General features: G+C 64.1%; 50 protein-coding genes and 2 pseudogenes (1 of these 52 cut by a window edge). 27 read left to right on the forward strand and 25 right to left on the reverse strand.

The genetic code is table 11. The features are described 5' to 3' along the window. A protein-coding gene (locus tag E3U47_RS10970) for a hypothetical protein (RefSeq protein WP_134691464.1) crosses the window boundary here: on the reverse strand, positions 1-19 show its start. It extends 734 nt beyond the left edge of the window; only the first 19 of its 753 coding nucleotides appear in the window; the start codon lies at positions 17-19; its stop codon lies beyond the left edge, outside the window. A gap of 340 nt (positions 20-359) precedes the next feature. Between E3U47_RS10970 and E3U47_RS10975 the strand changes: the two are divergent. Together E3U47_RS10975 and E3U47_RS10980 are read left to right on the forward strand one after the other, a co-directional pair. Continuing rightward, positions 360-605 (forward strand): annotated as a pseudogene (locus E3U47_RS10975) (heme utilization protein); the annotation flags it as partial. A gap of 122 nt (positions 606-727) precedes the next feature. Continuing rightward, positions 728-1,333, forward strand: coding sequence for a flavin reductase family protein (locus E3U47_RS10980; RefSeq protein WP_134691466.1), 606 nt, complete (start codon positions 728-730; stop codon positions 1,331-1,333). On the opposite strand, the gene E3U47_RS10985 is transcribed toward E3U47_RS10980, so the two are convergent. Together E3U47_RS10985 and E3U47_RS10990 are read right to left on the reverse strand one after the other, a co-directional pair. Beyond that, on the reverse strand, positions 1,334-1,567 hold the full coding sequence (locus tag E3U47_RS10985; protein WP_134691467.1) for a hypothetical protein: 234 nt from the start codon (positions 1,565-1,567) through the stop codon (positions 1,334-1,336). Positions 1,568-1,609: 42 nt separating this feature from the next. Then, a complete protein-coding gene (locus E3U47_RS10990) occupies positions 1,610-1,903 on the reverse strand; it encodes a putative quinol monooxygenase (protein ID WP_134691468.1) in 294 nt (97 codons plus the stop codon). 195 nt (positions 1,904-2,098) lie between these two features. On the opposite strand from E3U47_RS10990, the gene E3U47_RS10995 reads away from it, so the two are divergent. Beyond that, complete coding sequence (locus E3U47_RS10995; RefSeq protein ID WP_134691469.1) at positions 2,099-3,019, forward strand: AraC family transcriptional regulator; 921 nt, start codon at positions 2,099-2,101, stop codon at positions 3,017-3,019. Between the two features lie 8 nt (positions 3,020-3,027). On the opposite strand, the gene E3U47_RS11000 is transcribed toward E3U47_RS10995, so the two are convergent. After that, positions 3,028-4,665 carry a 5-guanidino-2-oxopentanoate decarboxylase gene (locus E3U47_RS11000; protein WP_134691470.1) on the reverse strand — a complete coding sequence of 546 codons (1,638 nt, stop codon included), beginning with the start codon at positions 4,663-4,665 and terminating at the stop codon, positions 3,028-3,030. A 112-nt stretch (positions 4,666-4,777) separates the two neighbouring features. Between E3U47_RS11000 and E3U47_RS11005 the strand changes: the two genes are divergently transcribed. Next, entirely contained in the window at positions 4,778-5,647 is an 870-nt protein-coding gene (locus E3U47_RS11005; RefSeq protein WP_134691471.1) for a LysR substrate-binding domain-containing protein, read from the forward strand. Positions 5,648-5,736: 89 nt separating this feature from the next. Here the strand turns inward: E3U47_RS11005 and E3U47_RS11010 are convergent, their stop codons facing one another. Together E3U47_RS11010 and E3U47_RS11015 are read right to left on the reverse strand one after the other, a co-directional pair. Next, positions 5,737-6,351, reverse strand: coding sequence for an NAD(P)-dependent oxidoreductase (locus E3U47_RS11010; protein WP_134691472.1), 615 nt, complete (start codon positions 6,349-6,351; stop codon positions 5,737-5,739). Positions 6,352-6,379: 28 nt separating this feature from the next. Beyond that, positions 6,380-7,255: an MBL fold metallo-hydrolase gene (locus tag E3U47_RS11015; protein WP_134691473.1), complete on the reverse strand. Its 876-nt coding sequence runs from the start codon at positions 7,253-7,255 to the stop codon at positions 6,380-6,382. A 105-nt stretch (positions 7,256-7,360) separates the two neighbouring features. On the opposite strand from E3U47_RS11015, the gene E3U47_RS11020 reads away from it, so the two are divergent. Continuing rightward, positions 7,361-8,272: a LysR family transcriptional regulator gene (locus tag E3U47_RS11020; RefSeq protein WP_134691474.1), complete on the forward strand. Its 912-nt coding sequence runs from the start codon at positions 7,361-7,363 to the stop codon at positions 8,270-8,272. Between the two features lie 192 nt (positions 8,273-8,464). Here E3U47_RS11020 and E3U47_RS11025 read toward each other — a convergent pair whose 3' ends face one another. Next, entirely contained in the window at positions 8,465-9,334 is an 870-nt protein-coding gene (locus E3U47_RS11025; protein WP_134691475.1) for an oxaloacetate decarboxylase, read from the reverse strand. Positions 9,335-9,705: 371 nt separating this feature from the next. Between E3U47_RS11025 and E3U47_RS11030 the strand changes: the two genes are divergently transcribed. Continuing rightward, complete coding sequence (locus E3U47_RS11030) at positions 9,706-11,157, forward strand: MDR family MFS transporter (RefSeq protein ID WP_134691476.1); 1,452 nt, start codon at positions 9,706-9,708, stop codon at positions 11,155-11,157. Positions 11,158-11,225: 68 nt separating this feature from the next. On the opposite strand, the gene E3U47_RS11035 is transcribed toward E3U47_RS11030, so the two are convergent. Next, on the reverse strand, positions 11,226-11,858 hold the full coding sequence (locus E3U47_RS11035) for a TetR family transcriptional regulator (RefSeq protein WP_134691477.1): 633 nt from the start codon (positions 11,856-11,858) through the stop codon (positions 11,226-11,228). 257 nt (positions 11,859-12,115) lie between these two features. Here E3U47_RS11035 and ttgA point away from each other — a divergent pair, with 257 nt between their 5' ends. The 5 genes from ttgA (at position 12,116) to E3U47_RS11060 (ending at position 20,544) form a co-directional block, all read left to right on the forward strand. After that, on the forward strand, positions 12,116-13,270 hold the full coding sequence (gene ttgA, locus E3U47_RS11040) for a toluene efflux RND transporter periplasmic adaptor subunit TtgA (RefSeq protein WP_134691478.1): 1,155 nt from the start codon (positions 12,116-12,118) through the stop codon (positions 13,268-13,270). Positions 13,271-13,273: 3 nt separating this feature from the next. Next, on the forward strand, positions 13,274-16,426 hold the full coding sequence (gene ttgB, locus E3U47_RS11045; RefSeq protein ID WP_134691479.1) for a multidrug efflux RND transporter permease subunit TtgB: 3,153 nt from the start codon (positions 13,274-13,276) through the stop codon (positions 16,424-16,426). After that, on the forward strand, positions 16,423-17,868 hold the full coding sequence (locus E3U47_RS11050) for an AdeC/AdeK/OprM family multidrug efflux complex outer membrane factor (RefSeq protein ID WP_134691480.1): 1,446 nt from the start codon (positions 16,423-16,425) through the stop codon (positions 17,866-17,868). The genes ttgB and E3U47_RS11050 overlap by 4 nt, the downstream gene beginning before the upstream one ends. A gap of 336 nt (positions 17,869-18,204) precedes the next feature. Next, positions 18,205-19,389, forward strand: a complete 1,185-nt coding sequence (locus E3U47_RS11055; protein WP_256660262.1) for an OprD family porin — start codon at positions 18,205-18,207, stop codon at positions 19,387-19,389. 171 nt (positions 19,390-19,560) lie between these two features. Next, positions 19,561-20,544, forward strand: a complete 984-nt coding sequence (locus E3U47_RS11060) for a LysR family transcriptional regulator (RefSeq protein WP_134691482.1) — start codon at positions 19,561-19,563, stop codon at positions 20,542-20,544. On the opposite strand, the gene E3U47_RS11065 is transcribed toward E3U47_RS11060, so the two are convergent. Next, the gene (locus tag E3U47_RS11065) at positions 20,444-21,130 is read right to left on the reverse strand and encodes a Crp/Fnr family transcriptional regulator (protein ID WP_134691483.1); all 687 of its coding nucleotides are present in this window, start codon (positions 21,128-21,130) and stop codon (positions 20,444-20,446) included. The two genes, E3U47_RS11060 and E3U47_RS11065, sit on opposite strands and share 101 nt — an antisense overlap. A 92-nt stretch (positions 21,131-21,222) precedes the next feature. On the opposite strand from E3U47_RS11065, the gene E3U47_RS11070 reads away from it, so the two are divergent. After that, positions 21,223-21,747, forward strand: a complete 525-nt coding sequence (locus E3U47_RS11070; protein WP_134691484.1) for a DUF962 domain-containing protein — start codon at positions 21,223-21,225, stop codon at positions 21,745-21,747. Positions 21,748-21,832: 85 nt separating this feature from the next. On the opposite strand, the gene pcaC is transcribed toward E3U47_RS11070, so the two are convergent. The 9 genes from pcaC to pcaR form a co-directional block, all read right to left on the reverse strand. Next, complete coding sequence (pcaC, locus tag E3U47_RS11075) at positions 21,833-22,225, reverse strand: 4-carboxymuconolactone decarboxylase (RefSeq protein ID WP_070093782.1); 393 nt, start codon at positions 22,223-22,225, stop codon at positions 21,833-21,835. 10 nt (positions 22,226-22,235) lie between these two features. Then, positions 22,236-23,027: a 3-oxoadipate enol-lactonase gene (pcaD, locus tag E3U47_RS11080; protein WP_134691485.1), complete on the reverse strand. Its 792-nt coding sequence runs from the start codon at positions 23,025-23,027 to the stop codon at positions 22,236-22,238. A 12-nt stretch (positions 23,028-23,039) separates the two neighbouring features. Then, positions 23,040-24,392 (reverse strand): 3-carboxy-cis,cis-muconate cycloisomerase, encoded by a 1,353-nt coding sequence (locus E3U47_RS11085; protein WP_134691486.1) that lies wholly within the window; start codon positions 24,390-24,392, stop codon positions 23,040-23,042. A 9-nt stretch (positions 24,393-24,401) separates the two neighbouring features. Continuing rightward, positions 24,402-25,691, reverse strand: a complete 1,290-nt coding sequence (locus tag E3U47_RS11090; RefSeq protein ID WP_134691487.1) for an MFS family transporter — start codon at positions 25,689-25,691, stop codon at positions 24,402-24,404. A 225-nt stretch (positions 25,692-25,916) separates the two neighbouring features. Then, complete coding sequence (pcaF, locus tag E3U47_RS11095) at positions 25,917-27,122, reverse strand: 3-oxoadipyl-CoA thiolase (RefSeq protein WP_177414220.1); 1,206 nt, start codon at positions 27,120-27,122, stop codon at positions 25,917-25,919. After that, complete coding sequence (locus tag E3U47_RS11100) at positions 27,119-27,898, reverse strand: CoA-transferase subunit beta (RefSeq protein ID WP_134691489.1); 780 nt, start codon at positions 27,896-27,898, stop codon at positions 27,119-27,121. Before E3U47_RS11100 ends, pcaF begins: the two co-directional genes overlap by 4 nt. Then, complete coding sequence (locus tag E3U47_RS11105; protein ID WP_094010170.1) at positions 27,895-28,755, reverse strand: CoA transferase subunit A; 861 nt, start codon at positions 28,753-28,755, stop codon at positions 27,895-27,897. The genes E3U47_RS11100 and E3U47_RS11105 overlap by 4 nt, the downstream gene beginning before the upstream one ends. Positions 28,756-28,937: 182 nt before the next feature. Next, positions 28,938-30,284: an MFS transporter gene (locus tag E3U47_RS11110; protein ID WP_134691490.1), complete on the reverse strand. Its 1,347-nt coding sequence runs from the start codon at positions 30,282-30,284 to the stop codon at positions 28,938-28,940. Positions 30,285-30,696: 412 nt separating this feature from the next. Next, positions 30,697-31,566 carry a pca regulon transcriptional regulator PcaR gene (gene pcaR, locus E3U47_RS11115; RefSeq protein WP_134691491.1) on the reverse strand — a complete coding sequence of 290 codons (870 nt, stop codon included), beginning with the start codon at positions 31,564-31,566 and terminating at the stop codon, positions 30,697-30,699. Between the two features lie 566 nt (positions 31,567-32,132). On the opposite strand from pcaR, the gene E3U47_RS11120 reads away from it, so the two are divergent. Beyond that, a complete protein-coding gene (locus tag E3U47_RS11120; protein ID WP_134691492.1) occupies positions 32,133-32,333 on the forward strand; it encodes a hypothetical protein in 201 nt (66 codons plus the stop codon). Positions 32,334-32,644: 311 nt separating this feature from the next. Then, positions 32,645-34,117 carry an inorganic phosphate transporter gene (locus tag E3U47_RS11125; RefSeq protein ID WP_134691493.1) on the forward strand — a complete coding sequence of 491 codons (1,473 nt, stop codon included), beginning with the start codon at positions 32,645-32,647 and terminating at the stop codon, positions 34,115-34,117. 220 nt (positions 34,118-34,337) lie between these two features. Here E3U47_RS11125 and E3U47_RS11130 read toward each other — a convergent pair whose 3' ends face one another. Next, positions 34,338-35,813 carry a helicase HerA-like domain-containing protein gene (locus E3U47_RS11130; protein WP_134691494.1) on the reverse strand — a complete coding sequence of 492 codons (1,476 nt, stop codon included), beginning with the start codon at positions 35,811-35,813 and terminating at the stop codon, positions 34,338-34,340. A 207-nt stretch (positions 35,814-36,020) separates the two neighbouring features. Here E3U47_RS11130 and E3U47_RS25490 point away from each other — a divergent pair. The 5 genes and pseudogenes from E3U47_RS25490 to E3U47_RS11150 form a co-directional block, all read left to right on the forward strand. Then, positions 36,021-37,001, forward strand: a pseudogene (locus E3U47_RS25490) (cache domain-containing protein); the annotation flags it as partial. Between the two features lie 93 nt (positions 37,002-37,094). After that, positions 37,095-37,859, forward strand: a complete 765-nt coding sequence (locus tag E3U47_RS25495) for a methyl-accepting chemotaxis protein (RefSeq protein WP_371041571.1) — start codon at positions 37,095-37,097, stop codon at positions 37,857-37,859. A 145-nt stretch (positions 37,860-38,004) separates the two neighbouring features. Then, positions 38,005-39,126: a glycosyltransferase family 1 protein gene (locus E3U47_RS11140; RefSeq protein ID WP_134691496.1), complete on the forward strand. Its 1,122-nt coding sequence runs from the start codon at positions 38,005-38,007 to the stop codon at positions 39,124-39,126. Continuing rightward, a complete protein-coding gene (locus E3U47_RS11145) occupies positions 39,119-39,883 on the forward strand; it encodes a DUF2334 domain-containing protein (protein ID WP_134691497.1) in 765 nt (254 codons plus the stop codon). The genes E3U47_RS11140 and E3U47_RS11145 overlap by 8 nt, the downstream gene beginning before the upstream one ends. Next, positions 39,880-40,872, forward strand: coding sequence for a lysylphosphatidylglycerol synthase transmembrane domain-containing protein (locus tag E3U47_RS11150; RefSeq protein ID WP_134691498.1), 993 nt, complete (start codon positions 39,880-39,882; stop codon positions 40,870-40,872). Before E3U47_RS11145 ends, E3U47_RS11150 begins: the two co-directional genes overlap by 4 nt. On the opposite strand, the gene E3U47_RS25215 is transcribed toward E3U47_RS11150, so the two are convergent. Beyond that, on the reverse strand, positions 40,778-41,011 hold the full coding sequence (locus tag E3U47_RS25215) for a hypothetical protein (RefSeq protein WP_134691499.1): 234 nt from the start codon (positions 41,009-41,011) through the stop codon (positions 40,778-40,780). The genes E3U47_RS11150 and E3U47_RS25215 overlap by 95 nt on opposite strands. Before the next feature lie 22 nt (positions 41,012-41,033). After that, complete coding sequence (purU, locus tag E3U47_RS11160; protein ID WP_134691500.1) at positions 41,034-41,885, reverse strand: formyltetrahydrofolate deformylase; 852 nt, start codon at positions 41,883-41,885, stop codon at positions 41,034-41,036. 300 nt (positions 41,886-42,185) lie between these two features. Between purU and mvaT the strand changes: the two genes are divergently transcribed. Next, on the forward strand, positions 42,186-42,563 hold the full coding sequence (mvaT, locus tag E3U47_RS11165) for a histone-like nucleoid-structuring protein MvaT (RefSeq protein ID WP_134691501.1): 378 nt from the start codon (positions 42,186-42,188) through the stop codon (positions 42,561-42,563). Between the two features lie 71 nt (positions 42,564-42,634). On the opposite strand, the gene sbcB is transcribed toward mvaT, so the two are convergent. From sbcB to E3U47_RS11180, 3 genes are all read right to left on the reverse strand, one after another. After that, positions 42,635-44,065: an exodeoxyribonuclease I gene (sbcB, locus tag E3U47_RS11170; RefSeq protein WP_134691502.1), complete on the reverse strand. Its 1,431-nt coding sequence runs from the start codon at positions 44,063-44,065 to the stop codon at positions 42,635-42,637. A 61-nt stretch (positions 44,066-44,126) separates the two neighbouring features. Continuing rightward, positions 44,127-44,486 (reverse strand): PilZ domain-containing protein, encoded by a 360-nt coding sequence (locus E3U47_RS11175; protein ID WP_134691503.1) that lies wholly within the window; start codon positions 44,484-44,486, stop codon positions 44,127-44,129. Between the two features lie 123 nt (positions 44,487-44,609). Further along, positions 44,610-44,996 carry a tetratricopeptide repeat protein gene (locus E3U47_RS11180; RefSeq protein ID WP_134691504.1) on the reverse strand — a complete coding sequence of 129 codons (387 nt, stop codon included), beginning with the start codon at positions 44,994-44,996 and terminating at the stop codon, positions 44,610-44,612. A 181-nt stretch (positions 44,997-45,177) separates the two neighbouring features. Here E3U47_RS11180 and pyk point away from each other — a divergent pair, with 181 nt between their 5' ends. Further along, positions 45,178-46,632: a pyruvate kinase gene (pyk, locus tag E3U47_RS11185; protein ID WP_134691505.1), complete on the forward strand. Its 1,455-nt coding sequence runs from the start codon at positions 45,178-45,180 to the stop codon at positions 46,630-46,632. 124 nt (positions 46,633-46,756) lie between these two features. Here the strand turns inward: pyk and E3U47_RS11190 are convergent, their stop codons facing one another. Further along, entirely contained in the window at positions 46,757-47,677 is a 921-nt protein-coding gene (locus E3U47_RS11190) for an iron-sulfur-binding ferredoxin reductase (protein ID WP_134691506.1), read from the reverse strand. A 252-nt stretch (positions 47,678-47,929) separates the two neighbouring features. On the opposite strand from E3U47_RS11190, the gene E3U47_RS11195 reads away from it, so the two are divergent. The 6 genes from E3U47_RS11195 (at position 47,930) to E3U47_RS11220 (ending at position 57,148) form a co-directional block, all read left to right on the forward strand. Beyond that, positions 47,930-49,453, forward strand: a complete 1,524-nt coding sequence (locus E3U47_RS11195; protein WP_134691507.1) for a fumarate hydratase — start codon at positions 47,930-47,932, stop codon at positions 49,451-49,453. 149 nt (positions 49,454-49,602) lie between these two features. Beyond that, complete coding sequence (locus tag E3U47_RS11200) at positions 49,603-50,550, forward strand: hypothetical protein (protein WP_134691508.1); 948 nt, start codon at positions 49,603-49,605, stop codon at positions 50,548-50,550. A gap of 37 nt (positions 50,551-50,587) precedes the next feature. Then, complete coding sequence (locus E3U47_RS11205) at positions 50,588-55,567, forward strand: RHS repeat domain-containing protein (RefSeq protein ID WP_134691509.1); 4,980 nt, start codon at positions 50,588-50,590, stop codon at positions 55,565-55,567. Positions 55,568-55,712: 145 nt separating this feature from the next. After that, positions 55,713-55,904: a hypothetical protein gene (locus E3U47_RS11210; protein ID WP_134691510.1), complete on the forward strand. Its 192-nt coding sequence runs from the start codon at positions 55,713-55,715 to the stop codon at positions 55,902-55,904. A gap of 199 nt (positions 55,905-56,103) precedes the next feature. After that, positions 56,104-56,685, forward strand: coding sequence for a hypothetical protein (locus E3U47_RS11215; RefSeq protein WP_134691511.1), 582 nt, complete (start codon positions 56,104-56,106; stop codon positions 56,683-56,685). A gap of 265 nt (positions 56,686-56,950) precedes the next feature. Continuing rightward, positions 56,951-57,148 carry a hypothetical protein gene (locus E3U47_RS11220; protein WP_134691512.1) on the forward strand — a complete coding sequence of 66 codons (198 nt, stop codon included), beginning with the start codon at positions 56,951-56,953 and terminating at the stop codon, positions 57,146-57,148. The last annotated feature ends 523 nt before the right edge of the window (positions 57,149-57,671 follow it).

The raw sequence follows: 57,671 nt of genomic DNA on the forward strand, positions 1-57,671 counted from the left end.
TTTGCGGGAGTTTGTTCATCGTTGTGCCGCTCCAGGGATGGGGTGCGGCGATGGTGAACAGCCAAGGCTGAAAAATCGGTTGGCCGTGCATGAAAAATGTGTTGTTCGAACGCGACGAGTGGTTGCGAGCGTTAATTGCCCATTAATGGCTGGCGCGGATGCTGTGAACCTGTAGCAGATCTACTCCGCCATTTCAGTTGCGCTGCCTGCCAGTCCTCATAAGGGAGGAAGTAACCACGGGCCAAACATCTAATAAATTGATTGATATACGCAAATTAATGCACTTTTTAATCAAATTAATAGGAGTAGCATTGATTCCACAGCAACAACAACCCACCGCATCCACTGGAGCAACGACCATGAAAAACAAACTGATCCTCACCCTGGCCCTTTCGATCCTGGCTACCGGCGCCTTCGCCGAGGACGGCTTCGACCGCACCAACGCCCACAGCTTCGCCAGCGCGCAAAGCCAAGCAGTGAACTACGCAGAAGATGGCTTCGACCGCACCAACGGCCAACGCTTCGCCGAAGACGGCTTCGACCGCACCAATGCCCAGCGCCTCGCCGAGAACGGCTCCGAGCGCACCAACGCCCACCGCTTCAGCTAATAGCCCAAGGCGTGCACCCAGCCCGGCATCTGCCGGGCTTGAGCATTTCCAGCCGGGCCAAGGCTTGGCACACTAGGCGTCTCGTCCCCCACCAGGAAGGGCCTCAGGGCCTTGCGCAGATGTATTACTACGAACCCACCAAAGGCCACGGCCTGCCCCATGATCCGTTCAACGCCATCGTCGGTCCCCGCCCCATCGGCTGGATCTCCAGCCACGACCGCGCAGGCCGCCTGAACCTGGCGCCCTACAGCTTCTTCAATGCCTTCAACTACATTCCGCCGATCGTCGGTTTCTGCAGCGTCGGGCGCAAAGACAGCCTGAACAACATCGAGCAGACCGGTGAGTTCGTCTGGAACCTGGCCACCCGCCCGCTGGCCGAGCAGATGAACCAGAGCTGCGCGGCCGTGGCCGCGGATGTCGACGAGTTCGTCCTCAGCGGCCTGACCCCGAGCGCTTCGCGGCTGGTCGGCGTGCCGCGGGTGGGGGAAAGCCCGGTGAGCTTCGAGTGCAAGGTGAGCCAGATCGTTCAGCTCAAGCGCGCCGACCAGGCACTGGTGCCCAGCTGGCTGATCCTCGGCGAAGTGGTGGCCGTGCACATTGCCCAACACCTGCTCAAGGACGGCATCTACGACACCGCCGCTGCCGAGCCGATCCTGCGCGGTGGTGGCCCGGCGGACTACTTCGCCCTGGGCGAGCTGTTCAAGATGGCCCGCCCGCAAGCCTGATCAGAAGATCAGCTCGCCTTCCTCGCCGACGCCCTGCAAGCGTTCGAGCTCGGCACTGGCGGCCTCGTCGGCCGCCAGTGCGCTGTTGAACACTTGCCCGTCGAGGACCTTGTGAAAGCGCGGCGCACCGCCCAGGTTCAGGGCCTTGACCGCGATTGCGGCGTTGTAGCCGCCGCCTTCCACCGGGACCATCGCCGAAACCGCTTCGAAGTGGGGGAATTCCTTACGTGCCATGCTGCACTCCGCCTGATTGATCGAGGGGCGGCATTCTACACATTAAGCGAAGGTGTGAAGGTCAAGGCTGCTGACCACCTGTGCCTGCACCAGCTCGGCAAACACCTCCAGGGTCGGCGAAGCGAAATAACCACTCATCGCCTGCTGGTCACGCCAGCTGCCACTGAGCAGCCACAAGTCGGCGTCGACTTGCGAGCGCTGCACGCTGAAACTCAGGCAGCCAGGCGCGCGCAGCGATGGCTCGAGCAGGTCGCGCAGGCGCATGCCGAGTTCCGCCGAACGACCGTTGCTGGCACGGATCAAAGCCAGGTGTGTGACCGGTTGCTGCTGGGTCATGAACGATCTCCTTGACGCTAGGGGGCGAAAACAGGCTGCCAAGGTTAGGCGCCGCCCCGCGCGCGACGTTAGGCCATTACTGCCGGGCGATTGCCTGATTCTGTCGCGCGGCAGGATCAGGCAATCGCCGTGCAGCTTTCGACTAGCGCCGGGCATTGCCCAAACCTATGCTGCGCAGCAATAGAGGAAGCCAACATGACCCTGTCCCTGCCCTTCGACCCGACCCTGGAACCCCAACGCCAGGCACTGGCCACGCTGATCCAGCGCCACGCCGGCGAGCCCCATGGCCCGGCCTCGGCCATCGACGACCTGTACCTTGCGTGTTACCAGGAGGACATTCGCGGCATGCCCGCCCTGGCCCAACCGGCGCTGTGCATCCTGGCCCAGGGCAGCAAGACGCTGATCCTCGGCGATGAGCATTACGCCTACGATCCGTTGCACTACATGGTAGTGTCGGTGACTTTGCCGATCAGCGGGGCGTTGCTCAAGGCCAGCCCGGAGCAACCGGCCCTGGCGCTGCGCCTGGATATCGACCCGGCGCACCTGAGCCAGTTGATCGCCGAAAGCAGCCCGATGGTGGTGCCCAATCGCCCATCCGGGCGCGGCTTGTACGTGGAAAAGACCGATCCGCAGTTGCTCGATGCGCTGATCCGCCTGGTCCAGCTGCTGGATTCGCCGCGCGACATTCCGATCCTCGCCCCCTTGATCCGCCGCGAGATCTTCTACCGCCTGCTGCGCGGCCCCCAGGGCCACCGCCTGTACGAGATCGCCCTGGCCAACAGCCAGACCCACCGGGTGTCCCAGGCCATCGCCTGGCTCAACCAGCACTATCAGCAGCCGCTGCGCATCGAGGACCTGGCCCGCGAGGTCAACCTCAGCACCTCGACCTTGCATCATCGTTTCAAGGCGGTGACCTCGATGAGCCCGTTGCAGTACCAGAAACAGTTGCGCCTGCAGGAGGCGCGGCGGCTGATGCTCAACGATGGCCTGGAAGCGGCGGTGGCGGGATATCGGGTCGGCTACGAAAGCCCGTCGCAGTTCAGCCGCGAGTACAGCCGCCTGTATGGCGCTCCGCCAATCCGCGATGTGGCCAGGCTGCGCGCGCATGCGGGCTGATGATTGACCTACCCTTGCACCGCTGCCTGCCACTGGCGTTGATCCACCTGGATCAACGTAGGCCCCTGGCGCTCCGCCGCCCGCCCCAGCGCCGCCTGCAACTGCGCCACATCAGCGACATCCTCGGCCGCGGCGCCCAACGCCCGAGCCACGCCGGTGAAGTCCGGGGTATGGATGTCCACACCTACCGGCTCGATCGCCCGGTTGACCATGTATTTCTTGATTTCCTCATACCCCTGGTTGTTCCACAGCAGCACGATCAGCGGCACCTGTGCCTCCACGGCGCTGGCCAGCTCCGGCAGGGTGAACTGCAAGCCGCCGTCACCGATCAGGCACACCGCAGGCAGCCGCTCGGCCGGCGCCTCGGCACTGCCCAGCCAGGCGCCCATGGCCGCTGGCAAGGCATAGCCGAGGGTGCCGTAGCCGGTCGAGGCGTTGAACCAGCGGCGTGGCCGGGCCATGTCCAGGGTCAGGTTGCCGGTGTACACCGGCTGGGTCGAATCTCCCACCAGGATGGCATCCGGCAATGCCGCCAGGATGCCAGTGAGCAGGCGCGTCTGGCTCAGGGTCGGTTGGTCCCAGCTCGCGGCGTTGTCGGCCCGCAGGCGGGCAGCCCGCGCAGCGCCCCAGCGGGCATCGCGAAGCGGCTGCCCTTGCATCGGCAAGGCCACCAGCAACGCCTCGAGCGCCTGCTCGGCATCCGCCACCAGGGCCAGCTCGGGCAGGTAGTTGCGCACGGTCTGATCGGGGTCAATGTCGATGCGCAGCAGGCTGCCGGGGATCGCGAAGCCCCCTTTGAAGGTCACGTCGTAGTCGGTCTCGGCAAGCTCAGTGCCGATCGCCAGCACCACATCGGCCTCGGCCACCAGCGCGCGGGTGGCCGGCAAGGTCTGGGTCGAGCCGATCTGCAACGGATGATTCGCCGGCAGCAGGCCCTTGGCATTGATGGTCAGGGCCACGGGTGCCTGTAGGTACTCGGCCAGGCGGGCAAGCGCTGGGCCGGCAGACAAGGCGCCACCGCCGGCAAGCAGCAACGGCCGCTGGGCCTTGGCCAGGCGCGCGGCCATCTGCTGCACCGCCAGCGGCGCGGCCCCCGCGCGGGCGGTACGCACCGGGCGTGCGGCCAGCAAGTGATCGGCCTGCTCGACCAGCACATCCAGCGGAATCTCGATATGCACCGGGCGCGGCCGGGCGCCGTCGAACACGGCGAAGGCGCGGGCCAGCACCTGAGGCAGGTCATCGGCACTCATCAGGGTCTGCGAGAAGGCTGATACACCCGCCACCAAAGCGGACTGGTTGGGTAACTCGTGCAACTTGCCACGCCCGCCGCCCAGTTGGTCGCGGGACTGCACACTGGAAATCACCAGCATCGGAATCGAGTCAGCATAGGCCTGGCCCATGGCCGTGGTGATATTGGTCATACCCGGCCCGGTGATGATGAAGCACACCCCGGGCTTGCCACGGGTGCGCGCGTAGCCGTCGGACATGAACCCGGCGCCCTGCTCGTGGCGCGGAGTCACATGGCGGATCGACGACGCCGCCAGGCCACGGTACAGCTCGACGGTATGCACGCCAGGAATACCGAAGACATGGTCGACACCATAGCCTTCGAGGAGTTTGACCAGCACTTCGCCACAGGTTGCCATTATCGAATACCCGATTCTTGTTGAAATCGGTGTTCATGGAAGCAACTGCGCGCTACCGCCACAATGCAAAAAAACACATACTAGCCATGACTTGAAAACATGGCTGACCTACATGAAGCGCTTACCTCCCCTGCCGGCCTTGCACACCTTCCTGATCACCGCCCAGTGCTGCAACTTCACCCGTGCCGGGCAGCAGTTGCACATCACCCAGGGCGCCGTCAGCCGGCAGATCGCCGCACTCGAGGCCCACCTGGGCTATGCGCTGTTTCAGCGTCAGGCACGGGGCCTGGCACTGACCCGCGAAGGCCAGGACTGGCTGCCGCGGGTGCAGCAGGTGTTTGCCTTGATCGAACAGGGGGTACGTGAGGTAGGTGGGCGCAGCGCCACCTTGCAAGTAAAGGCCCCAACCTGCGTGATGCGCTGGCTGCTGCCACGGCTGATGGAATGGCAGGCGCTACGCCCGGACGTGCCGGTGGAGCTGACCACCACGGTGCAGCACGGCGTGGACTTTCGCCGCGAAGGCTTCGATGCCGCCGTGGTGTATGGCGCCGCGCCCAATCATGGGTTACACGTGCGCAAGTTGTTCGACGAACAGCTGACCCCCGTCTGCGCACCGTCGCTTGGCCAGGGGCCGCTGCAGTTGCGGGACTTGACGCGGCAGATGCTGTTGCACCCGTCGCGTGACGAGCATGACTGGCGGTTGTGGTTGCAGGCGGCCAAAGCCGGATTCGAGCCTCAAGGGCCAAAACAGCACTTCGAGACGCTGGACATGGCGATGGCCATGGCGTCTCAAGGGACGGGAATCGCCATTGGCGACTTTGCGCTGATCGGTGATGACCTGCGTGCTGGCCGGCTGATCATGCCGTTCGAGCTGAAAGTGGCGACGGGTAAGAGCTATTACCTGGTAAGCCCGACAAAAACCCTGCCGAGCGGACTCGCCGAACTGATGGATTGGCTTGCCCGGCAAGCGCAGCCCTTGTAGGAGCCAGCCTTGCTGGCGAACACCGGCCTGGCCGGTGCCAGGCACCGCATAGCCTGGTTCGCCAGCAAGCTGGCTCCTACGGGGTGCGGTCAGTAGCCGACGGTGAAGCGCGCTCGCGCGTGCGCCGCTTGCTCCAGCTCATCGAGCATCGCGATGGCGTAGTCGGCAAAGCTGATCCAGCTACGACCATCGGCGCCGATCAGCAGGTGATCCTTGCCCAGGGTGTAATGCCCGGTGCGCTCACCTTCGACGAACTCCGCCGACGGTGACAGGAAGGTCCAGTCCAGCTCGGGCTCCTGGTGCAACGCATCGAGAAAGCCCACTCCGGCACTGGCCTCGGCCTTGTAGGCCTCGGGGAAGTCCGGGCTGTCGATGACCCGCTGCCCGGACGGCAGCAGCAGGCTGCCGGCGCCACCGACCACTAGCAGGCGCTTGACTCCAGCCGCCTTGACCGGCGCGATGATCGCCTGTGGCTCGATCGTGGCGAAATGCGCCGCGCTGAGCACCGCGTCGCAGCCGCTCACCGCCGCCTCCAGGGCGGCGCTGTCCTTGGCGTCCAGGGCCTTGACCGTCACCCCTGCGCGGCCTTGCAGCGGCGATGGATCGCGCGCGATGGCGACCACGCTATGACCCCGACGCAGGGCTTCTTCCAGCAACTGGCTGCCGGCGCGCCCGGTGGCGCCGATGATTGCGATCTTGCTCATGGGAAACACTCCAACAGGTTGAAAGGGGTTACCACTTCATCTCGCCCTTGGCGACCTTGGCGCCCAGCTCCAGGGAGCTTTCGTCGGCCAGGTCGGGGTAGCGCTTTTTCATCGCCGCGATCAGGGCGTCGGCATTGGCAGCTTTCGCGGTCTCGACATCGAAAGCACGAATGTAGTCGGCGGTAAAACTCACCGCACTCAGCGAACGGCTACTGTCGCCCAGGTAATGACCCGGGATCACGGTGCGCGGCGCCAGCTGTTCGATCTTGGCCAGGGTGCTCAGCCAGTCGGCATGGGATTGCGCGGTCTGGGTGTCGGCCATCCACACATGGATGTGCTCGGAAACCACCACGCCACCGACCACGGCCTTGATCGAGGGGATCCAGACGAAGCTGCGGTCCGGCTGCGGGCCGTCCAGGCCCTCGACCTTGAGCTCTTGGCCCTCCAGCTCCAGGCGATCGCCGGCGAGTACCTGCGGGACCACCAGCTTGGCCGGCTTGTCCTCGCCCATTTTCGGGCCCCAGTAGGCCAGCTTGGCATCCATGGTCTTGCGGATGTGCTCGACAGTGGCAGCCGAAGCGACCACGCGGGCCTTGGGAAACGCCTGGGTGATGGTGTCCAGGCCAAAGTAGTAGTCCGGATCGCCATGGCTGACGTAGATGGTGGTCAATTGCTTGCCGCTGGCCTGCAGACGCTCCACCACTTGCTCGGCCTGGGCCTTGCCGAACTGGGCATCGACCAGGATGGCGTCATGGGCGCCACTGACGATGACCGAGCTGACCGGGAAGATCGCGTCATGGCCAGGGTTGTAGACATCAAGCTTGAGAGGCTCGGCGGCCATGGCCTGGCCGGCGAGAGTGGCACAGGCCAGCAGCAGGCCACGCAGCGGAGTGAGAAGCGACATTGAGATGATCCTGTAGGCGGGAACGATGGAACACAGCTTAGTTGCCCGAACCAATACAAAAAATGCGATGCTGCAACATAGTTTGTTTCTGAAATCGGGCAAATCATGGACCGTCTCAACGCCATGCGCGTCTTCGTCACCGTTGTCGACCTCGGCAGCCAGTCGGCCGCGGCCGATCACCTGGCACTTTCCAGGCCAGTGATCTCACGCTACCTGGCCGAACTGGAAGACTGGGTCGGCGCGCGCCTGATGCAACGCACCACGCGCAAGCTCAGCCTGACCGCCGCCGGCCAGGAAACCCTGCCGCGCTGCCGGCAGATGCTGGAGCTGGCAGGCGACCTGCAGAGCGCCGTGCGCCAGCCCGATGCCGCGCCCCGTGGCGAGCTGCGCATCAGTGTCAGCACTTCGTTCGGCCAGGCGCAGTTGGTGGACGCCCTGGCCGCCTATGTAAAGCGCTATCCCGGGGTAAAGGTAGAGCTACAGATGCTCGACCGCACCGTCAATCTGGTGGAGGAACGCATTGACCTGGCCATCCGCACCAGCAACGACATCGACCCCAACCTGATCGCCCGGCGCCTGAGCGTGTGCCGTTCGGTAATTTGCGCCAGCCCCGCCTACCTGCGCGAGCACGGCACGCCGGAGCGAGTCGAGGCGTTGAGCCAGCACAACTGTCTGACCCACGCCTATTTCGGTCACGGCCTGTGGCACTTCGAGGTGAACGGGCAGCCCATCGCCGTGCCAGTGCAGGGCAATATCAGCGCCAACGAAGCCATGACCCTGCAGAAGGCCGCACTGGCCAGCGCCGGCATCGCCATGCTGCCGACCTATCAGGCCGCGGCGGCACTGCGCAGTGGCGAGCTGGTACGCCTGCTGCCCGAGGCCAAGCCACGGGAACTGACGCTCAACGCGGTGTACACCTCGCGCAAGCACATGCCGGCAACCCTGCGCAGCATGCTGGACTTCCTGGCGCAGCGCTTCGCCGACGAACCCGCCTGGGACCAGGGCCTCGGCCTGTAGGAGCCAGCTTGCTGGCGAACCGGCAACGCGGTGGATGGCACCGGCTATGCCGGTGTTCGCCGGCAAGCCGGCTCCTACGCCAGTTACGGCCCTGCGATGTCCGTACAAGCCAGCCTTGGCGAAGCAGACGCCACGATAAAGGGCGTACTTGCCGGCAAAGGCGGGATGGTCAGGCATCGCGCTAGACGTCGATCACTCCTCGACGCTCATGTACTCCTTGGCCCAGCGGATATAGTCCTCGGGCTGGGTGTAGATATGCGACAGCTCGGTGGCGCTGAGGTTTTCAGACTTGTTCTGCTGGCCGCGCTGCAAGCGCAGGCAGTCGTAGGTGGCCTTGATCGCGGCGAAGTAGGCGGCATGGCCATCGACCACGATACGCACGCCCAGGCGCGCCAGGCGCTCGTCATCGCGCAGGTTGGGGTTGGCGTAGGTGACCAGCATCAGCGGCACGCTCAGGTGCTCGCTGATCTGCTCCAACTGCTCGAAATCCTTCACCCCTACCATGCAGATGCCATCGGCACCGGCCTTCTGGTAGCTCTGCGTGCGGACGATGATCTCCTCGGTGGTCAGCACCCCGGCATTGGTCCGGGCGATGATCGCCAGTGCCGAATCGACCCGCGCTTCCAGTGCCGCGCGAATCTTGCCGACGCCTTCCTCGACCGAGATCAGGTCGGTGGACTTGCGGCCGAACTGGGCGGGCAGCAGGGTGTCCTCGATGGTCAACGCGGCGACGCCGGCGCGCTCCAGCTCGATCACCGTGCGCATCACGTTGAGTGCGTTGCCATAGCCATGGTCGGCGTCGGCCAGCACCGGCAACTGGGCGACACGGCCGATGCGGGTGGCCTGCTCGACGAACTCGCTCAGGGTGATCAGGGCGAAGTCCGGCGCGGCCAGCACCTGCAACGAGGCGACCGAGCCGCCGAGGATGCCGACCTCGAAGCCCAGGTCGGCGGCGATGCGCGCGGACATGGGGTCGAAGACCGACGCGGTGTGATAGCACGAACTGGACGCGAGCAGTTCGCGGAAGGCAAAACGCAGATCGTGGTGGGAAGCCTTGGGCATGATCACTCCGCTGGTAATAAGAAATGTAGAACGGCTGACAACCGACCCCTGGTTCGGGTCTACCTGACTGTTCCAACCGTCGCCATCTGGGCGGTCATGCTCGACATGCAGGCAGAGGAATAGAAGGTGTGGACATACAGCGACGCGAAATCCTGCGGCAATTGGTTGCACCACACTGGTGCAGGCCCCGGATTTCAGCCTCTGCGGCCCGGTCACGATAGCACGGGGCCAAGCAGCGCTGGATGAATGCGCCAATGCCGATCTTGCATAGGGGATGCATTTAGTACATAGGGAGCTATCTAACTCAGGTTACAATCCGCAACACTGAAGCCCGCCTCCACGTCACCCGTCATGACCACCAAGGATCCCCAGTGACCGCCGCCCTGCCCGCCACCGTCCTGCGTCGCGTCCTGATCGCCCTGATGCTGGCGATCTTCCTCGGCGCCCTCGACCAGACCATCGTCGCCGTGTCCATGCCGGCGATTTCCGCGCAGTTCGACGATGTCGGCCTACTGGCCTGGGTCATCTCTGGCTACATGGTGGCCATGACCATCGCCGTGCCGATCTACGGCAAGCTCGGCGACCTGTATGGCCGGCGCCGCATGATCCTCACCGGCACCGCCGTGTTCACCCTCGCGTCTATCGCCTGCGCCCTGGCCCAGGACATGCCGCAACTGGTGCTGGCCCGGGTACTCCAGGGCATCGGCGCCGGCGGCATGGTCTCGGTGAGCCAGGCGATCATCGGCGACTACGTGCCACCCCGCGAGCGCGGCCGCTATCAAGGCTATTTCAGCAGCATGTACGCCCTGGCCAGCGTCGCCGGGCCGGTGCTGGGCGGCTGGCTGACCGAATACCTGTCCTGGCGCGGGGTGTTCTGGGTCAACCTGCCGCTGGGGCTGGTCGCCCTGTGGGTGATCCACAGGGCGTTGGAGGGGCTGTCGGCGCCGCGACGCGCGGCGCAGGTGGACTACCTCGGCGCGCTGTTAATGATTGTCGGCCTGGGCAGCCTGCTGCTGGGCATCACCCTGGTCGGCCAAGGACACGCCTGGCTATCGGCGCCGGTGCTAGTGCTGCTTGGCTGCGCCCTGCTTGGCCTGCTGCTGTTCGTGGCCCATGAACGGCGCTGCCGCGAACCGCTGCTGCCACTGAGCCTGTTCGGCAACCGGGTGGCGGTGCTGTGCTGGTGCGTGATCTTCTTCGCCAGCTTCCAGTCGATTTCACTGACCATGCTCATGCCCTTGCGCTACCAGGGCATCACCGGCGCGGGCGCCGACAGCGCCGCGCTACACTTGCTGCCACTGGCCATGGGCCTGCCCCTAGGCGCCTTCACCGGCGGGCGCATGACCAGCCGCACTGGGCGCTACAAGCCGCAAATCCTGTTCGGCGCGCTGTTGATGCCACTGGCCATCGCGGCCATGGCATTTACCCCGCCACAAGCCAGCTGGCTGAGCGCCCTGTTCATGTTGCTCACAGGCATCGCATGCGGCTTGCAGTTCCCCACCTCGCTGGTGGGCACGCAGAACGCGGTGGCGCCGCAGGAGATCGGCGTGGCCACCAGCACCACCAACCTGTTCCGTTCGCTGGGCGGGGCAATGGGCGTGGCTTGCATGTCCAGCCTGTTGTTGGCGCTGTTGCACCAGGGCGGCTTCGAACTGCTGGGCAACCCGTTGCTGGGCAGCCTCAAGGCCGGTGAGGCCGATCCGTTGACCCAGGCGCGCCTGCTGGAGACATTCCACCAGCTGTTGCTGGCCAGTGCCGGGGCTTCGCTGATTGGCTTGCTGGCGGCATTGGCCCTGCCAGACAAACAACTGCGCGGGCGCTGAAAACCCGCGCTATTAACGCTGCCTTAACCGGAAACGAGTAACACTCCCTAACAATCCTTCACAAACTGTCATTTGCGCAAACCGGAGCTCAAGCGCAGCATGTCCAGCCCGGTATCGACCCATTTTTCAGCATCGCCCAGCAAGTCGAAGCTGTCCGGCAGCAACAGCCAGCGGCCGATCAAGCCATCGACATAGGCAAATATCGCCACGGCGGCCCGCTCGGGATCCAGGTCGACGGGCAACTGGCCGCGTCGCACGGCATTGCCCATGGTCAATGCGATGCCCTGGTGGCAATCACGCACGGCATTTTGCCGCTGCTGGCGAATCTCGCACATGTCGTCGGTGAACTCGCACTTGTGATGCAGGATTTCGTTGATACGCCGGGTCCGGGCATCAAGCACCAGCTCGCGAAACACCTGCAGCAGCAACGTGCGGATACACCCCAGCGGGTCGAGTTCATCCTCGCTCTCGCCGGCCTGGGCCAGGTGGTCATGGGTTTCGTGCAGGCTATCGAGCAGTGCCTGCACCAGTTCGGCCTTGTTGCTGAAATGCCAGTAGATCGCACCGCGGGTCACGCCCGCGAGCTCGGCGATATCGGCCAGGGTGGTACGCGCGACACCGCGCTTGTAGAAGGCCCTTTCCGCCGCCTCGATGATCTGGGCACGGGTTTCCTGGGCTTCTTCTTTGGTTCGACGGACCATGGCAGTACAACCTCATCAGGCCCCGCGCGCTCACGTGGCGGGCGGGAATCAGGCCGGGGTCGCCTCTTTCAGGGCCTGTCCCGGGTAAATGTGGGTGATCCGCGGCGGCGATTCGCGACGCACATGCGGTATTTACAAACAACCATGAATGTAAGTATATTCCTTAGCAAGCTATTTATCCACCCGATAGCGTTTTTCTGACAAGACTCTTCCTTTATATTCTTGAGCTCCCCTGCTCCTGCGACCCGAGGATCCTCATGCAATTCAAGCCAGCCTTATCCGCCCTGGTTTCCGCCGTGGCTTTGGCAACCCTGCTCAGTGGCTGTAAGAAAGAAGAAGCAGCGCCAGCGCCGCAGGCTCCTCAGGTCGGCGTCGTCACCGTGCAGCCGCAAGCCTTCACCCTCACCTCGGAACTGCCGGGGCGCACCAGCGCCTACCGTGTGGCCGAGGTCCGGCCACAGGTCAACGGCATCATTCTCAAGCGCCTGTTCAAGGAAGGCAGCGACGTCAAGGAAGGGCAGCAGCTCTACCAGATCGACCCCGCTGTCTATGAGGCCAACCTGGCCAACGCCCAGGCCAACCTGCAGGCTACCCGCTCGCTGGCCGAGCGCTACAAGCAGCTGATCGACGAACAGGCCGTCTCCAAACAGGAGTACGACGACGCCAATGCCAAACGATTGCAGGCCGAGGCAGCGCTCAAGAGTGCCCAGATCGACCTGCGCTACACCAAGGTGCTGGCGCCGATCAGCGGTCGCATCGGCCGCTCCGCGTTCACCGAAGGCGCGCTGGTGAGCAATGGCCAGGCCAATGCCATGTCCACCATCCAGCAGCTCGACCCGATCTATGTCGACGTCACCCAGTCCACCGCCGAGCTGCTCAAGCTGCGCCGTGACCTGGAAGGCGGCCAACTGCAGAAGGCCGGCGACAACGCCGCCCAAGTGCAGCTGGTGTTGGAGGATGGCAGCCTGTTCAAGCAGCAGGGTCGCCTGGAGTTCTCCGAAGTCGCGGTCGACGAGACCACCGGCTCCGTGACCCTGCGCGCGATCTTCCCCAACCCCGACCACACCCTGCTGCCTGGAATGTTCGTGCATGCGCGGCTCAAGGCCGGGGTCAACGCCAACGCCATCCTGGTCCCGCAACAGGGTGTGACCCGCGACCTCAAAGGCGCGCCGACCGCACTGGTGGTCAACCAGGAAAACAAGGTCGAACTGCGCCAGCTCAAGGCCAACCGTACCCTGGGCAGCGACTGGCTGATCGAGGAAGGCCTGAACCCAGGCGACCGCCTGATCACCGAAGGGCTGCAGTTCGTGCGCCCTGGGGTCGAGGTCAAGGTCAGCGAAGCCACCAACGTCAAGAAACCGGGCAGCCCCGATCAGGCCAGCGCGGCGAAAGCAGACGCCAAAGCGGAGTAAACCATGTCGAAGTTCTTTATCGATCGCCCGATCTTCGCCTGGGTGATCGCCCTGGTGATCATGCTGGTCGGCGCCTTGTCGATCCTGAAGCTGCCGATCAACCAGTACCCGAGCATCGCGCCGCCGGCCATCGCCATCGCCGTGACCTACCCGGGCGCCTCGGCGCAGACGGTGCAGGACACCGTGGTGCAGGTGATCGAGCAGCAGCTCAACGGTATCGACAACCTGCGGTATGTGTCCTCGGAAAGTAACTCCGACGGCAGCATGACCATCACCGCCACCTTCGAGCAGGGCACCAACGCCGACACGGCGCAGGTCCAGGTGCAGAACAAGCTGAACCTGGCCACCCCGCTGCTGCCGCAAGAGGTGCAACAGCAAGGTATCCGCGTCACCAAGGCAGTGAAGAACTTCCTGCTGGTGATCGGCCTGGTGTCCGAAGACGGCAGCATGACCAAGGACGACCTGGCCAACTACATCGTCTCCAACATGCAGGACCCGATCTCGCGGACCGCCGGCGTGGGTGACTTCCAGGTGTTCGGCGCGCAGTACGCCATGCGTATCTGGCTCGATCCGGCCAAGCTGAACAAGTTCCAGCTGACCCCGGTCGACGTGCGCACCGCGGTGGCCGCGCAGAACGTGCAGGTGTCCTCCGGCCAGCTCGGCGGCCTGCCGGCCCTGCCGGGTACCCAGCTCAACGCCACCATCATCGGCAAGACCCGCCTGCAGACCGCCGAGCAGTTCGAGAAGATCCTGCTCAAGGTCAACGCCGACGGCTCCCAGGTGCGCCTGCGCGATGTCGCCACGGTCGGCCTGGGTGGCGAGAACTACGCCATCAGCGCGCAGTACAACGGCTTCCCGGCCTCGGGCCTGGCGGTCAAGCTGGCCACCGGCGCCAACGCCCTGGATACCGCCAAGGCCCTGCGCCAGACCATCGCCGACCTGGAGCCGTTCTTCCCGCCAGGAGTCAAGGCGGTGTTCCCGTACGACACCACCCCGGTGGTCACCGAATCGATCAGCGGCGTGATCCACACCCTGATCGAAGCCGTGGTCCTGGTGTTCCTGGTGATGTACCTGTTCCTGCAGAACTTCCGCGCCACCATCATCACCACCATGACCGTGCCGGTGGTGTTGCTCGGGACCTTCGGCATCCTCGCCGCCGCCGGCTTCAGCATCAACACCCTGACCATGTTCGCCATGGTCCTGGCCATCGGCTTGCTGGTGGACGATGCCATCGTCGTGGTGGAGAACGTCGAACGGGTGATGTCCGAGGAAGGGCTACCGCCCAAGGAGGCGACCAAGCGCTCCATGGAGCAGATCCAGGGCGCCCTGGTGGGTATCGCCCTGGTACTGTCGGCGGTACTGTTGCCGATGGCCTTCTTCGGCGGCTCCACCGGCGTGATCTACCGCCAGTTCTCGATCACCATCGTCTCGGCCATGGGCCTGTCGGTGCTGGTCGCGCTGATCTTCACCCCGGCCCTGTGCGCCACCATGCTCAAGCCGCTGAAGAAGGGCGAGCATCATGTCGCCAAGCGCGGCTTCTTCGGCTGGTTCAACCGCAACTTCGACCGCAGCGTCGTCGGCTACGAACGCAGCGTCGGCACCATCCTGCGCAACAAGGTGCCGTTCCTGCTGGCCTATGCGCTGATCGTGGTCGGCATGATCTGGCTGTTCGCCCGCATCCCCACCGCGTTCCTTCCGGAAGAAGACCAGGGCGTGCTGTTCGCCCAGGTGCAGACTCCGGCCGGTTCCAGTGCCGAGCGCACCCAGGTAGTGGTCGACCAGATGCGCGAGTACCTGCTCAAGGACGAAGCCGATACCGTCTCGTCGGTGTTCACCGTCAACGGCTTCAACTTCGCCGGTCGCGGGCAAAGCTCGGGCATGGCGTTCATCATGCTCAAGCCCTGGGGTGAGCGCTCGAAGGAGAACAGCGTGTTCGCCCTCGCCCAACGCGCGCAGATGCACTTCTTCGGCTTCCGCGACGCGATGGTGTTCGCCTTCGCGCCGCCAGCGGTACTCGAACTGGGTAACGCCACCGGCTTCGACGTGTTCCTCCAGGACCGCGCCGGTGTCGGCCACGAGAAGCTGATGGAAGCGCGCAACCAGTTCCTGGCCAAGGCCGCGCAGAGCAAGATCCTCAGCGCCGTGCGCCCGAACGGCCTGAACGACGAGCCGCAGTACCAGCTGACCATCGACGACGAACGCGCCAGTGCCCTGGGCGTGACCATCGCCGACATCAACAACACCCTGTCGATCGCCCTGGGCGGTAACTACGTCAACGACTTCATCGACCGTGGTCGGGTCAAGAAGGTCTATATCCAGGGCGAGCCAAGCGCCCGGATGAGCCCGGAAGACCTGCAGAAGTGGTACGTGCGCAACGGCGCGGGCGAAATGGTGCCGTTCTCCTCCTTCGCCAAGGGCGAGTGGAGCTACGGCTCGCCGAAGCTGTCGCGCTACAACGGCGTGGAGGCCATCGAGATCCTCGGTACCCCGGCGCCTGGCTACAGTACCGGTGAGGCCATGGCCGAAGTTGAACGCATCGCCGGCGAACTGCCAACCGGCATCGGCTACTCCTGGACCGGCATGTCCTACGAGGAAAAGCTCTCCGGCTCGCAAATGCCGGCGCTGTTCGCCCTCTCGGTACTGTTCGTGTTCCTCTGCCTGGCAGCGCTGTACGAAAGCTGGTCGATCCCGATCGCCGTGGTGCTGGTGGTGCCGCTGGGTATCATCGGTGCGCTGATCGCCACCAGCCTGCGCGGACTGTCCAACGACGTGTACTTCCTGGTCGGCCTGCTGACCACCATCGGCCTGGCGGCGAAGAACGCGATCCTGATCGTCGAATTCGCCAAGGAACTGCACGAGCAGGGCCGCAGCCTGTACGACTCGGCCATCGAAGCCTGCCGCATGCGTCTGCGTCCGATCATCATGACCTCGCTGGCGTTCATCCTCGGCGTGGTACCGTTGACCATCGCCAGCGGCGCCGGCGCCGGCAGCCAACACGCCATCGGCACCGGGGTGATCGGCGGCATGATCAGTGCGACCGTGCTGGCCATCTTCTGGGTACCGCTATTCTTCGTCGCAGTGTCGTCGCTGTTCGGCAGCAAAGAGCCGAAAAAAGACGCCACCCCTGAAACTCCACGTTATGAGGCTGGGCAATGACCAAGTCTTTGTTGTCCCTCGCAGTAACCGCGTTCATTCTCGGCGGCTGCTCGCTGATCCCCGACTACCAGGCGCCGGAGGCGCCGGTAGCCGCGCAGTGGCCGCAAGGCCCTGCCTACTCGCCGACCGAGTCGGCCAACGTCGCCGCCGCCGAACAGGGCTGGCGCCAGTTCTTCCACGACCCGGCGCTGCAACAACTGATCCAGACGTCGCTGGAAAACAACCGCGACCTGCGCGTAGCGGCGCTGAACATCGACGCCTACCGGGCGCAGTACCGCATCCAGCGCGCCGACCTGTTCCCAGCCGTATCGGCCAATGGCAGCGGCAGCCGCCAGCGGATGCCGGCGAACATGTCGCAAACCGGCGAGTCGAGCATCTCCAGCCAGTACTCGGCCACCCTCGGGGTCAGCTCCTATGAGCTGGACCTGTTCGGCCGCGTGCGCAGCCTGAGCGAGCAAGCACTGGAAACCTACCTGTCCAGTGAGCAGGCGCGCCGCTCCACGCAGATCAGCCTGGTGGCCAGCGTGGCCAACGCCTATTACACCTGGCAGGCCGACCAGGCCCTGCTGAAGCTCACCCAAGAAACGCTGAAGACCTACGAAGAGAGCTACAACCTCACCCGCCGCAGCAATGAAGTGGGCGTGGCTTCGGCCCTCGACCTGAGCCAGGCGCGCACCGCCGTGGAAGGCGCGCGGGTCAAGTACTCGCAGTACCAGCGCCTGGTCGCCCAGGACCTCAACAGCCTGACCGTGCTGGTCGGTACCGGCGTGCCGGCCAACCTGCCCAAGGCGCTGGAGCTCGATGCCGACCAACTGGCCGAAGTGCCGGCGGGCCTGCCGTCCGACATTCTGCAGCGGCGCCCGGACATCCAGGAGGCCGAGCACCTGCTCAAGGCCGCCAACGCCAACATCGGCGCGGCCCGCGCCGCGTTCTTCCCGAGCATCAGCCTGACCGCCAATGCCGGTACCCTGAGCCCGGACATGGGTGGCCTGTTCAAGGGCGGCTCCGGCACCTGGCTGTTCCAGCCGCAGATCAACCTGCCGATCTTCAACGCCGGCAGCCTGAAGGCCAGCCTGGACTACTCGAAGATCCAGAAGGACATCAACGTCGCCAAGTACGAAAAGACCATCCAGACCGCCTTCCAGGAAGTCGCCGATGGCCTGGCCGCGCGCAAGACGTTCGAGGAGCAGTTGCAGGCCCAGCGTGACCTGGTGGCCGCCAACCAGGACTACTACCGCCTGGCCGAGCGCCGCTACCGCATCGGTATCGACAGCAACCTGACCTTCCTCGATGCCCAGCGCAACCTGTTCAGCGCCCAGCAGTCGCTGATCGGCGACCGCCTGTCGCAGTTGGTCAGCGAAGTAAACCTGTACAAGGCCCTTGGTGGCGGCTGGTACGAGCAGACCCAGCAGCAGGCCTCGATCCAGACGCCGAAAGGCTGATTGCACTGATAGCAGCATCAAGCCCACCCTTGCGGTGGGCTTTTTGTTTGAAGCCTTACACCGTCCCCTGTAGGAGCAGCCTCAGCACAATCAGACATATCGTTCGATAATCGCCCCGTTCCGCGTTCCACGAATTGCCTCGACCCCGCCCTCCCCCGCACCATCGCCCACGCAACGTTGCACAAGTTCTCTCTAAAGATGCCGACCCTGCGGGCCCGTACCCACAGCGCACAGGCTCGCCCAATAAAAACAAGAGATCCACGACAGATGAGCACTTTGCAACCCGCCCGCCAGCTGCTGCCCGGCCTGTTGGCCCTGTCCTGCGCCTTGCCAGGCATGGCCGCCGAAGGTGGCTTCCTGGAAGACGCCAAGGCCAGCCTCAACCTGCGCAACTTCTACATCAACCGCAACTTCGTCGACCCGGCCAACCCCCAGGGCAAGGCCGAGGAATGGACCCAGAGCTTCATTCTCGATGCCCGCTCCGGCTTCACCCAAGGCACCGTCGGTTTCGGCATCGATGTACTGGGGCTGTACTCGGTCAAGCTCGATGGCGGCAAGGGTACAGCCGGCACCCACCTGCTGCCGGTGCATGACGACGGTCGCCCGGCGGACGATTTCGGCCGCCTGGGGGTAGCGCTCAAGACGCGCCTGTCGCAGACCGAACTCAAAGTCGGCGAGTGGATGCCGGTGCTGCCGATCCTGCGTTCGGACGATGGCCGCTCGTTGCCGCAGACTTTCCGCGGCGGCCAGCTGACCTCGAAGGAGATCGACGGCCTGACCCTGTATGCCGGCCAGTTCCGCGGCAATAGCCCGCGCAACGATGCGAGCATGGAAGACATGTTCATGCAGGGCCGCGCCGGTATCACCTCCGACCGCTTCAACTTCGCCGGCGGCGAATACAGCTTCAACGACAAGCGCACGATGCTCGGCCTGTGGGATGCCCGGCTGAAAGACATCTATCGCCAGCAGTATCTGAACCTGGTGCACAGCCAGCCGTTGGGCGACTGGACCTTGGGTGCCAACCTGGGCTACTTCCTCGGCAAGGAGGATGGCAGCGCCCGCGCCGGCGACCTGGACAACCGCACCGCCTCGGCCATGCTCTCGGCGCGCTACCAGGGCCATACCTTCTATATCGGCCTGCAGAAGGTCAGTGGCGACGACGCCTGGATGCGCGTCAACGGCACCAGTGGCGGCACACTGGCCAACGACAGTTACAACGCCAGCTTCGACAATGCCAAGGAGCGCTCCTGGCAACTGCGTCACGACTTCAATTTCGTCACCGTCGGCATCCCCGGCCTGACCTTGATGAACCGCTACATCAAAGGCGACAACGTGCATGCCGCAGGAGTGGACGATGGCAAGGAATGGGCCCGGGAGACCGAGCTGGCCTACGTGGTGCAGGCCGGGACCTTCAAGGACCTGTCGGTGAAGTGGCGTAACTCGACCATGCGCAGGGATTTCAGCAGCAACGCGTTCGATGAGAACAGGTTGATTGTCAGCTACCCGTTCAATCTCCTTTGAGGCCATCGCGGGGCAAGTCGGAGCGGCGATGCGGCAACCCGACTTGCCCCGCGATTGGACCTGCTGTGCAGCAAATAACCAGAAGACATATCCAAATCCAATAACATTCTTTGACGCTATATGTAACAAGCCGCTAAAACCAAGCTCCGATCCCCGCACCAGAGCCCGAGCATGGACCTCCGCCAACTGCGCTATTTCATCGCCCTCACCGAATACCGCAGTTTCGTCCGCGCAGCCGACGCCATGGGCATCACCCAACCCGCCTTCAGCCGCGCAATCCAGAACCTCGAACATACCTTTGGCTGCGCCCTGGTCGATCGCGCCAGCAAGGCATTGCCTCCCACCCCCGAGGGCCAGGTGGTGTTGCAACATGCCCGTCGCCTGGTCCAGGGCGCCGCGCAACTGAACAACGACGTCCTGCAGATGACCAAGCTCGATGCCGGAGAGCTGCGCTTCGGCAGCGGCCCGGCCCTGGCCGTGCGCCTGGTGCCCGAGGCCCTGCAACATTTCATCAGGACTCATCCCGGTATCCGCACCGACCTGCTGGTGGACAATGCCGAGCGCCTGGGCCAGGCCCTGCGTCGCGAGCAGATCGAGTTTTTCGTCGATGACGTGCGGCCCTTCGAGGCCGATCCCAACTTCCACACCGAGGCACTGTCCCCACGCCCAGGCCTGTTCTTCTGCCGCCCCGGGCACCCATTGCTGGCCAAGGACAGCCTGTCGACCAACGACCTGTTCGCCTATCCCCTGGCCAGCGCCCTGCTGGCCCCCGGCGTGCGCAAACGCCTGGCCAATCTCAGCGGACGCACCGACTTCACCCCGCACCTGCAGACCGAGCACCTGGCGGTACTGCGCAGCGTGGTGCTGGCCAGCGACGCCATCGGCACGGCCAGCGAAGAGGCGGTGGTCGAGGACCTGGCCGCCGGCCATCTGGTGCGTCTGCACTGGCGCAACCTGCCGCCAGGCCTGGAAGTACTCAGCGTGCGCTGTGGGGTGATCAGTCGCAGCGGCCAGCGCCTGTCACCAGCGGCGCGGGCAATGATCGACACCCTGGTCAACCTGGATGCTGCCCCATCGCCCGCAGACGTGGCGCATCGACAATCTCCACCTCGCCATAGCCCAGGCGCACCACGCCGGCCTGTTCGAGGCTCCTGAGGATCTGGTTGATGGTCTGGCGCGACAGCGACAGCATCAAGGCCAGCTGTTCCTGGGACACCTGCAACCGCCATTGGGCGACATCGCGCTCACCGTAGCCTTCGGCCATCTGCAACAGCCGTTGCGCCACCCGCGGCGCGGCGGCCAGCAGGCTCTGCTGCTCGAGGGCGACGAACACCCAGCGCAACTTGTGGCTCATCAGCAGGGCCAGGTCGCGCCAGTGCTCTGGCTGGCAGGCCAACCATTCCAGCAACGGCGCCTGGGGAATCCACAGCAGGCGTGTCGGCCCCTCGGCATAGGCATCATGGGTGCGCGGCTGGCCATCGAACAGGCTGATCTCACCGAACCAATGGGGTGACTCGACCAGCGTCAGCAACGCCTCCTTGCCCGCGCTGCTGACCGCCCCGACCCGCATCGCCCCTTCGAGTACCGCATACAGACCACACGGCGCATCGCCGCGCTGGAACAGACGCTGCCCCGCTGCCAGCTCGCGCGGACGGCCCAGGGCCAGCAGACTATCCTGAACGGTAACGGGCAACTGCCGGAACCATTGGCCATGCAGCAGCTGAGTACGCGGATCGTGCATGGCGCCTCGCAAAGCGAACTCTGTCGGCCAGGCGACAGACGACGATGAATGAACAGGGGCAAGCTGTGCTCACCCCTGATGGAGGAACAACAATGAAAAACCTCGTCGAGCACCTGAGTCAATACGCGGCCTACCACCGCGATCCACGCAACATCGCCACCCACTTCATCGGCATTCCGCTGATCGTGCTGGCCGTGGCCGTGCTGCTGTCACGCCCGGGCTGGGACGTGGCGGGCTTCTGGCTGTCGCCGGCGCTGCTGCTGGCGATCTGGTCGGTGTGGTTCTACCTGCGCCTGGACCTGCGCTTCGGCCTGGTGATGGGCCTGCTGCTGGGCTTGTGCCTGTGGGCCGGCCAGGCGCTGGCCGTGCAGAGTACCGGGCTGTGGTTGAGTGCCGGACTGGGTGCGTTCGTGGTGGGCTGGATCATCCAGTTCGTCGGACATGCCTACGAAGGGCGCAAGCCGGCATTCGTCGATGACCTGAGCGGGCTGATCGTCGGGCCACTGTTCGTGGTGGCGGAGCTGGCGTTCATGGCTGGGCTGTGCGGCGAGCTGAAAAAGACCGTGGAGGCCAATGCCGGGCCTGTCGCCGTTCGCCAGAAGAAAGCAGTCATCTGAAATAGCCACGGGGCAAGTCGCATCGGCGCACCGCCGCTCCCACGCGCCGATTCCAGAGGCGTGGGGCGAGCTTGCCGCCGATGCGTTACTGCCTGGACTCCACCCCCAGCTCATCCCACACCGACTCGGCCAGGTGGAACGTGGCATTGGCCGCCGGGATCCCGCAGTAGATCGCGCTCTGCATGATCACTTCCTTGATCTCCTCCCGCGTCACGCCATTGTTGGCGGCCGCGCGCAGGTGCAGCTTGAGTTCGTCGTTGCGATTCATGCCGATCAGCATGGCGATGGTGATCAGGCTGCGGGTGTGCCGGGGCAGGCCGGGGCGGGTCCAGATATCGCCCCAGGCGTGCCGGGTGATCATCTCCTGGAACTCGCCGTTGAAATCATTGAGCTTTTCCAGGCTGCGGTCCACGTGGGCATCGCCGAGCACCGCGCGACGCACCTGCATGCCGGCATCGTAACGTTGTTTCTCATCCATGGCAGGTTCCTCAGCGGGCCAGCAGGAAGTCGAGCACACGGGCGGTGAAGGCCGCGCCGATCTCGACGTTGGACAGGTGCGCCGCCGGGAACTCGGCATAGGTCGCGTTGACGATGCGGCTGTGCATGAAGCGGCCATGCTCAGGCGTGGTGACCACGTCCGCAGTGCCCGCCACCACCAGCGTCGAAACCTGGATGCGCCCCAGCTGTTCACGGTAATCGGCATCACGTACCGCCGCGCAGTTGGCCGCATAACCTTCTGGGCTGGTGTGCGCGAGCATCTGGCAGATGCGCTGGGCCTCGGCCGGCTGCGCCTGGGCGAAGGCCGGGGTGAACCAACGGGCGATGGAGCCGTCGCGCAGGTCCGCCATGGCCTGCTGCCCCCCCTTGAGCACCGTGTCGATGCGAGAGTTCCAGACCTCGTCGTTGGCGATCTTCGCCGCGGTGTTGCACAGGGTCAGGCTGTGCAGGCGGTGGCCGGCGTTGATGCCCAGCCACTGGCCGATCAGGCCGCCCATGGACAGGCCGACGAAGTGCGCATGCTCGATGTCCAGCGCATCGAGCAGGGCCAGCACGTCGCCCCCCAGCTGTTCGATGCTATAGGGGCCTTGAGTGACCAGCGAGCCGCCATGGCCACGGGTATCGTAGCGCAGCACGCGAAAGTGTTCGCTCCAGGCAGGAATCTGCTCGTCCCACATGCCCAGGTCAGTGCCCAGGGAGTTGGACAGCACCAGCACCTGCGCATCGGCCGGGCCATCGAGTTGGTAGTTCAGTACGCCATCGGCCAGTTGCAAATGCGCCACAGCGGTCTCCTATCAGGCAGTGAAACGTTGATGTTCAGCCACGGCGCGCGCCACCCAGACGCGGGCCTGGCCCAGGTAATGGGTGGAGTCGAGCAGGCGGTCGAGCTCGTCGCCGGACAACTCGGCGTTGACCTGCGGCTCATCACCGAGCACTGCACGCAGATGACGCCCTTCGGCCACGGCGCGCTGGCAGCACTGCTCCAGCAGGTGATGGGCACGGTCGCGGCCCAGGCGTTGGGCGAGGACGATACTGACCGCCTCGGCCAGCACCAGGCCCTGGGTGAGGTCGAGGTTGCGGCGCATGCGTTCGGCGTCCACCTCCATGCCTTCGGCGATCACCTGGGCATGACGCAGGGCACCGGAGACCAGGCAGCAGATCTCCGGCAGGGTTTCCCACTCGGCGTGCCACAGGCCGAGGCTGCGCTCGTGCTCCTGGGGCATCGCGCTGAACAAGGTCGAGAGCAGCCCGGGCACACGGGTAGCAGCGCCGATCAGCACCGCCGCACCGACCGGATTGCGCTTGTGCGGCATGGTCGAGGAACCGCCCTTGCCAGGTGCGGCGGGTTCGAACAACTCGCCTGCCTCGGTCTGCATCAGCAGGCTGACGTCACGGCCGAACTTGCCCAGGCTACCGGCGACCAGGCCCAGCACCGAGGCAAACTCCACCAGGCGGTCGCGCTGGGTGTGCCATGGCTGTTCGGGCAAGGACAGTTTCAATTGCACGGCCAGGGCCTCGGCCACCGGCAGCGCTTTGCTGCCCAGCGCCGCCAGGCTGCCGGAAGCACCACCGAACTGCAGCACCAGCAGGCGCGGGCGCAGTTCCTTGAGGCGTTGGCGATGGCGAGTGAGGGCGCCGAGCACACCGGCCAGCTTCATGCCCAGCGTCACCGGCGTGGCATGCTGCAACCAGGTCCGCCCCACCAGCGGCGTGTCGGCATGCTGCAATGCCTGATGCGCCAGGGTGTCGGCCAGTTTGCCGAGATCGTTTTCGAGCAACCCCAGGGCCTCGCGCAGTTGCAGCACCAGGCCGCTGTCCATCGCATCCTGGCTGGTCGCGCCCAGGTGCACATAGCGCTCAGCCTCGGGGACGCCGCTGGCGACCACCTTGCCCAGGGCCTTGACCAGTGGGATCGCCGAATTGCCGGCCACCGCGATGGCGTCGGCCAGCGCCCGGGCATCGTAGCGCTCGGCCTTGCAGGCCGCCTCGATGGCAGTCACCGCCGTGTGCGGCACCAGCCCGGCGGCCGCTTCGGCGCGGGCCAGGGCCGCCTCGAAGTCGAGCATGCCCTGCAAGCGGCCTCGGTCGGAGAAAACCTCGCGCATGGCCGGGGCGGTGAAGTAGGCGTCGAACAGTTGGTTGCTCATGCAACGTCCTTAGTGATCGTGGTGCAGGTACGCCGCCTGCTTTGGCAGGCGCAGGCTGAACAGGAAAGCCACCGCCATCATGGCGGTCACGTACCAGTAGAAGGTGTTCTCCATGCCCAAGGTTTTCAAGCCCAGTGCCACGTACTCGGCCGAGCCGCCGAACACCGCGTTGGCCACGGCGTAGGCCAGCCCCACGCCCAATGCGCGAACCTGTGGCGGGAACATCTCGGCCTTCACCAGGCCGCTGATGGAGGTGTAGAAGCTGACGATGCACAAGGCCAGGGTCACCAGCACGAAGGCCATGAACGGGCTGGTCACGGTCTTCAGCGCCATCAGCAAGGGGACGGTGAAGAGCGTCCCCAGGGCGCCGAACAGCAGCATCGAATTACGCCGACCGATGCGGTCGGAGAGCATGCCGAACAGCGGCTGCAGGATCATGAACAGGAACAACGCGCCGGTCATGACGAAACTGGCGCTCTTGGCGTTCATGCCGGCGGTGTTGACCAGGTACTTCTGCATGTAGGTGGTGAAGGTATAGAAGATCAGCGAACCACCGGCGGTATAGCCCAGCACAGTGACGAAAGCCGCGGCATGATTGCGAAACAGCCCGCTGATGGTACCGGCATCCTTGTCCTGGCGGGTCTCGGCGCTGCTGGTCTCCTTCAGCGAACGGCGCAGCATCAGCGAGATCAACGCGGCAATGGCACCGACCACGAACGGGATGCGCCAGCCATAGGCGCGCAGTTCATCCTCGCTGAGCAGTTGCTGCAGGATCACCACCACCAGCACCGCCAGCAACTGGCCGCCGATCAGGGTGACGTACTGGAACGAGGCAAAGAAACCGCGTTGCCCACGCAGCGCCACTTCGCTCATGTAGGTGGCCGTGGTGCCGTACTCACCGCCCACCGACAGGCCCTGGATCAGCCGCGCCAGCAGCAGCAAGGCCGGCGCCCAGGCGCCGATGCTGGCGTAGGTGGGCAGGCAGGCGATGATCAGCGAGCCGCCGCACATCATCAGCACCGAGATCATCAGCGAGTTCTTGCGCCCGTGACGGTCGGCCAGGCGGCCGAAGATCCAGCCGCCGATAGGGCGCATCAGAAAGCCCGCGGCGAACACGCCGGCGGTGTTGAGCAACTGCACCGTGGGGTCGTCGGAGGGGAAGAAGGCCGGGGCGAAGTAGATGGCGCAGAAGGCGTAGACATAAAAGTCGAACCATTCCACCAGGTTGCCCGACGAGGCACCGACGATGGCGAAGATGCGTTTACTGCGTTCTTCGCCGGTGTAATAGGTTGAGGTCATGGTGCGTTTACTCCTGGAGGGTCACAGGTAATTCTAGACATACCTGGTTACACACTCGTTCCGCTATCGGGATCACGCTGCGCCTTGTCTGTAGGAGCGGCCTCGTGTCGCGAAAGGGCTGCAAAGCAGCCCCAGCGATATAAAGGTGGTGCAAAGATCCTGGGGGTGCTTCGCCCCCCTTTCGCGACACGAGGCCGCTCCTACACACAAGTGCTGTGCTGCGGATCAGACCCGCTCGATGGCCAATGCCAACCCCTGCCCAACCCCCACACACATGGTCGCCAGGCCTTTGCGCCCGCCACTCTTCTCCAACTGGTGCAACGCCGTCAGCACCAACCGCGCACCACTCATGCCCAGCGGATGTCCCAGGGCGATGGCGCCACCGTTGGGGTTCACCTGCGGCGCATCGTCCGCCACACCCAGCTCGCGCAACACCGCCAGGCCCTGGCTGGCAAAGGCTTCATTGAGCTCGATGACATCGAAGTCGGCCACGGCAATGCCAAGGCGCTCGGTCAGCTTGCGCACCGCGGGTAGCGGGCCGATGCCCATCACCCGTGGCGCCACACCGGCGCTGGCCATGCCCAGTACCCGGGCACGTGGGGTCAGACCGTGCATCTTCACCGCCTCGGCCGACGCCAGAATCAACGCGGCGGCACCGTCGTTGACACCCGAGGCGTTGCCAGCGGTAACGGTCTTGTCCGGGCCGTTGACCGGCTTGAGCTTGGCCAGGGCCTCCAGCGTGGTCTGCGGGCGCAGATGTTCGTCGTGCTCGACCACCGTCTCACCCTTGCGGTGCTGGATACGCACCGGCACGATTTCCTCGGCGAAAAAGCCGGCGGCCTGCGCGGCGGCAGCCTTCTGCTGGCTGCGCAGGGCGAAGGCATCCTGGTCGGCACGCGACACCTGGTAATCATCGGCGACGTTGTCGGCGGTCTCGGGCATCGAGTCCACACCGAACTGGGCATTCATCAACGGATTGACGAAGCGCCAGCCGATGGTGGTGTCCTCGAGCTTCATGTTGCGCGAGTAGCCGCTCTCGGCCTTGCCCATCACGAACGGCGCGCGGGACATCGACTCGACGCCACCGGCAATGGCCAGCTCCATCTCGCCGCTGGCGATGGCCCGGAAGGCGCTGCCGACGGCATCCATGCCCGAGGCGCACAGGCGGTTGAGGGTCACGCCCGGGACGCTGTGTGGCAAGCCGGCCAGCAACAGCGCCATGCGCGCCACGTTACGGTTGTCCTCGCCAGCCTGGTTGGCGCAGCCGAAGAACACTTCGTCGAGCCGGTCCCATTGCACACCCGGGTTACGCTCGATCAATGCCTTGAGCGGCACTGCCGCCAGGTCGTCGGCGCGCACGCCGGCCAGGGCCCCGCCGAAACGGCCGATAGGGGTACGAACAGCGTCGCAGATGAAGACGTCACGCATCAGGCTTCTCCTGCCGTCTGGCCATGGGCGGCGGCGGTACGCGCTTCGAGATCGCGCAAAGCGGACAGCTCTACCTCGCTTGGTGCCGCGGTTTGCTGCACCTCCTCGGCAAAGCGGATCGCCCAGCCAGTGGCGTTGATGATCTGCTCGCGGGTCACTCCTGGGTGGATCGAGGTGACCACGAACTCGTGGGTACCTGCCTCCGGCTCCATGATGCACAGGTCGGTAATGATGCCGACCGGCCCCTCACCCGGCAGGCCCAGGCGCTGGCGCGAATCGCCGCCTTCACCATGGCCGACCGAGGTGATGAAGTCGAGCTTATCGACGAAGGCCCGCGGCGACTGCTTGAGGATGATCAGCACCTGTTTTGCCGAACCGGCGATCTCCGGCGCGCCGCCTGCACCCGGCAGACGGGTCTTCGGTGCGTGGTAGTCACCGACCACGGTGGTGTTGATATTGCCGAAACGGTCGACCTGGGCGGCGCCGAGAAAGCCGACGTCGATGCGCCCGCCTTGCAGCCAGTAGCGGAAGATCTCGCCGGTCGGCACCACGGTGTCGGCGCTCTCGGCCAGCTCGCCGTCACCGATGGACAGCGGTAGCACGCTGGGTTTGGCACCGATCGGGCCGGACTCGTAGATCAGCACCACGTCGGGCGACGAGGTCAGGCGCGCCAGGTTGGCGGCCTTGGACGGCAGGCCGATACCAACGAAGCAGACAGCGCCGTTGCGCAGGCGACGGGCGGCGGCGACGGTCATCATTTCGGAAGTGGAGTAGCTCATTGCGCGGCCTCCGCGGTGCTGGCCAGCCTGGCCTGGAATTCAGTGAAGTCGGCGGTGCCACGGATATAGGTATCGATCCAGGCAGTGAACGACTCACGGTTGCGGGCAATCGGGTCCCAGGCCTGGTAGAAGCGGTTGTCGCGCTCGTAGTAGCCATGGGCGTAGGACGGGTGGGCGCCGCCGGGCACCAGGCACACCGCGCTAAGGGCCCAGGTCGGCAGTACACAGGCATTCATCGGTGCCTGCAGGTCATCGACGATCTCCTCGACGGTGACAATGCAGCGCTTGGCTGCCAGCGCCGCTTCCTTCTGCACGCCGAGGATGCCCCACAGCAATACGTTGCCCTTGCGGTCGGCCTTCTGCGCATGGATCACGGTGACGTCCGGACGCACCGACGGCACGGCGGCGAGCACCTCGCCGGTGAACGGGCAAGTAACGGACTTGATCAGCGGGTTGACCTTCGGCAGGTCGGAGCCGGCGTAGGCGCGCAGCACCGCGAACGGCAGACCGGAGGCGCCGGCGACATAGGCGTTGGCCAGGTCGGCGTGGCTGTGCTCCTCGATCTCGATGGCGTGGGGCCACTGTTTCTCCACCGCGTCGCGCAGGCGGTGCAGCGAACCGACGCCGGGGTTGCCGCCCCAGGAGAAGATCAATTTGCGCGCGCAACCGGCGCCGATCAGTTGGTCGTAGATCAGGTCCGGGGTCATGCGCACCAGGGTCAGGTCGCGCTTGCCCTGGCGGATGATCTCGTGGCCGGCGGCGGTCGGGATCAGGTGGGTGAAACCTTCGAGGGCGACACTGTCGCCATCCTGGATGAACTGCTTCACGGCCTCGTGAAGCGAGAGGATTGCTGCCATTGGAGACTCCTGGTCAGGTCGAGTCGGGTCAGTGAGCAGCGGACCGATACATCGCTGCGATGGGCCCAGATTAAGGAGGCTGAGGGGGTTATCTCAATCCGATAATCGCACTTTTGTGCGATTATCGAACTATTTGTTACCCTGCTATTTATGCGCTCCTGCAGCAGCGAGCCACCCAGACCTCAGGTCGCATCCGCGTGGCTGACCAACCCTTTCACCACGACAGCCACCGCGGCCAATGCCGCTGGCACCAGCAGTGCCGTCAGCACCTGCTCGAAATTCCACCCCAACCCCAGCAGCGTAGCCCCACTCCAGGCGCCGAGAATCGCGCCGAAGCGACCGATCCCGAGCATCCAGGAAACGCCTGTGGCACGGCCTTGGGTCGGATAGAAGCGCGCCGCCAGCGAGGGCATGGCCGATTGCGCGCCGTTCACGCACATGCCGGCGACCAGCACCAGGGTCGCCAGCAAGGTGATGTTGCCCAGGCTCTGTCCAACGGCGTAGGCAAACACACCTGCCAGCAAGTAGAAAATGCCGATCACCTTGTGCGGATTGAAGCGGTCCATCGCCCAGCCCACCGCCACCGCGCTGAGCACGCCACCGAACTGGAACAGCGCGCCGATGAATGCTGCCTGCTCCATGCTGGCGCCACTGTCGCGCATCAGCGTCGGTAGCCAGCTGGTCAGCAGGTAGACGATCACCAGGCCCATGAAGTAGGTCAGCCACAGCAGCAGGGTGCCAAGCCCATAGGTACCCGAGAAAATCACCGCGAACACGTTGCCCGCCGCCACTGCCTTTTGCTCCGGTACGCTGAAGCTCGCCGCCTCGGCCACCAACGCCGGAGCGATCGGCGCCAGGGTCTTGCGCACCTTGTCGCTGCCCCGGTTGCGCACCACCAGGAACCGCGCCGACTCCGGCAGCCAGGCCAGCAACACCAACGCCAGCAGCAAAGGCAACACGCCGCCGATCACCAGCAGGCTGTGCCAGCCGTAGGCCGGGATCAACTTGGCGGAAATGAACCCGCCGCCGGCCATGCCCAGGTTGAAACCGCAGAACATGCTGGTCACCAGTAACGACTTGAGGCGCTCAGGGGTGTACTCCGACAGCAGCGTGGTGGCATTGGGCATGCCAGCCCCCAGGCCCAGCCCGGTGAGAAACCGCAGCACCAGCAACTGCTCGACATTGTTCGCATAAGCCGAGGCCAGGCTAAACCCGCCGAACACCAGCACCGCTCCCACCAGCACGCCCTTGCGCCCGAAGCGGTCGGCCAGCGGGCCAGAGCCCAATGCGCCGAATACCATGCCGATCAACGCGGCGCTCATCACCGGGCCCAGGCTGGCACGGTCGATCCCCCACTCCTGGGACAACGCCGGGGCGATGAAGCCCATGGCGGCGGTATCCAGGCCGTCGAGGAACACGACCAGGAAGCACAGGATCACCACCCGCCACTGGTAGCCAGACAAAGGCTGGGCATTGATCAAGGACTGCACGTCGAGGCAGTGGCCGACGGCGGATTGCGGTTTGTTCATTATTGTTATCCGGAAGGTAGGCGCAGGCACGCTACTGCGCATGAGCCATGCACAGCAACAGGAGACAACGGATAGCGCGGCGAGGAGTTAGCCGGAATGCAACGGCGACAACGAAGGGAGCGTATTCATGGAGGGTGCCCTCGGGCCTGTTGTTATTGTCCGGTCGGCGCAGCCGACCCGTGCGACAGACATTAATCAGCAAGCTGAAGCTGTGCAATTCGCTACAGGCAACACTGTGCGTTTATCGCACAGGATCTTGTTGATGCACTAGCGGTAGGCGCCGCGGTGGATGGCACCGGCTATGCCGGTGTTCGCCGGCAAGCCGGCCCCTACACGTTTGCGGCATACCCCACCCCGTAGGAGCCAGCTTGCTGGCGAACCAGGCAGCGCGGTAGAGGCCGGCTCCTGCAGCTCAACCAAACAACTGGTGACACAGATCCCGGCTGGCTGCCAGCAGGATCGGCAAAAACCGCTGCTCCAGCTCGCCACGGCTGACCCTTCCTACATGGGTACTCACATTCAACGCCGCCAGCACCTGCCCCGAGGCGTCGTAGATCGGCACGGCAATCGAGCGCAGTCCCTGCTCCAGCTCCTGGTCGACCACGCACCAGCCCTGCTCGCGCACTTGCTGGATGCAGGCCAGCAGCGATGGCGCGTCATGCAGCGTGCGGCTGGTCCGCGCCTTCAGGTCGGCGCGCTCCAGGTACTCGTGCAGGCTGGCATCGTCCAGCGCCGCCAACAAGATGCGCCCCATCGACGTGCAATAGGCCGGTAACCGCCCACCTACCGACAGGTCGACCGAGATCAACCGCTCCACCGTGGCCGAGCGCGCTATATAAAGGATGTCGTCGCCTTCCAGGGTGGCCATGTTGGCCGCCTCGTGCAGTTGGTCGCTGATGCGGTCCAAGTATGGCTGCGCCGAAACTGCCAACGGAGTCGAGGACAGGTAGGCATGCCCCAGGGTCAGCACCTTGGGCAGCAACGAATAGGTGCGACCGTCGGTGGTGGCATAGCCGAGCTTCATCAGCGTGTGCAGGCAACGCCGTACCGCCGCCCGGGGGATTTCCGTGCGGTGGCTGATCTGGGCGATGGTCAGGTGGCGTTTGCGCTCCTGGAAGGCCTGGATCACCGCCAGGCCACGGGCCAGGGAGGTCATGAAATCCGGATCGCCGGTGAATGCCTGGATACGTTTGGCCGCCGAGGCCACGATCGGCGGCGCCAGGGCCGACACACTGCTACGCGCTGGCTCGTTCGGCACCGGGCCGGGGGTTTCATCGCTCATGGGGCTTGCCTCAAAAAAACGGTAGCTTGTGCGATTATCGAACGAACGGCCGATAATCGCAATTGACCGCTGACACTTTTGCTTATACCTTTCCCCATGCCACGTGTGGCTTCTTTGGAGAGACTGGTCAGGTACCCACCGCGGAAGTCCCAGGCAACGGCCTCGCCCACCCGCGAGGCCGTTTTCATTTATGCCAGCCAAATGTCGAACTTTTCGCGCTGTGCGCTTGAACTTTCGTCGTAGCGCACAGACATATTCATAGTCAATTATTCATAACTTCTGTCAGGGCCTGGTAAAGAACGATAGCCTTAGAGTTGCCGATTGCTATAATCGACTTCGCGGGCCGTACAATTGCCAGTCGGATCCAACCCGCAGACTTTCGTTGCTTGCACCTCGCTTGCACACGCATCAGACGTGGCAGGCCCGGTAGCGAACCCTGGCGCTCATGCGAAGTTGCCTTCGACGCCACTCGCACAACAACGATGTATCCGCACGGGCGCGATACCCGCACATTGATTGTGTACTTGCTCGCCCGCGCCACACTTCAACCTATTCAGGTATCAACTGTGACGAAAGAAGAACTGCGCGCGGAACTCGAGCGCCAGGCTGAACGTTACAAGGATGTTTACGGTGGTGAAGTCACCACCTACGCCGCACAACCGGAGCCAGAACGCAAACCTTGGCGCAAACGCGCCAGCATTCGCGACCAGGCCTTCGCCCAGGAATTGGAGAAGATGGAAAAGGACCTGCGCCAGGACGAGCAGTGAGCGCGGATGATCTCATCGCGCCATCGGCCAAGGGCCCTTGGCGTGAGGCATCATTGCAAAATCGCCTTGGGTGAAATGGAATTACACAAATTTCATACAAGCGTTTGAAGCGCGATCAATATTTAGATTTCTCTACAATTAATTGATTTTAAACACAATTAGCCGATTTTAAGGCTATTTTTTTGCGTCATCGATTGCGCTTTCGCGCGGCAACGGCCAGATGCACGGCAGCCATCGGTCTGCGGCAGGTGCATCGATTGCCATGGTTTTCTGGCATAATCCGCCCCCCCTAAGACCGCCAGACAACCTTCATGATCGATTTATTCAGCGGACTGGATGCCTGGGTCGTCGTGAGCCTGATGCTCGCTTTGACCTTCGTGCTCGCATTCGAGTTCATCAATGGCTTTCATGACACCGCCAACGCGGTAGCCACTGTCATCTATACCAAAGCCATGCCGCCACACCTGGCCGTGTTCTTCTCCGGTGTGTTCAACTTCCTCGGTGTCCTGCTGGGCGGCGTCGGGGTGGCCTATGCCATCGTCCACCTGCTGCCGGTGGAACTGCTGATCAATGTGAACACCGGGCACGGCCTGGCCATGGTCTTCTCGCTGCTGGCCGCGGCCATCACCTGGAACCTGGGCACCTGGTACTTCGGCATCCCGGCCTCCAGCTCGCACACCCTGATCGGTTCGATCCTCGGCGTGGGCCTGGCCAATGCCGTGCTCAGCGACATTCCCCTGGGTGACGGCGTCAACTGGCAGAAGGCGATCGACATCGCCCTGTCGCTGGTGGTCTCGCCCATGGCCGGCTTCGCCGTCGCCGCACTGGTGCTGCTCGGCCTGAAATGGTGGCGTCCGCTGTCGAAGATGCACAAGACCCCGGACCAGCGCCGCAAGCTCGACGACAAGAAGCACCCTCCGTTCTGGAACCGCCTGGTGCTGGTGATCTCGGCCATGGGCGTGAGCTTCGTGCACGGCTCCAACGACGGCCAGAAAGGCATCGGCCTGATCATGCTGGTACTGATCGGTATCGTCCCGGCCAAGTTCGTTCTCGACCTGAACAGCACCACCTACCAGATCGAGCGAACCCGCGACGCCACCTTGCACATGAGCCAGTTCTACCAGCGCAACGCCGCCACCCTTGGCGAGTTCCTGGCCCTGGGCAAGGCCCAGTCGACCGACCTGCCAGAGCAGTTCAGCTGCAATCCGCAGCAAACCGAACCGACCATTGCCGCGCTGCAATCGTCGCTGGCTGGCGTGACCGACTACCGCGACCTGAGCGCCGACAAACGTGTCGAAGTGCGCCGCTACCTGCTCTGCCTGGACGACACGGCGAAGAAGGTCGGCAAGCTGCCAGGCCTGGAAGCCCGTGAAAAGGCCGACCTGGAGAAACTGCGCAAGGACCTGACCGCCACCACCGAATATGCCCCGTTCTGGGTGATCGTGGCCGTCGCCCTGGCCCTGGGCCTGGGCACCATGGTCGGCTGGAAGCGTGTGGTGCTGACCGTCGGTGAAAAAATCGGCAAGCAGGGCATGACCTATGCCCAAGGCATGTCGGCGCAGATCACCGCGGCCTGCGCCATCGGCATGGCCAACATCTTCAGCCTGCCGGTGTCCACCACCCACGTCCTGTCGTCAGGCGTGGCCGGCACCATGGTCGCCAACAAGAGCGGCCTGCAAGGTGGCACCGTGAAGACCATCCTGCTGGCCTGGGTCCTGACCCTGCCGGCGTCGATGGGCCTGGCGGCCGGCCTGTTCTGGCTGGCGTCCAAGGCCATTGGCTGAGTGACACCGCAGTGGAAAAAGGCGCCTTCGGGCGCCTTTTTCGTTCATCCAGGCTGCGCTGGCGCCTGGCGCACCTGCGTGGATTGCTCGATCCAGTGCCCTGTGGGAGTGGCTTTAGCCGCCAATACCGGCGCAGCCAGTGCCCACCCCTCTGTCGCATGGTTCGCCAGCAAGGCTGGCTCCTACAGGAAGTGCGCATGGAACGGACTTGGCATACGGCCTAGCGCTTCTTGCCTCCTAGCAACGACCCCATCAGCCCACGCACCAACTGCCGGCCCAACTGGTTGGCCGCCTGGCGCACCGCCGACTTGATCGCCTGCCCGGCGGCACTCTGCAGGAACTCGCCGGCTTTGTCGGCAAAGCTATCCTCGTCAGCCTTGGGCTGCGGTGCCGGCTCCACCGGCTCGCCTTTGCGCTGGGTCAGCAGCTCGTAGGCCGACTCGCGATCGATCGGCTTGTCATAGCGCCCAGCCAGGGGAGATGCAGCGATCAACGCACTGCGCTCGGCCGCGCTCAACGGCCCGATGCGTGACTGCGGCGGCGCGATCAGCACGCGCTGGACCATGGCCGGTGTGCCCTTTTCTTCCAGGGTGCCGACCAGCGCCTCGCCGATGCCCAGCTCGGTGAGCACCGCCAGACTGTCGAACGCCGGGTTCGGTCGGAAACCATCGGCCACGGCGCGCAGCGACTTCTGCTCCTTGGCAGTGAACGCGCGCAAGCCATGTTGAATGCGCAAGCCCAACTGCGCCAGCACCGCATCCGGCAGATCGCCCGGCGACTGGGTGACGAAGTACACCCCCACACCCTTGGAACGGATCAGCCGCACCACCTGCTCCAGGCGATCCTGCAGGGCCTTGGGCGTGCCGTTGAACAGCAGGTGCGCCTCGTCGAAGAACAGCGCCAACACCGGTTTGTCGGCGTCGCCCCGCTCGGGCAGTTGCTCGAACAGCTCGGCCAGCAGCCAGAGCAGGAAGGTCGCGTAGACCTTGGGTGCATCGTGCACCAGGCGACTGGCGTCGAGCAGGTGGATACGCCCGCGGCCATCGCCATCCAGGCGCAGCAGGTCTTCGAGCTGCAGCGCTGGCTCGCCGAACAGCGCCTCGGCGCCTTGCTGCTCCAGGGTCGCCAGGCGGCGCAGCAAGGCCTGAGTCGACGCGCTGGTCATCAGCGCGCTGTCCTCGCCGAGCAACTGCGGATTGTCCTTGAGGTGGGCGAGCAAGGCCTTGAGGTCTTTCAAGTCAAGCAGCAGCAGGCCTTCGCGGTCAGCCACCTTGAACGCGGCGTACAACGCCGCCTGCTGGCTGTCGGTCAGCTCCAACAGGTTGCCCAGCAACAGCGGGCCCATCTCGCTCAGGGTGGTGCGCAGCGGGTGCCCGGTCTGCCCGGCGACATCCCACAAACTGACCGGATAGGCCTGGGGCCGATAGTTCAGCCAGGGCATGCCGGCAATACGCTCGGCCACCTTGCCTTGGGGCGCGCCGGCCGCCCCCAGGCCGCACAGGTCGCCCTTGACGTCGGCGGCGAAGACCGCGACGCCGGCATCGCTGAACAGCTCGGCCAGGTGCTGCAAGGTGACGGTCTTGCCGGTACCGGTCGCCCCCGCCACCAGGCCGTGGCGGTTGGCCAGGCGCATGGCCTGGGTTACCGGTTGGCCATCAGGGCCTGCTCCTACAACCATTTGCGAAGAATCTGACATCTTCATCCTTCCCCTGCTCAAGTTCTGTCACATATGTGCCGATATTTCGAAATGATTCTCCTAGAAAGACAGTAACAACCCCGACAAGGACCCCGGGAAATGTTGCACTGTTTTCCAGCCGTGCTTTGTGCGAACGACCCGATAACAAAACCTTAGCGGACGCCTCACGTCATGAATAAAAGCCTTCGTTTCAGCCACAAGATTCTCATGGCGGCATCACTGATCGTGATCCTCGCCTTCAGCCTGTTCACCCTGTACAACGACTATCTCCAGCGTAACGCCATTCGCGAGGATCTGGAGAACTACCTTGCCGAGATGGGCGACTCCACCTCTACCAACATCCGCAACCTGTTCGAAGGCCGCATCAAACTGGTCGAGAACGTGGCGCAGAACCTGGCCCAGTTCCCGCAGAACACCGGCACCCTGCTGGGCCAGAATGCCCTGACCTCAAGCTTCCTGACCATCTACCTGGGCCAGCCCGACGGCACCTTCACCGTACGCCCGGACACCAAGATGCCCGACGGCTACGACCCGCGCGTGCGCCCCTGGTACAAGGATGGCCTGAACGCCAGCGGCCCGATCCTCACCGAGCCGTATATCGACATGGCCACCAACAAGATGGTCATCTCGATCATCAGCACCGCCTCGCGCTCGGTCGGCGTGGTCGGCGGCGACCTGGCCCTCGACGGCCTGGTGGATATCATCAACTCGCTGAATTTCGGTGGCATGGGCTATGCCTTCCTGGTCAACGACCAGGGCAAGATCCTGGTGCACCCGGACAAGAACCTGGTGATGAAGTCGCTGTCGGACCTGTTCCCACAGAACACCCCAAGGCTGTCCCGCGACCTGACCGAGATCGAGCTGAACGGCCAGACCCGCCTGCTGACCTTCACCCCGGTCAAGGGCCTGCCCTCGGCCAACTGGTACATCGGCCTGTCGGTGGACAAGGACAAGGCCTTCTCGATGCTCAGCACCTTCCGCACCTCGGCGGTGATCGCCACCCTGGTGGCGGTGGTGATCATCATCGCCCTGCTCGGCCTGCTGATCCGCGTACTGATGCAACCGCTGCACACCATGACCCGCGCCATGAGCAACATCGCCGAAGGCGAAGGCGACCTGACCCGCCGCCTGGAAATCCACAACCACGACGAATTCGGCATCCTCGGCACTGCCTTCAACCGCTTCGTCGAGCGTATCCATGGCTCGATCCGCGAAGTGTCCTCGGCCACCGAGCAGGTCAACGAAGTGGCCCTGCGGGTGATCAGCGCCTCCAACTCGTCGATGGCCAACTCCGACGAGCAGTCCAACCGCACCAACAGCGTCGCCGCCGCCATCAACCAACTCGGCGCCGCCGCCCAGGAAATCGCCGGTAACGCGGCCCAGGCCTCGCAGCACGCCAGCTCCGCGCGCCTGCTGGCCGAGGAAGGCCAGCAGGTGGTGCAGCGCAACATCGATGCGATGAACCGCCTGTCGGACCTGATCGTCACCTCCAGCGAGCACATCGAGACGCTGAACAACAAGACCGTCAACATCGGTCAGATCCTCGAAGTAATCACCAGCATCTCCCAGCAGACCAACCTGCTGGCGCTCAACGCCGCCATCGAAGCCGCCCGCGCCGGCGAGGCCGGGCGTGGCTTCGCCGTGGTCGCCGATGAGGTGCGCAACCTGGCCCACCGCACCCAGGAGTCGGCGCAACAGGTGCAGACCATGATCGAGGAGCTGCAGGTCGGCGCCCGCGAGTCGGTCGACACCATGGGCCAGAGCCAGCGCCACAGCCAGGACAGCATGGACATCGCCAACCAGGCTGGTGAACGCTTGGGCAGCGTGACCCAGCGTATCGGCGAGATCGACGGCATGAACCAGTCGGTGGCCACCGCTACCGAGGAGCAGACCGCCGTGGTCGACTCGATCAACATGGACATCAACGAGATCAACATGCTCAACCAGGAGGGCGTCGAGAACCTGCAGGCCACCCTGCGCGCCTGCTCGGACCTCGAGCAGCAGGCCGGCCGCCTCAAGCACCTGGTCGGCAGTTTCCGCATCTGACCTTGCGCCCTCCCGCGCTGTAGCCGCCAGCCTGGTTGGCGGCTACAGCGCGCCTCGAAACACGATCGAACAAACTATCCTTCAATAAGGTCAACCTTTAGGCGCGTCATCGCCAGATGACACACCCGAGGACGATCCCGGAGGGATGCTGATCGTGCACATCGCCGACATCACCATGTTCTACGCCCCGGCCAGCGGCGGCGTACGGACCTATCTTGATGCCAAACACCGCCGCCTCGACGCCATGCCCGGCGTACGCCACAGCCTGCTGATCCCCGGCGCCAACGCCGGCCATGCCGATGGTGTCTACCAGGTTCCCGCCCCGCCACTGCCGTTCGGCAACGGTTACCGCTTCCCCCTGCGCCTGGCCCCCTGGTGCCAGGTGCTGCGCCGCCTGCAGCCCGAGCTGATCGAGGTCGGCGACCCCTACCTCACCGCCTGGGCCGCCCTCGAGGCCCGGCGCCAGCTCGACGTGCCGGTGATCGGCTTTTACCACTCCGACCTGCCTTTGCTGGTCAGCAACCGCATGGGCAACTGGTTCACGCCCAACGTCGAGGCCTATGTCAGCAAGCTCTACGGCAACTTCGACCGGGTCCTGGCGCCCAGCCAGGTGATGGCCGACAAGCTGCGCCAGCTCGGCGTCAACGATGTGCATGTGCAGCGCCTGGGGGTCGACCTGGCGCTGTTTCACCCGGATCGCCGCGACCCCGGCCTGCGCGCCGCATTGGGCATCGCCGACACCAGCCGCCTGCTGGTGTTCGCCGGGCGCGGCTCGCGGGAAAAGAACCTGCCGGTGCTGCTCGACTGCATGCGCGCCCTGGGGGCGCACTACCACCTGTTGCTGGTAGGCTCGAACATGCCCGCCAGCGTGCCGGCCAACGTCAGCGTAATCGACCACTTCTGCCCAGCGCACGAGGTCGCCCGGCTGCTGGCCAGCGCCGATCTGCTGGTGCATGCCGGCGACCAGGAAACCTTCGGCCTGGTCATCCTCGAGGCCATGGCCAGCGCCACCCCGGTAGTAGCCGTGCACGCCGGTGCATTCAGCGAAATAGTCAACGACCAGTGCGGCCGCCTGTGCCCAGCCAACGATGGCCCAGCCATGGCCAACGCCGTGCGCGAGGTGTTCGAGGCCGGGGTGCGGACGCTGGGCGCCCAGGCTCGTCGGCATGCCGAGCACCATTACAGCTGGGACGCGGTGGTCAACGGCCTGCTGCATCACTACCGCGCCGTGCTGGGGCATCAGCCCCAGGTGCGTGCCCATGGCTGAGCAGCCGGGCAGCGCGCGCAGCCTGATGCTGGTGCTGCACGACGTCGCGCCGGAAACCTGGCCGGACTACCAGCCGTTCGTCCAGGCCATCGACGAACTTGGCAACGTGCCCATGACCTGGCTGGTCGTGCCGGACTTTCATCACCGCAATGCGCTGACCCGCTCACCGACCTTTTGCCGCTTGCTCGAACGACGCCTGGCCTGTGGCGACGAGCTGGCCCTGCATGGCTACTACCACGCCGACGACGGCCCGCCGCCACGCGGGCCGGGCGAGTTCTTCATGCGCCGCCTCTATACCCACGAAGGAGAGTTCTACAGCCTGGACCAAGCCCAGGCCTTGCAACGGCTGGAGGCTGGGCTGGCGTTGTTCGGCCAGCAGGGCTGGCCGGTCGCAGGCTTCGTCGCCCCGGCCTGGCTGATGAGCGCCGGCACCCGCCAGGCCCTGCGCCAGTTGCCCCTGCGCTACACCAGCACGCCGCAGCACCTGTATCGGCTGCCGGACTTCACCGCCTACAGCGCCCCCGGCCTGGTCTGGAGCGCCCGCAGTGCCTGGCGCCGGGGCCTGTCGAAAGCACTCAGCGACTGGCAATGCCGGCGCTGGCGCGACGCCCCCACCTTACGCCTGGGCCTGCACCCGGTGGACATGCGCCACGCCAGCGCCCGCAACTACTGGCTGGACACCCTGCGGCAGTTGCTGGCCGAGGGGCGCGAACCGCTGACCAAGTCCACCTGGCTGGCCCGCCAGGCCACCCGGTGAACCGCCTGGGCTGGCTGGGCCTGGCCGTGCTGCTGGCGGTACTGGTCCCGGCCTTGCTAGGCGGCAGCGAACTGCTGCCACGCCTGCAAGCCTTCGCCCCCGGGCTGATGGCCTTGTTGTTGGGGATGATCCTGCTGTGCTGGGTCATCAACGCCTTGCGCCTGCGCCTGCTGCTGGGCGAACAGGCCGCGCAGGTTGGGCGGCTGCGCAGCCTGGGGGTGATCATGGCCACCGAGTTCGCCATCTGCACCACTCCCGGTGGTAGCGGCGGCCCGCTGACGCTGATGGCCTTGCTGGCCCGCGAGCGCATCGCCCCCTCGCGCAGCGGCGCGGTGTTCGCCATGGACCAGTTGAACGACCTGGTGTTCTTCTTTTGCGCCATGCTGACGATTGCCGGTTACGCCCTGTTCCACAGCCTCGGCCACAGCCAGCGGCACATGCTGCTGGGCAGCGCCGTGCTGCTATGCGCGGCCCTGGCGGGCATTGCCCTGCTGCTGCGCTATCGGCGCGCGCTGATGCGCGGCAACGGCCGCCTGCTGAGCCGCCTGGGCATGGCCCCGGCGCGCCGACGACGCTGGGCGCGCAAGTTGCTGCGCTTCGTCCGCGCCCTGGCCGACACCTGGCGCCTGCCCAAGCGCACCTTGGCATTGGTCTTCACCCTCACGTGCGCACACTGGTGCCTGCGCTACAGCGTGCTGTACCTGGTGTTGAAGGGCTTGGGCGTGGAACTGGCGTGGATTCCGAGCTTCCTGGTGCAGATGCTCGCGCTCAGCGCCGGGCAGTTCAGCCTGCTGCCCGGCGGCGCCGGCGCGGCGGAGCTGACTTCGGCGACCTTGTTGGCGCCGCTGGTGGGGAGTTCGACGGCGGCCGCGGCGATCCTGATCTGGCGCGCGGTTACCTATTACTTCTATCTGTTCGCCGGTGGGCCGGTGTTCGTCTGCCTGCTGGCGCGTCCGCTGTTGCAGCGCCGTCGTCGCCAGGCGGGTTGAGCACGGCCCAGAGCTCGGCGGCACCGGGAAACTCGGTACCATCCTCGGCGCTCAAGGCGCTGGGGTCGAAACGTGCCAGGCAGCCCTCGCCCAAGGTGGCGGGCAATGAAGCACCGGCCTTGTCACCAGGCGCCGCCATGGCTGTCCCTCGCCCGCAAACCTTAGTTGAACACCACGGTCTTGTTGCCGTGCACCAGCACGCGGTCTTCCAGGTGGTAGCGCAGGCCACGGGCCAGGACCATCTTCTCCACGTCACGGCCGAAGCGGACCATGTCCTCGATGCTATCGGCATGGCTGACACGCACCACGTCCTGCTCGATGATCGGGCCGGCGTCCAGCTCTTCGGTGACGTAGTGGCAGGTCGCGCCGATCAGCTTCACGCCACGCAGGGCCGCCTGGTGGTAAGGCTTGGCGCCGACGAACGACGGCAGGAAGCTGTGGTGGATGTTGATGACTTTCTCGGCGTATGCCTGGCACAGCTGTGGCGGCAGGATCTGCATGTAGCGCGCCAGCACCACGGCATCGGCGCCGCACTCCTCGACCAGACGCGAGACTTCGGCAAACGCCGGCTGCTTGTCCTGCGGATCGACCGGCACGTGGTGGAACGGAATGCCGTGCCACTCGACCATGCTGCGCAGATCGTTGTGGTTGGAAATCACGCATGGGATTTCGCAATCGAGTTCGTCGGTGTGCCAACGGTGCAACAAGTCGGCCAGGCAGTGCGACTCGCGGCTGGCCATCAGTACCACGCGCTTCTTCTGTGCCGAATCGGTGATCCGCCAGGTCATGGAAAACTCTTCGGCGATTGGCGCAAAGGCCTCGCGGAACGCATCGATACCGAACGGCAGGGATTCGGCGCGGATCTCATGGCGCATGAAGAACCAACCGCTCTGTTCGTCGGAGTGGTGGCTGGCCTCGGTGATCCAGCCATTGTAGAGGGCCAGGAAATTACTGACCTTGGCCACGATACCGACACGGTCGGGGCAGGCAATCACCAATCGATAGGTGCGCATGAGGAAAAACTCCAGAACTTCGCAAAGGCGCACATTCTAGCGAGCTGCCAGGAAAAACGCAGTAATGATCTGCCCGCCGATGCTACTCGGCCCTTGAGCAACAAAAGCCACAACGCTTTTCCCTTCATCCCACAAGGAAATGGCCATTGGCCGAGCGCTATGTAAATTTTTCTTAACCTTCGCCGTGATGAATACTGCCGCTGCTATTAATTGATGCAGGACTTTTTAATTGTTTACTTGAGAGTATCGCCTGTCTATTATTGGCCGCACTGTCTCTGTCAACGTATTAAGGAACTCTCCATGTCCCTGATCAACGAATACCGCGCCACCGAAGAAGCGATCAAAGAACTTCAGGCCCGTCTGGCCAACCTGTCGCAAGACGACAAGCTGAAGCAAGAACTGGAATTCGAAGGCAAGCTGCGCACCCTGATGGGTGAGTACTCCAAGTCGCTGCGTGACGTCATTGCCCTGCTCGACCCGGAAAGCAAACTGAGCAAGGCGCCACGTGCCGCCGTCAAGACCACCGCCACCAAGCGTGCGCGCAAGGTCAAGCAATACAAGAACCCGCACAATGGCGAGGTTATTGAAACCAAGGGCGGCAACCACAAAACCCTGAAAGAGTGGAAAGCCAAGTGGGGCGGTGATGTCGTAGAGAGCTGGGCCACCCTGCTCGACTGAGCCGCGATATCGCACATCGCTGCACAATGAAAACGCCGGCATTTGCCGGCGTTTTTGTTTGTCTGCTTATTTCACAGTTGGTAGTTCATTTTCAGCTGTCGGATATGTTCCAACCAGGCCGCCAGCACCTGCCGCCCCGCTTCGCTGGCCTCGCCCCAACTGCTCTGGCATGCCAGCTCGAAGTCACCGACAGTGGTTGGCGCGCCATACACCGGATCGGTCAGGCGTTGCTGACAGAAGCCATGCCAACGGGCACGCTCCTGTTCATCCAGGGTGTCGATGAAGTTGCGGGCGCGGTAGCGGAACAACAACTCCGGCAACCGCGCGTCGTCGAACATCCAGTGCTGCTTGCCCAATAGTCCTGGGTCTGTGTCACGCACTTGCTCGCTCAGGCGCTTGTCCCGGTCGCCAATAAATCCATCATACAACTGCTGCTCGGGATCCTCATTCGCTGCGAACCCTTCCTCCTGGAAGATGATCGCCAACTTGTCCTGCCATTGCGCCTGCTGATTTGCCAACTGCTCGCCACTTGACTGCAAGGCCGGCAAGTCGATGTCCAGGCGTTGCTGATCGTTAGGGCGCAATACCGATAAGGGGGCCAGCACTGGGCAACGGTTGATGTGCACCAACTTCAGTGGCACCGGTAGTTCGCCCTCGGCCATGTCTTCACGCCGCGTGTATAACCGCTGGCGCAAGGCTTCTGCACTTTCCTGGAGCAAGGGCCGGGTATCCTGTTGCAAGTCGCAGACAATCAATGCATTGCGATTACGCGGGTGCCAGGCCAAGGGCAGCACCACGCCGATATAGTTGCGCTGGGCCGAGAAACGCCCGGAAACATGCACCAATGGCTGCAACAGACGAATCTGTTCCATGACCTTGTGCTTACTGCGTAACTGGAACAACCAGTCGTACAACTTTGGCTGCTTCTGGCGAATCAGGCGCGCCAGGGCGATGGTTGCCCGTACGTCGGAAAGCGCTTCGTGGGCCTGGCCGTGATCCAGGCCGTTGGCCTTGCTCAGCAGCTCCAGGCGCAGGCTGGTACGTCCATCCTGCTGCGGCCACTCGATGCCTTCCGGGCGCAGGGCATAGGCGGTGCGCACCACATCGATCAGGTCCCAGCGGCTGTTGCCGCCCTGCCATTCGCGGGCATACGGGTCGAAGAAATTACGATAGAGGCTGTAGCGGGTGACTTCATCGTCGAAGCGCAGGGTGTTGTAGCCGGCGCCGCAGGTGCCCGGGCGCGACAACTGCTGGTGCACCCGGGTCATGAACTCGGCTTCGCCCAAGCCCTGGCTGGCCAGTTGCTGCGGGGTGATGCCGGTGACCAGGCAGGCCGCCGGGTGCGGCAGGATATCGTCGGAGGGACGGCAATAGAGGCTGATCGGCGCTTCGATCTCGTTGAGATCAAGGTCGGTGCGCACTCCGGCCATCTGCAACGGGCGGTCGCAGCGCGGGTTGATGCCGGTGGTTTCGTAGTCGTGCCAGAAGATGCTGGAGCTCACGGGGTCTTCCTGTAACAAGGTCGACCAGAGTCTAGCGGCCCAGGGCGGGCCTGGGCCAGCCTCAGGCGGAGGCGTTCAGCGGACGGAAGCTGAAATAGCCACGCAACGAGCGAACGAATTCGTCGTATTCAGTGGGGGCCTGCAGCAGCATGAAGCCTGCATCGTAATGCCCAGGGGTCTCGTCTTCACGGCACCACAGGCAACTGGCGGTCAGGTTGATGAACTGCGCGCCGCCACCGGCCAGGGGCACCCGCAGTTGCAGTTCGAAGTCCGGCCCCACCAGCACCGGCAGTTGGCTGATCAGCATCAGGCCGTCCTCGGAGGCATTGCCCAGATAGCCGATCTGTTGATCGGTGCAGCGGTTGTAGACCTTGAGTACGCAAGGCAACTGGTGACGTTCTATATGTCGCTCGATAAACATGATCGCAGTGAAATCCTGTACCTGGAGCCAGGAAGACAAGGTACTGGCGATAATCGTTACAACGTTTTAACAGCTTAGCCCAGCCCGACCCGCCGACTACATGAAATCATCGACACCTTCGGATTAACGCCAAGGTGTAGCGCTGACCGGCTTGGCCACCGCCGTGCCGCCGTCACGCAGGTGACCGAGCTTCTCCAGGGTCTGCAGACGGGCCTGGGCACGGTAGGCGTACTCGTTGCGTGGGTATTGCTGGATCAGGTACTGGTAGGTCTGGGCCGCGTCGACGTACAGTTTCTGCCGCTCCAGGCACTGGCCACGTAGCAGCGAGGCCTCCGGGTGGATGAACGGCCGCGCACGGCTGGTGCGGTCGACCTGCGACAGCTCCAGCATCACCCGTGCGCAATCGCCGCGGTCGTAGGCGCGGTAGGCGTTGTTCAGGTGGTGGTCCATGGACCAGCGGGTGCAGCCGACGACACTGGCCGCCATGGTCAAAACGATCAGGGTGCGCATGGGAATTCTCCTTTGATGGGCAGTGTATCGGCCTTTGCCGGCAAATCTTCACCGCCTTTTGCAAGCATACCCCTGCCGCTCAAATGCCACCCTGCCTTGCATGCCGGTAGTGCAACGGAACAATGACTACAACGCAATTGAGGAGTAGCCTGCTGCTGCGCTTCACTATAGGAGTCTGTGCATGACCATCCGCCGTACCAAAATCGTCGCCACCCTTGGCCCCGCCAGCAACTCGCCGGAAGTGATCGAACAGCTGATCCTCGCCGGCCTGGACGTGGCACGCCTGAACTTTTCCCACGGCACCCCGGACGAGCACAAGGCCCGCGCCCGCCTGATCCGCGAGATTGCCGCCAAGAACGGCCGCCACGTCGCGCTGCTGGGCGACCTGCAGGGTCCGAAGATCCGCATCGCCAAGTTCGCCAACAAGCGCATCGAACTGAAAGTCGGTGACAAATTCACCTTCTCCACCGCCCACCCACTGACCGAAGGCAACCAGGACATCGTCGGCATCGACTACCCCGACCTGGTCAAGGACTGCGGCGTCGGTGACGAACTGCTGCTCGACGATGGCCGCGTGGTCATGCGCGTCGAAACCGCCACCGCAGACGCCCTGCACTGCGTGGTGATGATCGGCGGCCCGTTGTCGGACCACAAAGGCATCAACCGCAAAGGTGGCGGCCTGACCGCACCGGCCCTGACCGAAAAAGACAAGGCCGACATCAAGCTGGCTGCGGAAATGGACCTGGACTACCTGGCGGTGTCGTTCCCGCGGGACGCCAGCGACATGGAATACGCCCGCAAGCTGCGTGACGAAGCCGGCGGCAGCGCCTGGCTGGTGGCCAAGATCGAACGCGCCGAGGCGGTGGCCGACGACGAGACCCTCGACCAGTTGATCCTCGCCTCCGACGCCGTCATGGTCGCCCGTGGCGACCTGGGCGTGGAAATCGGCGACGCCGAGCTGATCGCCATCCAGAAGAAGATCATCCAGCACGCCCGCCGCAACAACAAGGCGGTGATCGTGGCGACCCAGATGATGGAGTCGATGATCCAGAACCCGATGCCGACCCGCGCCGAAGTGTCCGACGTGGCCAACGCCGTGCTGGACAACACCGATGCGGTGATGCTGTCGGCCGAAAGCGCCGCCGGCGCCTACCCGATCGAAGCGGTACAGGCCATGGCCCGTATCTGCTCGGGCGCCGAAAAGCACCCGACCAGCCAGAAGTCCAGCCACCGCCTGCATACCACCTTCGAGCGCTGCGACGAGTCCATCGCCCTGGCGGCCATGTACACGGCCAACCACTTCCCCGGCGTGAAGGCGATCATCGCCCTTACCGAAAGCGGCTACACCCCGCTGATCATGTCGCGCCTGCGTTCGCACGTGCCGATCTTCGCCCTGTCGCCGCACCGCGCCACCCAGGCCCGTGCCAACATGTTCCGCGGCGTCTACCCGATCGCCTTCGATCCGGCCTCGCTGCCGGCCGACAAGGTCAGCCAGGCGGCCGTCGACGAGCTGCTCAAGCGCGGCCTGGTAGAGCAAGGTGACTGGGTGATCCTGACCAAGGGCGACAGCTACCACACCATCGGTGGCACCAACGGCATGAAGATCCTGCACGTAGGTGATCCGCTGGTCGGCTGATCCTGCTCCCGTTGGGGCCGCTTTGCGGCCCTATCGCGACACCAGGCCGCTCCTACAGGCGATCGCATTTTCCTGTAGGAGCGGCCTTGTGTCGCGAAAGGAGGGCAAAGCCCTCCCAGCTCACTCAGGCATGCTCGACGAACACATCGGCAAACACCTGCCCCCGCGGCACCCCGGCAATGAACAACCGCCGGGCAAACCGCTCGACACTCCCCGCGCCGCCGCACACCAGCGCCACCGTCTGCCGCGATGACGGCCGCAACCCCGCCAGCGCCTCATCCATCCGATCGGCCAAGACCAGCTCGACATTCACCCCCGCCATTTCAAGCAACGGCCCGTCCAGATAATGCCCAGCGCCATCGCGCGCCACATGCACCACCCTGATCTCCCCCCGATGCCCCTGGCGCAACGCCTCGCGCAAGATGCCCCACAACGGTGCCAGCCCGGTACCCGCCGCCAGCAGCCACAATGGCCGATCCTGCCAGTCCAGTTCATAATGCAAGGCGCCGCCGCGCAGTTCGCCAAGGCGTATCCCATCGCCAACCTGCAAGCCACGCGCAAGGTCGCAGAATGCGCCCGGCCGCTGGCAGTCGATATGAAACTCGAGAAAATCATCCTCCCCCGGCAGGCTGGCCAGCGAGTATGGGCGGGCCACCGTGCCCAGCCACAGCACCACATGCTGCCCCGCCTGATAGCGCAGCGTGTGCTGCGGTTTCAGCCGCAAACGCAGCACATCGCCAAACCAGTCCACCGCGCACACCCGCGCCGGCACGCCGTCGCGGTGCGGGTCGAACACCGCCACACGCAGGTCCTCGACTACCCGGCACTGGCAGGCCAGGCGCCAGCCCTGGGCGTGCTGGTCCAGCGCCAGGGCTTCGGGCAAGGCATCCACCGGCTGCCCGGCCAGGCAATGCACCAGGCAGGCATGGCAGCTGCCCGCGCGGCAGCTGTAGGGCACAGCGAGCCCGGCCTCGTTCAAGGCATCGAGCAGGTTGCTGCCAGACGGCACCACCCAGCGGCGCTCGCCCACGCAAAGTTCGGGCATGGTCGGTCTGTCTCCATCGTTCTTCGGGTCACTGTATGCCAAGCGCGCATTGGCAGCAAAAAGGATGCCCGCGCGGCAGCCGACCATGGTCCAGACCACCCGCAGGTGTTTCCCGCCGCGCAGCACGGTATACTGCCGCGCCTTTTTGTGCCGGCCCGACCAGCCGGCGCCTTGCCAGGCGTTCCTGACATACAGGTGTGCACTGTCGGAATGCCTTTTCGAATGTTCCCGTCTTTAAGAGGAGCGCGCTGCATGACCGTGATCAAGCAAGACGACCTGATTCAGAGCGTCGCCGACGCCCTGCAATTCATTTCGTACTACCACCCCGTCGACTTCATCCAGGCGATGCACGAGGCCTACCTGCGTGAAGAGTCGCCTGCCGCGCGCGACTCCATCGCCCAGATCCTGATCAACTCGCGCATGTGCGCCACCGGCCACCGCCCGATCTGCCAGGACACCGGTATCGTCACCGTATTCGTGCGCGTCGGCATGGATGTCCGCTGGGATGGCGCCACCCTGAGCGTCGACGACATGATCAACGAAGGTGTGCGCCGCGCCTACAACCTGCCTGAGAACGTCCTGCGCGCCTCGATCCTGGCCGACCCGGCCGGTGCCCGCAAGAACACCAAGGACAACACCCCGGCCGTCATCCACTACTCCATCGTCCCCGGCGACAAGGTCGAGGTCGACGTCGCCGCCAAGGGCGGCGGCTCGGAGAACAAGTCGAAGATGGCCATGCTCAACCCGTCCGACTCGATCGTCGACTGGGTGCTCAAGACCGTGCCGACCATGGGCGCTGGCTGGTGCCCGCCTGGCATGCTCGGTATCGGCATCGGCGGTACTGCCGAGAAAGCCGCGGTGATGGCCAAGGAAGTGTTGATGGAATCCATCGACATCCATGAGCTCAAGGCCCGCGGCCCGCAGAACCGCATCGAAGAGATCCGCCTGGAGCTGTTCGACAAGGTCAACCAGTTGGGCATCGGTGCCCAGGGCCTGGGCGGCCTGACCACCGTGCTCGACGTCAAGATCATGGACTACCCGACCCACGCCGCCTCGCTGCCGGTGTGCATGATCCCTAACTGCGCCGCCACCCGCCACGCCCACTTCGTGCTCGACGGCTCCGGCCCGGCCGAACTGGAGGCGCCGTCGCTGGACGCCTACCCGGAAATCGTCTGGGAAGCTGGTCCAAGCGCGCGTCGTGTAAACCTGGACGCCATCACCCCGGAAGAAGTCGCCAGCTGGAAGCCTGGCGAGACCATCCTGCTCAACGGCAAGATGCTCACCGGCCGCGATGCCGCGCACAAGCGCATGGTCGAGATGCTCAACCGTGGCGAAGAGCTGCCGGTCGACCTCAAGGGCCGCTTCATCTACTACGTCGGCCCGGTCGACCCGGTCGGTGACGAAGTGGTAGGCCCAGCCGGCCCGACCACCGCCACCCGCATGGACAAGTTCACCCGCCAGATCCTCGAGCAGACCGGCCTGCTGGGCATGATCGGCAAGTCCGAGCGTGGCCCTGCCGCCATCGAGGCGATCAAGGACAACAAGGCCGTGTACCTGATGGCCGTCGGTGGCGCCGCCTACCTGGTGGCCCAGGCCATTCGCAAGTCGAAGGTCCTGGCCTTCGCCGAGCTGGGCATGGAAGCGATCTACGAGTTCGAGGTCAAGGACATGCCGGTCACCGTCGCGGTGGACAGCCAAGGCGAGTCGGTACACATCACCGGCCCAGCGCTGTGGCAGGGCAAGATCGCCGAAAGCCTGGCGGTGGAAGTGAAGTAAGCCGCAACCCTTGCCTTGCAAATACCGCTCCTCAGGGAGCGGTTTTTTTTGCGCGCAGCTCGCTGATCATGATCAGTGAGATTTATATACCGCAGAGCCTGGCCTGCCTCTGACTCTAATGAGCCCTATCTCCCACAAAGGATAGACTCATGAACTACACACAACAGGCCAATCAATGGTTGCGCCGCTTCAAGGTCGAAGTCACCTCCAACTCCAACCGTCTCTTCGCCAATGGCCGCCAGCAGGTGCGCGTCAGTGTCACCCTGGAGGCTCGAGATGGACACACCATCAGCGATGCCTCGCTCGACAGCCTCAGGCTGTTCGTGCTCGATGACGACGGAATCGAGTGCGACCTTGAGCACACCGACCCCACCAAGCTTGGCCTCATGGCCAGCAGCACCCGCGACGAACGCTTCGAATACCATGGGCATGCCGGGCAGATACAGGCCAGGCGGCTGGACATGTTTTCGACCAGCAAGCGTCGCCACTTCTATGTAAGCACCACGCTGCCAGGCGGCTCGCTCTGCACCTTGTATGCACGCATCCAGAATGACGAACAGGTCTGGGTCGACACCCGCCGTGCACCGTTCGTGTCCTCGGTCACCCTCGAGCCTGTGACGCCTGTGCACCTGGATGAAACGCATTTTGCCCTGGACAGGGAAGATGCACACAGACAGACCGACTACGACCTGGATGTGTGGCACCTGCGCTTCGTCAACCCCAACTACCGAATTGCGGCCAACCGACATCTGAAACGCCCCGGTGTCGGCTATTTCAGCATCAAGACCGATGGCCATGTTTCCACGACACCCGTGGGCAGGCCCCAGTACATTACCAAGATCTACACCCTGCATGCCTTCGATGTGGGTACACAACCGCATTGGGTGTCCCTAGACAGGAAATACCAGCAAACGCTGACAGCCAAGCCCGACACCATGACCTTGCTGCGTGCTCGCCTGACAATCCGCAGAAGAGTGGTCCTCGACCGGCAGTTCGACAGCATCTGGGCCGTGATCGACCAGCATGGCAACGAACACCTGATCAAGTTCCTGCCTGAGGACGACGGCAACACCATCCGCTTCACCACCCAGTTGTAATGCCACGGCCTGCGCACACTTTTTCGGACACCCGCCCATGATCAATACCCCACTGCACTCTCAGGCAAGCAATTTTCTCGATTGCCTGAAGACCGGCGTGGACAACCGCACTGGCCAGTTCACCCTGGCCCTTGCCCTGCCACTGCCACCGGCCAACCAACTGTGCGGCCCCACGCTCACCCCCACCCTGTCGTTCAGCACCTTGGGCTCGATGCTCAACAACGGCTTCGGCCTAGGCTGGAGCCTGGGCCTGTCACAGCTGTACATGGACCAGGACGGCACACGCCTGAGCCTGGCCAGCGGCGAACAGTTCGCCATTGACCTGGATACCTCCAGTTTCGCCATCGACAGCCAACTGGCGTTTCTCGACCAGAAGCTCAAAGCCCTGCGGCTCACCCAGTTGGCGGACGGCAGCTTGCAAGTTGAGCGCAAATCCGGCGACAGCGAAATCCTGCGCCAACAAGGCAACAGCCCTCACTTTCTGCTCGAAGAGCTGCGTTCCCCCGAGGGCCGAAGGCTGTTCATCGATTGGCTGCCGTTCGCGAACGGCGGGTTCATGCTCCATCAGATCCGCGACGAACAGCGGGTCCTGCTCGACTTGGCGTTGCTGGGCGATGAACTGCACCTGCGCCTCGACCCCGACAGTGAGCAGGCCGCCACCTGGCAGCTACGCCTGAGCAACGAACGCCTGACCGAGATCCACTTGCCGGGCATCCCGATGCCCCTGCGGATCGATTACGACAGCATCGACCTGCCCACCGGTCAATCACTGCTGCTGCCCAGCAGCGTGCACAGCCCCTTGGGCGGACGCGACATCATCCACTGGGCCACGGACCACGAAGGGCACCACTTGCCCAGCGGCGCGCCTTTTCCCTTCCTGCCCCGGGTGGCGCTCTGGAGCCATGCCAGCAACGGCCCCGAAAGCGAATTGCACCAGGCCTATCAATGGATCGGCACCAGCAACTTCCTGGGGTTCGGCAGTGATCAGGCTTTCCAGTGGCAAAGCGGCCAGGACAACCTCTACCAGGTGCAAAGCGACTACCACTACCAAGTGCAGATCACCCGCAGCGATGCCCAGGGCCAGACGCTGGAAACCCTCACCAGTACCTGGAACCGCTTTCACCTGCCTACACTGGAAACTTCACGCCGAGGTACGTGCGAGGTGCGTACCCAGACCCGCTATGGCCTCGACCCGCAACTGAGCTGGGAACAACAAGCCGCCAACTGCCAACTGCCCCACGAGGTCACCACCACCTGGATCGACCATGCCCGCGAGGGCGCCAGCCGCAGCGAACGCAGCACCTACCAGTACGATGACTTCGGCAATCTGTTGCTGGCTACCCGGCCGGATGGGCTCAACGAAACCTGCGAGTACTATACCGCGGCAGGCGAGCCCGGTTGCCCCGCCGATCCCCGAGGCTGGGTGCGCCACCTCAAACGCAAGACCCTGGTCCCAGCCTCCACACAGGGCGCGGTAATGCCCCAGGTGGTCGACTACACCTACCTGGCATTGCCCTCGCAACTCGAAGGCATGCCGCCACTGATCGTGTTGGCCAGTGAGCAGGGCGTCGCGAGCTGCACCGAACAGACCTACGTCACCGAGCCCGGGCCACGGTATGGGCGAATAGAGCAACGCCGCCACACCTTGAACGGTCTTGCCACCACCACGCAGTTCCAGTATGAGCTGGACAACGACACGCTGGTGACCCAGATCACCACCGTCGGTTTCGAGCAAACACCCGAGAGCCGATCCAGCGAACGTTTCGCCCAGTCGCTAAGGACCGGCCTGACCACCTGGGAACAGACCGACTCGGGCACCCTGACACGCTACGAATACGACGGGCTCGGCCGTATCACCCGCACAGTGCTGGCCGCGGACAGTGCCTTCGAGCGTGAGCGCACGGTGCGCTATCACCTGCACGACACCTTGGCCAGCGAGGTCCGCACCGACCAGGCCCAGCCGCTGCTGATCGAGCAGACCGACATCAATGGCGGTCGCCAACGCTCCTGGCTGGATGGCGCGGGGCGTGTAGTGCGGGTCGAGCGTGAAGACCTCGATCACGCCCCCGGTGTCTTTCGTGAAGTAGCCAGGACCACCTATGACGCCCAGGGCCGTGAGATCAGCCAGACCGCGCAGGACTGGCTGCCTGAGCAAGCCGAACCGCTGACCCTGACCCAGACCACCGCCTATGACGACTGGGGACAGCCAGCAAGGACCGTCACCGCCGACGACCTGACCACCCACCTGCTCTACGACCCGATCGAACGGCGCAGCGAGCAGTGGCAAACGGCCGGCGAGCTCAAGGGGCCAACCCAGGTAACTCAGTTCAACAGCGCGGGCAGTCCGATCGAACAACACTACCTCGACAGCGACGGCGTGCAGGTGCGCAGCCTGATCCTGCAACGCGATGGCTTCGACCGGGTCATCGAGCAACGCCTGCTGCAACCGGAAATGGCCGATATCGTCACGCGACAGCGCCACGACGAATATTCGCGTGTCATCGAGCAACAGCTCGCCGATGGTGCCCGGCTGAGCTGGAGCTTCGCGGCTCACAGCGACGGCGCGCATCCCGAATCCCTGAGCCTGACCCCTGCCGACAGCACGGACACCCTGCCGCTCACCCTCGGCCGGCAGACCTTCGATGGACTCGGTCGCCAACTGACGGTAGAGACGGGTGGGCGCATCACCCATTCGCACTATCGCGCCGGGCAACTGCCGCCGAGCGGGAACACCCTGGCCGACGGTACGCGCCTGGCATTCCTCTATGAACCACAACTGGACAATGCCCTGCTGGCCACCGAGATCAATGACCAGCCCGGCGAGCAGCTGGAATACCATCCACGCCTCGGCACACCGAGCCATGCCAGCAGCGCGCAGGATAGCCTGCGGTGGCACCTCAGCCCTGCCGGACAGACTCAGCTCGAAGCCTGGAAAATCGATGGCCAGACCTATAACAGCACCTGGCGCCATTCGCTCAACGGCCTGGTGCTCGGTGTCACCGATGCGGCGGGGACCGAGCATGTGCGCCACTACGATGCCCAGGGCCGGCTCTCGCGCCTGGAGGTCGGTAATGTCGAAACCTGCTTCAGCTACGATGCCTTTTCCCGCCCGGCGGTCCTCACCAGCCGCGACAGCGAAAGTGGCCGGCAACTGATCCGGCAACTGGACTACGATCGCATGGGCCGCGAAGAGCGCTGTACCTTCACGGTCAGCGGCGCGGGTGAAACCCGGACCTATGTGCAGACCCTGGCCTATTCCGGCCTCGACCAGGTCGTTGCCCGGACCTGGGACGATGGCGAGCAAACCGCCGAGGAGACGTTCGCCTACGACCCGCGCGGGCGGCTGGAGCGCCATACCGCGAACAGCACTGCGGCGGTCGAGGATCCGTATGGCAACCTCGTCGTCGAGCAACATTTCACGTTCAACGCCTTCGATGGCTACAGCCAGGTGCTCAGCACCTTCGCCGACGGCAGCGAAGACTTGAGCCTGTACAGCTATGCCGCCGATGACCCGACCCAGGTCCTGTCGATCAGCCACAGCCACGCCAGCTGGCCGGCGCTGATCGAGCTGAGCTACGACGACTGCGGTCGGGTCATCGCCGACAGCCTGGGCCGACGCATGCACTGGGACCACCAGGACCGCCTGACCCGGGTCGAGCTGGACAGCCGATATTGCGACTATCGCTACCGCCCCGACGGCCACCTGTGCGACCGGGTACTGGACGACGTGCTCGAACGCACCTTCTTCAGCGCCGGCCAGGCCACGCATATCCAGCAGGGCGACACGCGCCTGGAGATCGCCGGCAAGGATGGTTCACCGTTTGCCCTGAGCATGCTGGCCGAAGGCATTCGCCGCACCACGCTACTCGGTTGCGATGGCCAGGGCAGTGTGCGCCTGGAGGCCGATGACGATACACGCAGCCGACGTTATGGCACCCACGGCCAGACACAGAGCGACAGCGTATTTGGCTACACCGGTGAGCGGCGCGAAGCGCTGACCGGCTGGCACATCCCCGGCGGCTATCGCCCCTACGACCCAGTACTGATGATGTTCCTCTGCCCCGACGACGAAAGCCCGTTCGGTCGAGGCGGCATCAACGCCTATGCCTATTGTGGCGGCGACCCGGTCAACCGGATCGACCCGGATGGCCATAGCTGGGTGAACTGGGTCGGCCTAGCCTTTGGCGTGCTCGCCACCCTCGCCAGCATCGGCACCGCGGCTCCCGTCCTCGCCGGCTGGTTCACCGGCAGCCTTGGCGTCTTCACCCTCAATAGCGCACTGGCGGTCAGCTCTTCTCTGCTCGGTACAGTATCCCTGGGCACCGGGGTCGCCTCCCTGGCGCTGGACATCAGCGGCAAGCACGAGCAAGCCGCCAGCATCCTCGGTTGGATATCGCTGGGCACGGGTGTTGCCAGCGCCGTGCTGGGCATGTTGCCCACCATGGCGAACAGACTGCAGCACCTGACCAGCCACACTGCGAACAAGAGATCCTCGTTCAAACCGTTCAAAGTCGGCCCCGGCGGCAAAGAGCGGCCTGCCAGCGTGCTCTATGGCCGCCACAGCAACTCGCAAGACGTCGCCTTTGTGCCCGACCTGTTCCAGGAAGGCATGCCTGCTCTGGTCACCCATGGCAGCCCGCTGGGCAAATTGATGAACGCCCAGGGTTTGGCCGACGAGGCTGCCAGCGTCGCACGCCATATCATTTCCCCAAGGTTGGCGCAGATGGGTTACCCAGACGGTGAAAAAATCGTGCTGGTTGCCTGCTGGGGAGGAAAAAGCGGTGCCGCCCAAGCCATCGCCAACGAACTGCAACGCCCGGTCAGGGCCTTTTCACGAAAACTTGCGGTAAAAAGCCTGGCCTCGTTGCAATCGAACCGGCGCATCGCTCCAACCGCTCAAGGCAGCAATGCTCTGACGTACAAGGCATCGCCATGGCGCCGGCTGATCAGCGAGCCGCAGTTCACCGACAACCCGAGATACCGCCTTGCCAGGCACATCACCTACCACCCGCTCTAGACCCGTTAAAGCGCTGTGGCCCATGCAACGGCCACAGGCCGCTCCCTGCACCATGAAAGGAGCCACTGCGCGAGCAATATGTACCGCTTGCTCAACGCCTTCTCCGACTCAAATAAGGCCTCCATTCCTACCGAGACCTTCCTCAATGAACAACACCAGCAAAGCCAATCAGTGGTTGCGACGCTTCGAACTGAACATCACCTCCAACTCCCGTCGGGTCTATGCCAACGGCCGTCAGCAGGTGGAGGTCACCGTCACACTCGAACCGGGCACCGGGCACCGGGCAGAGCATTTCCCAGCAAAGTCTCGACTCCCTGCTCCTGGTACAGATCGATGACGAGGGAAACCCACGAACCCTGGATCATCCCTACCTGCATGCCCATCAGCAGCGTGATAAGCGCTTCGTCTACCACCATGCCTCTGGACACGCACCCAGTCCTCTGCTGGCGTCATCGCCAAAGACCCTTCACCGACGCTTCTACGTGACCTCCAAGTGTCCAGGCGGCACCCTCAGTCAGATACACGCCACCATCCAAATGGATGAGTCGCATTCCTTCGTCACCGATACCGGGCCGTTCCAATCCTCGGTGATCATCGAATCCATTGCACCGCCCCCTGCGCACCAAGGGCTTTTCCACCTCAAGGCCGAATCGCCGCTCAAATACAAACGTTCCAGCCTGAATTACTGGGATGACGAGTTCGAAGAAACCGTCAGTTACTTCGGATTCTCCGATCCGAAAGATGTGATGGTCGAAAGCCAGGCATTGGCTACCCCTTCCGCCGCTCCAGTTTATGAAGCAAACGGCTGGGATCACGCGCTTATTTCCTTCGAATTTACCAACGACTACAGCTATCACCGCAGCGTTACCGTCCACGGGACAGGCCAACCGTTCGAGTTGCGCTCCCCGGACTCGGGCCGGATCTATCGCGATCGCCCCAACCACATGCTGATTCACCAGCACGCCAGACGCATCTATAACGCGCACTACAACGATGCCTACACGAAACCCAGTGTCTGGTCAGTGGTGGACCAGCATGGCAACGCCTACGAAGTCGAATTTCTGGTCGCCGAGGTTGGCAAGCACCTGTCTTTCACGGTGAATGAGCGCAACGCCTGACTTTACCAATCCGATGCCTGGACACCAGGCATCGCTCCCCTTGCCAAACGAAAACGCCCCATGTCCTCTCTTCATACACAGGCCGGTAATTTCCTGGATTTCCTGAAGGCCGGCGTGGATAACCGCACCGGCCAATTCACCCTGGCGATCACGCTGCCGCTTCCCCCGCCAACCAATTCCACGCCCTGCGCTGTCAATTACCCTGGCATTTTCTGTGCTGGGCTCGAGTGTCAGCCGAGGATACGGACTCGGCTGGACCTTCGGGTTGTCCGACTTCGACCTGACGTCCCTGTGTCTTGGCTCGGGCGAGCAGTACGCCATCGACCAGGACGCCTCCACATTCGCCGTCGATACCCCGTTGATATTCATCGACCAAAAACTCAAGACCCTACGGGTTACCCCGCAGGCAAATGGCGATTATCGGGTGGACAAGCAGTCCGGTGACTGCGAGATCCTGCGCTAGCAGGACGACAGTGGCCGCTACCTGGTCGAGGAGATGCACGCCCCCGAAGGGCATCGCCTGTTCATCGACTGGCTGCCATAGCACAACGGTCACTCCATCCTCGAGCGCATCCGCGATGAACAACGCGACCTGCTCCAGGTGGAGTCACTGGACGATGAAGTGCAACTGATCCTCCATCCACACACCCCTCGCGCCGCCTGGTCTTGAGCAATGATCGCCTGGGCGATGCGCTGGCCAAGGCCATGAAAGGCCCCCTGCAATGGCAATTCACACCGTCCGGCGCAGCGCAGGCGGACACCTGGGACGATCCGTGATCCGGTACGTATCGTCCTGCGTGAGATAGCGCCTCGCCTGAGCGTTCTTCCCGGCGACGTCCCCATCGTCCTGCTCGCCTGCCATGGCGGCAAGAGCGGTGCGCCACAGCAGATTGCCAATGCCTTGCGACGACCAGTGTATGGCTATGACCAGGCGATCTTCGTCAAACGTACCGCTTGGATGCAACACCTATGGGTCGATGACGCAG

This window comes from Pseudomonas sp. RIT623 (genome assembly GCF_004519305.1).
In the GTDB taxonomy this organism is placed as follows: domain Bacteria; phylum Pseudomonadota; class Gammaproteobacteria; order Pseudomonadales; family Pseudomonadaceae; genus Aquipseudomonas.

Bases quoted from the DNA above. Each gene is read 5' to 3' on its own strand.
- E3U47_RS10980 (WP_134691466.1), top strand. From the start codon at position 728: ATGTATTACTACGAACCCACCAAAGGCCACGGCCTGCCCCATGATCCG.
- E3U47_RS10985 (WP_134691467.1), bottom strand. From the start codon at position 1,567: ATGGCACGTAAGGAATTCCCCCACTTCGAAGCGGTTTCGGCGATGGTC.
- E3U47_RS10990 (WP_134691468.1), bottom strand. From the start codon at position 1,903: ATGACCCAGCAGCAACCGGTCACACACCTGGCTTTGATCCGTGCCAGC.
- E3U47_RS10995 (WP_134691469.1), top strand. From the start codon at position 2,099: ATGACCCTGTCCCTGCCCTTCGACCCGACCCTGGAACCCCAACGCCAG.
- E3U47_RS11000 (WP_134691470.1), bottom strand. From the start codon at position 4,665: ATGGCAACCTGTGGCGAAGTGCTGGTCAAACTCCTCGAAGGCTATGGT.
- E3U47_RS11005 (WP_134691471.1), top strand. From the start codon at position 4,778: ATGAAGCGCTTACCTCCCCTGCCGGCCTTGCACACCTTCCTGATCACC.
- E3U47_RS11010 (WP_134691472.1), bottom strand. From the start codon at position 6,351: ATGAGCAAGATCGCAATCATCGGCGCCACCGGGCGCGCCGGCAGCCAG.
- E3U47_RS11015 (WP_134691473.1), bottom strand. From the start codon at position 7,255: ATGTCGCTTCTCACTCCGCTGCGTGGCCTGCTGCTGGCCTGTGCCACT.
- E3U47_RS11020 (WP_134691474.1), top strand. From the start codon at position 7,361: ATGGACCGTCTCAACGCCATGCGCGTCTTCGTCACCGTTGTCGACCTC.
- E3U47_RS11025 (WP_134691475.1), bottom strand. From the start codon at position 9,334: ATGCCCAAGGCTTCCCACCACGATCTGCGTTTTGCCTTCCGCGAACTG.
- E3U47_RS11035 (WP_134691477.1), bottom strand. From the start codon at position 11,858: ATGGTCCGTCGAACCAAAGAAGAAGCCCAGGAAACCCGTGCCCAGATC.
- ttgA (WP_134691478.1), top strand. From the start codon at position 12,116: ATGCAATTCAAGCCAGCCTTATCCGCCCTGGTTTCCGCCGTGGCTTTG.
- ttgB (WP_134691479.1), top strand. From the start codon at position 13,274: ATGTCGAAGTTCTTTATCGATCGCCCGATCTTCGCCTGGGTGATCGCC.
- E3U47_RS11050 (WP_134691480.1), top strand. From the start codon at position 16,423: ATGACCAAGTCTTTGTTGTCCCTCGCAGTAACCGCGTTCATTCTCGGC.
- E3U47_RS11055 (WP_256660262.1), top strand. From the start codon at position 18,205: ATGGCCGCCGAAGGTGGCTTCCTGGAAGACGCCAAGGCCAGCCTCAAC.
- E3U47_RS11060 (WP_134691482.1), top strand. From the start codon at position 19,561: ATGGACCTCCGCCAACTGCGCTATTTCATCGCCCTCACCGAATACCGC.
- E3U47_RS11065 (WP_134691483.1), bottom strand. From the start codon at position 21,130: ATGCACGATCCGCGTACTCAGCTGCTGCATGGCCAATGGTTCCGGCAG.
- E3U47_RS11070 (WP_134691484.1), top strand. From the start codon at position 21,223: ATGAAAAACCTCGTCGAGCACCTGAGTCAATACGCGGCCTACCACCGC.
- pcaC (WP_070093782.1), bottom strand. From the start codon at position 22,225: ATGGATGAGAAACAACGTTACGATGCCGGCATGCAGGTGCGTCGCGCG.
- E3U47_RS11085 (WP_134691486.1), bottom strand. From the start codon at position 24,392: ATGAGCAACCAACTGTTCGACGCCTACTTCACCGCCCCGGCCATGCGC.
- E3U47_RS11090 (WP_134691487.1), bottom strand. From the start codon at position 25,691: ATGACCTCAACCTATTACACCGGCGAAGAACGCAGTAAACGCATCTTC.
- E3U47_RS11100 (WP_134691489.1), bottom strand. From the start codon at position 27,898: ATGAGCTACTCCACTTCCGAAATGATGACCGTCGCCGCCGCCCGTCGC.
- E3U47_RS11105 (WP_094010170.1), bottom strand. From the start codon at position 28,755: ATGGCAGCAATCCTCTCGCTTCACGAGGCCGTGAAGCAGTTCATCCAG.
- E3U47_RS11110 (WP_134691490.1), bottom strand. From the start codon at position 30,284: ATGAACAAACCGCAATCCGCCGTCGGCCACTGCCTCGACGTGCAGTCC.
- pcaR (WP_134691491.1), bottom strand. From the start codon at position 31,566: ATGAGCGATGAAACCCCCGGCCCGGTGCCGAACGAGCCAGCGCGTAGC.
- E3U47_RS11125 (WP_134691493.1), top strand. From the start codon at position 32,645: ATGATCGATTTATTCAGCGGACTGGATGCCTGGGTCGTCGTGAGCCTG.
- E3U47_RS11130 (WP_134691494.1), bottom strand. From the start codon at position 35,813: ATGTCAGATTCTTCGCAAATGGTTGTAGGAGCAGGCCCTGATGGCCAA.
- E3U47_RS25495 (WP_371041571.1), top strand. From the start codon at position 37,095: ATGGCCAACTCCGACGAGCAGTCCAACCGCACCAACAGCGTCGCCGCC.
- E3U47_RS11140 (WP_134691496.1), top strand. From the start codon at position 38,005: ATGCTGATCGTGCACATCGCCGACATCACCATGTTCTACGCCCCGGCC.
- E3U47_RS11145 (WP_134691497.1), top strand. From the start codon at position 39,119: ATGGCTGAGCAGCCGGGCAGCGCGCGCAGCCTGATGCTGGTGCTGCAC.
- E3U47_RS25215 (WP_134691499.1), bottom strand. From the start codon at position 41,011: ATGGCGGCGCCTGGTGACAAGGCCGGTGCTTCATTGCCCGCCACCTTG.
- purU (WP_134691500.1), bottom strand. From the start codon at position 41,885: ATGCGCACCTATCGATTGGTGATTGCCTGCCCCGACCGTGTCGGTATC.
- mvaT (WP_134691501.1), top strand. From the start codon at position 42,186: ATGTCCCTGATCAACGAATACCGCGCCACCGAAGAAGCGATCAAAGAA.
- E3U47_RS11175 (WP_134691503.1), bottom strand. From the start codon at position 44,486: ATGTTTATCGAGCGACATATAGAACGTCACCAGTTGCCTTGCGTACTC.
- E3U47_RS11180 (WP_134691504.1), bottom strand. From the start codon at position 44,996: ATGCGCACCCTGATCGTTTTGACCATGGCGGCCAGTGTCGTCGGCTGC.
- pyk (WP_134691505.1), top strand. From the start codon at position 45,178: ATGACCATCCGCCGTACCAAAATCGTCGCCACCCTTGGCCCCGCCAGC.
- E3U47_RS11190 (WP_134691506.1), bottom strand. From the start codon at position 47,677: ATGCCCGAACTTTGCGTGGGCGAGCGCCGCTGGGTGGTGCCGTCTGGC.
- E3U47_RS11195 (WP_134691507.1), top strand. From the start codon at position 47,930: ATGACCGTGATCAAGCAAGACGACCTGATTCAGAGCGTCGCCGACGCC.
- E3U47_RS11200 (WP_134691508.1), top strand. From the start codon at position 49,603: ATGAACTACACACAACAGGCCAATCAATGGTTGCGCCGCTTCAAGGTC.
- E3U47_RS11205 (WP_134691509.1), top strand. From the start codon at position 50,588: ATGATCAATACCCCACTGCACTCTCAGGCAAGCAATTTTCTCGATTGC.
- E3U47_RS11210 (WP_134691510.1), top strand. From the start codon at position 55,713: ATGAACAACACCAGCAAAGCCAATCAGTGGTTGCGACGCTTCGAACTG.
- E3U47_RS11215 (WP_134691511.1), top strand. From the start codon at position 56,104: ATGGATGAGTCGCATTCCTTCGTCACCGATACCGGGCCGTTCCAATCC.